Annotated in this window: 53 protein-coding genes and 1 pseudogene; 24 read left to right on the plus strand and 30 right to left on the minus strand. The window is 64.2% G+C overall.

The features are described 5' to 3' along the window. Positions 1–184 precede the first annotated feature (184 nt). Entirely contained in the window at positions 185–1,213 is a 1,029-nt protein-coding gene (locus ACAG21_RS16755) for a GTP-binding protein (RefSeq protein ID WP_370497371.1), read from the minus strand. A gap of 986 nt (positions 1,214–2,199) precedes the next feature. On the opposite strand from ACAG21_RS16755, the gene ACAG21_RS16760 reads away from it, so the two are divergent. Further along, the gene (locus tag ACAG21_RS16760; protein ID WP_370497372.1) at positions 2,200–2,568 is read left to right on the plus strand and encodes a nuclear transport factor 2 family protein; all 369 of its coding nucleotides are present in this window, start codon (positions 2,200–2,202) and stop codon (positions 2,566–2,568) included. Between the two features lie 171 nt (positions 2,569–2,739). Here the strand turns inward: ACAG21_RS16760 and ACAG21_RS16765 are convergent, their stop codons facing one another. Together ACAG21_RS16765 and ACAG21_RS16770 are read right to left on the minus strand one after the other, a co-directional pair. After that, a complete protein-coding gene (locus tag ACAG21_RS16765) occupies positions 2,740–3,396 on the minus strand; it encodes an NADPH-dependent F420 reductase (protein WP_370497374.1) in 657 nt (218 codons plus the stop codon). A gap of 57 nt (positions 3,397–3,453) precedes the next feature. Continuing rightward, on the minus strand, positions 3,454–4,101 hold the full coding sequence (locus tag ACAG21_RS16770; protein ID WP_370497376.1) for an FMN-dependent NADH-azoreductase: 648 nt from the start codon (positions 4,099–4,101) through the stop codon (positions 3,454–3,456). A 325-nt stretch (positions 4,102–4,426) separates the two neighbouring features. Between ACAG21_RS16770 and ACAG21_RS16775 the strand changes: the two genes are divergently transcribed. After that, a complete protein-coding gene (locus ACAG21_RS16775; protein WP_370497377.1) occupies positions 4,427–4,945 on the plus strand; it encodes a MarR family winged helix-turn-helix transcriptional regulator in 519 nt (172 codons plus the stop codon). A 142-nt stretch (positions 4,946–5,087) separates the two neighbouring features. Here the strand turns inward: ACAG21_RS16775 and ACAG21_RS16780 are convergent, their stop codons facing one another. Then, positions 5,088–5,654 (minus strand): TetR/AcrR family transcriptional regulator, encoded by a 567-nt coding sequence (locus ACAG21_RS16780; protein WP_370497379.1) that lies wholly within the window; start codon positions 5,652–5,654, stop codon positions 5,088–5,090. 104 nt (positions 5,655–5,758) lie between these two features. Here ACAG21_RS16780 and ACAG21_RS16785 point away from each other — a divergent pair. Together ACAG21_RS16785 and ACAG21_RS16790 are read left to right on the plus strand one after the other, a co-directional pair. Beyond that, a pseudogene (locus ACAG21_RS16785) lies at positions 5,759–6,678 on the plus strand (alpha/beta hydrolase). A gap of 279 nt (positions 6,679–6,957) precedes the next feature. Beyond that, positions 6,958–7,194, plus strand: a complete 237-nt coding sequence (locus ACAG21_RS16790; protein WP_370497380.1) for a hypothetical protein — start codon at positions 6,958–6,960, stop codon at positions 7,192–7,194. Positions 7,195–7,973: 779 nt separating this feature from the next. On the opposite strand, the gene ACAG21_RS16795 is transcribed toward ACAG21_RS16790, so the two are convergent. The 6 genes from ACAG21_RS16795 to ACAG21_RS16820 all read right to left on the minus strand — a co-directional run bounded on the left by ACAG21_RS16795 (position 7,974) and on the right by ACAG21_RS16820 (position 13,956). Further along, entirely contained in the window at positions 7,974–8,936 is a 963-nt protein-coding gene (locus ACAG21_RS16795; RefSeq protein WP_370497382.1) for a DUF4436 domain-containing protein, read from the minus strand. Positions 8,937–9,396: 460 nt separating this feature from the next. Continuing rightward, positions 9,397–10,290: a helix-turn-helix transcriptional regulator gene (locus ACAG21_RS16800; RefSeq protein WP_370497384.1), complete on the minus strand. Its 894-nt coding sequence runs from the start codon at positions 10,288–10,290 to the stop codon at positions 9,397–9,399. A 127-nt stretch (positions 10,291–10,417) separates the two neighbouring features. After that, positions 10,418–11,224, minus strand: coding sequence for an SDR family oxidoreductase (locus ACAG21_RS16805; protein ID WP_370497385.1), 807 nt, complete (start codon positions 11,222–11,224; stop codon positions 10,418–10,420). 202 nt (positions 11,225–11,426) lie between these two features. After that, positions 11,427–12,620 carry an SGNH/GDSL hydrolase family protein gene (locus ACAG21_RS16810; RefSeq protein WP_370497613.1) on the minus strand — a complete coding sequence of 398 codons (1,194 nt, stop codon included), beginning with the start codon at positions 12,618–12,620 and terminating at the stop codon, positions 11,427–11,429. A 288-nt stretch (positions 12,621–12,908) separates the two neighbouring features. Beyond that, positions 12,909–13,154, minus strand: coding sequence for a hypothetical protein (locus tag ACAG21_RS16815; protein WP_370497387.1), 246 nt, complete (start codon positions 13,152–13,154; stop codon positions 12,909–12,911). A gap of 235 nt (positions 13,155–13,389) precedes the next feature. Beyond that, entirely contained in the window at positions 13,390–13,956 is a 567-nt protein-coding gene (locus tag ACAG21_RS16820; protein ID WP_370497389.1) for a dihydrofolate reductase family protein, read from the minus strand. Positions 13,957–14,145: 189 nt separating this feature from the next. On the opposite strand from ACAG21_RS16820, the gene ACAG21_RS16825 reads away from it, so the two are divergent. After that, a complete protein-coding gene (locus ACAG21_RS16825) occupies positions 14,146–15,840 on the plus strand; it encodes a GMC family oxidoreductase (RefSeq protein WP_370497390.1) in 1,695 nt (564 codons plus the stop codon). 175 nt (positions 15,841–16,015) lie between these two features. Further along, on the plus strand, positions 16,016–16,825 hold the full coding sequence (locus tag ACAG21_RS16830) for a DUF1906 domain-containing protein (protein WP_370497614.1): 810 nt from the start codon (positions 16,016–16,018) through the stop codon (positions 16,823–16,825). Between the two features lie 16 nt (positions 16,826–16,841). Here the strand turns inward: ACAG21_RS16830 and ACAG21_RS16835 are convergent, their stop codons facing one another. The 3 genes from ACAG21_RS16835 to ACAG21_RS16845 all read right to left on the minus strand — a co-directional run bounded on the left by ACAG21_RS16835 (position 16,842) and on the right by ACAG21_RS16845 (position 19,154). Then, positions 16,842–17,447 carry an LGFP repeat-containing protein gene (locus ACAG21_RS16835; RefSeq protein WP_370497392.1) on the minus strand — a complete coding sequence of 202 codons (606 nt, stop codon included), beginning with the start codon at positions 17,445–17,447 and terminating at the stop codon, positions 16,842–16,844. A 295-nt stretch (positions 17,448–17,742) separates the two neighbouring features. Further along, positions 17,743–18,054: a lipoprotein LpqH gene (locus tag ACAG21_RS16840; RefSeq protein ID WP_370497394.1), complete on the minus strand. Its 312-nt coding sequence runs from the start codon at positions 18,052–18,054 to the stop codon at positions 17,743–17,745. A 437-nt stretch (positions 18,055–18,491) separates the two neighbouring features. After that, the gene (locus tag ACAG21_RS16845; protein WP_370497396.1) at positions 18,492–19,154 is read right to left on the minus strand and encodes a TetR/AcrR family transcriptional regulator C-terminal domain-containing protein; all 663 of its coding nucleotides are present in this window, start codon (positions 19,152–19,154) and stop codon (positions 18,492–18,494) included. Positions 19,155–19,175: 21 nt separating this feature from the next. Between ACAG21_RS16845 and ACAG21_RS16850 the strand changes: the two genes are divergently transcribed. From ACAG21_RS16850 to ACAG21_RS16860, 3 genes are all read left to right on the plus strand, one after another. Further along, positions 19,176–20,288 (plus strand): zinc-binding alcohol dehydrogenase family protein, encoded by a 1,113-nt coding sequence (locus ACAG21_RS16850; RefSeq protein ID WP_370497398.1) that lies wholly within the window; start codon positions 19,176–19,178, stop codon positions 20,286–20,288. Between the two features lie 174 nt (positions 20,289–20,462). Continuing rightward, positions 20,463–20,894: a nuclear transport factor 2 family protein gene (locus ACAG21_RS16855; protein ID WP_370497400.1), complete on the plus strand. Its 432-nt coding sequence runs from the start codon at positions 20,463–20,465 to the stop codon at positions 20,892–20,894. Further along, positions 20,891–21,469, plus strand: coding sequence for a TetR/AcrR family transcriptional regulator (locus tag ACAG21_RS16860; protein WP_370497401.1), 579 nt, complete (start codon positions 20,891–20,893; stop codon positions 21,467–21,469). The genes ACAG21_RS16855 and ACAG21_RS16860 overlap by 4 nt, the downstream gene beginning before the upstream one ends. 56 nt (positions 21,470–21,525) lie before the next feature. Here the strand turns inward: ACAG21_RS16860 and ACAG21_RS16865 are convergent, their stop codons facing one another. The 4 genes from ACAG21_RS16865 to ACAG21_RS16880 all read right to left on the minus strand — a co-directional run bounded on the left by ACAG21_RS16865 (position 21,526) and on the right by ACAG21_RS16880 (position 28,941). Further along, complete coding sequence (locus ACAG21_RS16865) at positions 21,526–23,487, minus strand: protein kinase (RefSeq protein WP_370497402.1); 1,962 nt, start codon at positions 23,485–23,487, stop codon at positions 21,526–21,528. 287 nt (positions 23,488–23,774) lie between these two features. Beyond that, the gene (locus tag ACAG21_RS16870; protein WP_370497403.1) at positions 23,775–25,919 is read right to left on the minus strand and encodes an EAL domain-containing protein; all 2,145 of its coding nucleotides are present in this window, start codon (positions 25,917–25,919) and stop codon (positions 23,775–23,777) included. 247 nt (positions 25,920–26,166) lie between these two features. Then, positions 26,167–28,440 (minus strand): putative bifunctional diguanylate cyclase/phosphodiesterase, encoded by a 2,274-nt coding sequence (locus tag ACAG21_RS16875; protein WP_370497404.1) that lies wholly within the window; start codon positions 28,438–28,440, stop codon positions 26,167–26,169. Between the two features lie 180 nt (positions 28,441–28,620). After that, positions 28,621–28,941, minus strand: a complete 321-nt coding sequence (locus tag ACAG21_RS16880; RefSeq protein WP_370497405.1) for a hypothetical protein — start codon at positions 28,939–28,941, stop codon at positions 28,621–28,623. 155 nt (positions 28,942–29,096) lie between these two features. Here ACAG21_RS16880 and ACAG21_RS16885 point away from each other — a divergent pair, with 155 nt between their 5' ends. Further along, positions 29,097–29,921, plus strand: coding sequence for an NlpC/P60 family protein (locus ACAG21_RS16885; RefSeq protein ID WP_370497406.1), 825 nt, complete (start codon positions 29,097–29,099; stop codon positions 29,919–29,921). A gap of 34 nt (positions 29,922–29,955) precedes the next feature. On the opposite strand, the gene ACAG21_RS16890 is transcribed toward ACAG21_RS16885, so the two are convergent. After that, on the minus strand, positions 29,956–30,270 hold the full coding sequence (locus ACAG21_RS16890; RefSeq protein WP_370497407.1) for a DUF732 domain-containing protein: 315 nt from the start codon (positions 30,268–30,270) through the stop codon (positions 29,956–29,958). Positions 30,271–30,503: 233 nt separating this feature from the next. Between ACAG21_RS16890 and ACAG21_RS16895 the strand changes: the two genes are divergently transcribed. The 3 genes from ACAG21_RS16895 (at position 30,504) to ACAG21_RS16905 (ending at position 33,089) form a co-directional block, all read left to right on the plus strand. Beyond that, the gene (locus tag ACAG21_RS16895) at positions 30,504–31,067 is read left to right on the plus strand and encodes an FKBP-type peptidyl-prolyl cis-trans isomerase (protein ID WP_370497408.1); all 564 of its coding nucleotides are present in this window, start codon (positions 30,504–30,506) and stop codon (positions 31,065–31,067) included. 342 nt (positions 31,068–31,409) lie between these two features. After that, complete coding sequence (locus ACAG21_RS16900; protein ID WP_370497409.1) at positions 31,410–31,877, plus strand: carboxymuconolactone decarboxylase family protein; 468 nt, start codon at positions 31,410–31,412, stop codon at positions 31,875–31,877. A gap of 261 nt (positions 31,878–32,138) precedes the next feature. Beyond that, a complete protein-coding gene (locus tag ACAG21_RS16905) occupies positions 32,139–33,089 on the plus strand; it encodes a GGDEF domain-containing protein (protein ID WP_370497410.1) in 951 nt (316 codons plus the stop codon). Here the strand turns inward: ACAG21_RS16905 and ACAG21_RS16910 are convergent. Beyond that, on the minus strand, positions 33,086–33,529 hold the full coding sequence (locus ACAG21_RS16910) for a limonene-1,2-epoxide hydrolase family protein (RefSeq protein ID WP_370497411.1): 444 nt from the start codon (positions 33,527–33,529) through the stop codon (positions 33,086–33,088). The genes ACAG21_RS16905 and ACAG21_RS16910 overlap by 4 nt on opposite strands. A gap of 188 nt (positions 33,530–33,717) precedes the next feature. On the opposite strand from ACAG21_RS16910, the gene ACAG21_RS16915 reads away from it, so the two are divergent. Next, the gene (locus tag ACAG21_RS16915; protein ID WP_370497412.1) at positions 33,718–35,352 is read left to right on the plus strand and encodes an L-lactate permease; all 1,635 of its coding nucleotides are present in this window, start codon (positions 33,718–33,720) and stop codon (positions 35,350–35,352) included. An 11-nt stretch (positions 35,353–35,363) separates the two neighbouring features. On the opposite strand, the gene zwf is transcribed toward ACAG21_RS16915, so the two are convergent. Together zwf and ACAG21_RS16925 are read right to left on the minus strand one after the other, a co-directional pair. Beyond that, complete coding sequence (zwf, locus tag ACAG21_RS16920) at positions 35,364–36,863, minus strand: glucose-6-phosphate dehydrogenase (RefSeq protein ID WP_370497413.1); 1,500 nt, start codon at positions 36,861–36,863, stop codon at positions 35,364–35,366. Between the two features lie 54 nt (positions 36,864–36,917). After that, the gene (locus ACAG21_RS16925; RefSeq protein WP_370497414.1) at positions 36,918–37,766 is read right to left on the minus strand and encodes an LLM class F420-dependent oxidoreductase; all 849 of its coding nucleotides are present in this window, start codon (positions 37,764–37,766) and stop codon (positions 36,918–36,920) included. A 191-nt stretch (positions 37,767–37,957) separates the two neighbouring features. On the opposite strand from ACAG21_RS16925, the gene ACAG21_RS16930 reads away from it, so the two are divergent. Both ACAG21_RS16930 and ACAG21_RS16935 read left to right on the plus strand, forming a co-directional pair. Continuing rightward, positions 37,958–38,599 carry a cutinase family protein gene (locus ACAG21_RS16930; protein WP_370497415.1) on the plus strand — a complete coding sequence of 214 codons (642 nt, stop codon included), beginning with the start codon at positions 37,958–37,960 and terminating at the stop codon, positions 38,597–38,599. 53 nt (positions 38,600–38,652) lie between these two features. After that, positions 38,653–39,825, plus strand: a complete 1,173-nt coding sequence (locus ACAG21_RS16935) for a nucleotide disphospho-sugar-binding domain-containing protein (protein WP_370497416.1) — start codon at positions 38,653–38,655, stop codon at positions 39,823–39,825. Here the strand turns inward: ACAG21_RS16935 and ACAG21_RS16940 are convergent. Further along, positions 39,818–40,747 (minus strand): DMT family transporter, encoded by a 930-nt coding sequence (locus ACAG21_RS16940; RefSeq protein ID WP_370497417.1) that lies wholly within the window; start codon positions 40,745–40,747, stop codon positions 39,818–39,820. The two genes, ACAG21_RS16935 and ACAG21_RS16940, sit on opposite strands and share 8 nt — an antisense overlap. A gap of 115 nt (positions 40,748–40,862) precedes the next feature. Between ACAG21_RS16940 and ACAG21_RS16945 the strand changes: the two genes are divergently transcribed. Both ACAG21_RS16945 and ACAG21_RS16950 read left to right on the plus strand, forming a co-directional pair. Continuing rightward, positions 40,863–41,411 (plus strand): thioredoxin family protein, encoded by a 549-nt coding sequence (locus ACAG21_RS16945; RefSeq protein WP_370497418.1) that lies wholly within the window; start codon positions 40,863–40,865, stop codon positions 41,409–41,411. A 188-nt stretch (positions 41,412–41,599) separates the two neighbouring features. After that, complete coding sequence (locus ACAG21_RS16950) at positions 41,600–42,358, plus strand: cutinase family protein (RefSeq protein ID WP_370497419.1); 759 nt, start codon at positions 41,600–41,602, stop codon at positions 42,356–42,358. Positions 42,359–42,362: 4 nt separating this feature from the next. Here the strand turns inward: ACAG21_RS16950 and ACAG21_RS16955 are convergent, their stop codons facing one another. Beyond that, positions 42,363–43,175 (minus strand): MOSC domain-containing protein, encoded by an 813-nt coding sequence (locus ACAG21_RS16955; RefSeq protein ID WP_370497420.1) that lies wholly within the window; start codon positions 43,173–43,175, stop codon positions 42,363–42,365. A gap of 47 nt (positions 43,176–43,222) precedes the next feature. Further along, a complete protein-coding gene (locus ACAG21_RS16960) occupies positions 43,223–43,627 on the minus strand; it encodes a PPOX class F420-dependent oxidoreductase (protein ID WP_370497421.1) in 405 nt (134 codons plus the stop codon). A gap of 87 nt (positions 43,628–43,714) precedes the next feature. Here ACAG21_RS16960 and ACAG21_RS16965 point away from each other — a divergent pair, with 87 nt between their 5' ends. Further along, a complete protein-coding gene (locus ACAG21_RS16965) occupies positions 43,715–44,758 on the plus strand; it encodes a class I SAM-dependent methyltransferase (RefSeq protein ID WP_370497422.1) in 1,044 nt (347 codons plus the stop codon). Between the two features lie 16 nt (positions 44,759–44,774). Here ACAG21_RS16965 and ACAG21_RS16970 read toward each other — a convergent pair whose 3' ends face one another. Further along, the gene (locus ACAG21_RS16970) at positions 44,775–46,286 is read right to left on the minus strand and encodes an FAD-dependent oxidoreductase (protein ID WP_370497423.1); all 1,512 of its coding nucleotides are present in this window, start codon (positions 46,284–46,286) and stop codon (positions 44,775–44,777) included. A gap of 59 nt (positions 46,287–46,345) precedes the next feature. After that, a complete protein-coding gene (locus ACAG21_RS16975; protein ID WP_370497424.1) occupies positions 46,346–47,104 on the minus strand; it encodes a hypothetical protein in 759 nt (252 codons plus the stop codon). Between the two features lie 124 nt (positions 47,105–47,228). Here ACAG21_RS16975 and ACAG21_RS16980 point away from each other — a divergent pair, with 124 nt between their 5' ends. The 3 genes from ACAG21_RS16980 to katG all read left to right on the plus strand — a co-directional run bounded on the left by ACAG21_RS16980 (position 47,229) and on the right by katG (position 51,222). Beyond that, on the plus strand, positions 47,229–48,488 hold the full coding sequence (locus tag ACAG21_RS16980; RefSeq protein ID WP_370497425.1) for an Ig-like domain-containing protein: 1,260 nt from the start codon (positions 47,229–47,231) through the stop codon (positions 48,486–48,488). A 72-nt stretch (positions 48,489–48,560) separates the two neighbouring features. Beyond that, positions 48,561–49,001, plus strand: a complete 441-nt coding sequence (locus ACAG21_RS16985) for a Fur family transcriptional regulator (RefSeq protein WP_370497426.1) — start codon at positions 48,561–48,563, stop codon at positions 48,999–49,001. A 94-nt stretch (positions 49,002–49,095) separates the two neighbouring features. After that, a complete protein-coding gene (gene katG, locus ACAG21_RS16990) occupies positions 49,096–51,222 on the plus strand; it encodes a catalase/peroxidase HPI (protein ID WP_370497615.1) in 2,127 nt (708 codons plus the stop codon). Between the two features lie 79 nt (positions 51,223–51,301). On the opposite strand, the gene ACAG21_RS16995 is transcribed toward katG, so the two are convergent. Further along, positions 51,302–51,862: a carboxymuconolactone decarboxylase family protein gene (locus ACAG21_RS16995; RefSeq protein WP_370497427.1), complete on the minus strand. Its 561-nt coding sequence runs from the start codon at positions 51,860–51,862 to the stop codon at positions 51,302–51,304. A 95-nt stretch (positions 51,863–51,957) separates the two neighbouring features. Between ACAG21_RS16995 and ACAG21_RS17000 the strand changes: the two genes are divergently transcribed. Next, complete coding sequence (locus ACAG21_RS17000) at positions 51,958–52,236, plus strand: winged helix-turn-helix transcriptional regulator (RefSeq protein ID WP_370497428.1); 279 nt, start codon at positions 51,958–51,960, stop codon at positions 52,234–52,236. 110 nt (positions 52,237–52,346) lie between these two features. Continuing rightward, on the plus strand, positions 52,347–53,222 hold the full coding sequence (locus ACAG21_RS17005) for an alpha/beta fold hydrolase (protein WP_370497429.1): 876 nt from the start codon (positions 52,347–52,349) through the stop codon (positions 53,220–53,222). A gap of 7 nt (positions 53,223–53,229) precedes the next feature. Here ACAG21_RS17005 and ACAG21_RS17010 read toward each other — a convergent pair whose 3' ends face one another. From ACAG21_RS17010 to ACAG21_RS17020, 3 genes are all read right to left on the minus strand, one after another. Next, positions 53,230–54,021, minus strand: a complete 792-nt coding sequence (locus ACAG21_RS17010; RefSeq protein WP_370497430.1) for a DUF1906 domain-containing protein — start codon at positions 54,019–54,021, stop codon at positions 53,230–53,232. A gap of 22 nt (positions 54,022–54,043) precedes the next feature. Further along, on the minus strand, positions 54,044–54,835 hold the full coding sequence (locus ACAG21_RS17015) for an alpha/beta hydrolase (RefSeq protein ID WP_370497431.1): 792 nt from the start codon (positions 54,833–54,835) through the stop codon (positions 54,044–54,046). Positions 54,836–54,930: 95 nt separating this feature from the next. After that, on the minus strand, positions 54,931–56,484 hold the full coding sequence (locus tag ACAG21_RS17020) for a GMC family oxidoreductase (RefSeq protein ID WP_370497432.1): 1,554 nt from the start codon (positions 56,482–56,484) through the stop codon (positions 54,931–54,933). Positions 56,485–56,536 lie beyond the last annotated feature (52 nt).

Here is a 56,536-nt window from a genome sequence, read left to right on the forward strand (position 1 = left end):
CGTGCCCCAGATTCAATGAGAAAGACACGCACTTACCCCAGATTCAATGAGAATGCCCCAGAATCAATGAGAACGGACAGTTGCGACCGGCTAGCCGGCCGCGACGCCGTCCACCTACCATCCCGTTTATGTGGCGAATTATGTCACAGTGACGAAACATGTTGGGGTGGAAGCCTTTTGGTTGTCAGAGGCTGCGACGGCGATACAGCCTGAGGCGGTGAATATTGGCCAGAGTGGCGGGACCCTCGAACGGCCGCAGGGTCGCATCAAGTCGAGCGCGCACGGCATCGGTATCGAGACCGATCCCGATCGCAACGAGACAGTTGGCTGACAACCCTGGTGGCGCGATCGCAAGGTGAATTGCCGTGCCGACCAGATTGACCGCATACGTCTGCGCGGTCGCGCCGTAACGCATCGCGACGGCGCCCTTGATCCGATACGCCCCGGCCGGCGGATCCTCGAGTAGGTCGATCAGCGCGCCCGGGTCGATTTCGCCCTGGCTCGTCGCGGTGACCGAATCGGCGTGCGAGCTGTCGTGGTCGTGGCTGACCGGGTCGGTCGTGGCATCGACGAGCAGGTCGCGCAACGAGAGCTGGCCCGTCTCCTCGGGCATTTCCGCTACGTCGTACAGCAGTGCGGGGTCGACTTGGCCACCGATTGATCCGACCACGATCGCGCGTGGATTACGTTCTCGCACTCGGCGTTCCACCCGCTCGACGGTCGCGGTGCGATCTTCGCGGGGTAGCCGGTCGAGTTTGTTGACGACGACGAGCGAGGCTACGCCGTAGCGGGCGGGCGAGGTATGGCCGACGTCGACGGTTTCGAAGTGGGTCGCGGCGTCGATGACATCGACAAGTCCGCCATAACGCACGCCAGGGACTTCGCTGAACCCGATGATTCGCGCTACCGCAACGGGCTCGGCCAGGCCACTGGCCTCGACGATGACCGCGTCCAGATTCAGTCGAGGGTCGGCGAGCTTGGTCAATGCCTCGTCGATCCCGCCGTCATCAGGCAGGCAGCAGATGCACCCGCCGACGATGGAGGCGGGCTCGTCGACTTGCCCCGTCACCAGCATGGCATCCACGTTGAGCTCGCCGAAGTCGTTGATAATGACGCCGATCCGGGCTCCGGGAGAACGAAGCACATGGTTGAGCAGACTCGTCTTGCCCGCACCGAGATGGCCCGTCAAGCAGATGACGGGTATCGCTCGCACATTGTCCTTCCGGTCGGATCGCAGCGGTAACCGTAATGCTAATGATTTTCAATAAGTCGCATCGAGCCGGGCCCGGGATTTGACTCGGAATGGTCAACAAATCCGACATGCCGCAGGCGCGAACGCACCGAATTACTCTGTCGCCCAGAAGAATTCGTCACAGTGACGTATTGCCAGCGCCTGGTGGGAAGGGGTAGCGCCGCCGGTGGGGGCTTGCTACTCGGCTGAGACGTCGGTGCCGGCTGTCGTTGGCTGTAGCAACGGGCCGAGGAAGCGAGGAATCTCGCCCGGATCGGCGTCATCCAATATTCGATGGGTTACGCATCGTGTTGCTCAGCAGTGATGCCGGACAGAGCAATTCGTCACAGTGACGTTTCAGGAGTGATCTTGCGAGAACGGGGTGATCGGCAATCGCTGACCGTCATGGAGCATGGCGTTGATAGCACGCGCGAGTCATCTCAATCCGCCGTGCCGCTGCCCGCCGTCATCGATACGTGGCGGCTGTGGGCGAGTGACCGCCGACCTTCGAGGATTCCTTCATGTGGACCGCGCGAGCCGGCACCTTGGCGACGATCATGGTCGAACTCGGTATATGGTTTATGCCGATAAGCGACATTATGTCAAGTTGAGTACGCCGTGTTCATCGGATGAATCACGCGCGGCACCCGGAGTGCCCTCGCCTGCTGCTACGGATAGATGTGGCCAAAGCGCCTCGTCGCCAACGGTTTACGGCAGGTGCGCAAAAATGCAGCACCCCGCGACGACTATCGTTCGTCCATGGACGGTGTCTCGACGTTCGGCGGGAATCTCAACGAACTTCCCGCCAGATACGCCAACGACTTGGTAGCGGCACCGCGGTCGCTGGGGTTGGCGCTAGCGACCGAAGCTGCGCCGTAGATCGGGCGACCTGGCGAATTCCTAAACAACAGCCGTTGTCAGCAGGGCCGACAATGCTACCGGTGTCTGGCCGATGCTAGCGTTGTTTCATGGCTGCGCCGAATTCTCCGCTGCCACAGCATGTTTTCGACGTGGTCGACAGCATGGACCTCGACAAACTCGCGTCACTTTTCACCGACGATGCGCGGTTGAGGTTCGGCAACCAGCCACCGTTCGAAGGCCTGGGCGCGATCAGGGATGGCGTCAAAGGTTTCTTCGACACCATCGCCGGAATCCGGCACACCCTGGTCCGCGTCTGGCAAATCGGCGATGACACGGTCGCCCATGCCGATGCGACATACCAACGAAAAGACGGCACCGATGTCACACTGCCGGCCGCGACCATCTATCACTCCGACCGCGACGGAAAAATCGACGACTATCGCGTATTCGTGGACGTCACACCGATTTACTTGTGACGTTCAGCCTCCGTTGATGCAGTCGCAGCGTGACGAGCAGCTCCTGCCGAGCAGGACACGAGCGACTTCCTAAGCCTGCTCTTGCTCCAACCGACTATTAGTGCGCCCATGCCAGTCAGCCACCACCGGCTCAAGGCCCGTGGTGGCTGACTAACGAACTGTGATCGGGTGCTACTTCGCTGCTGCGGGTTCGACGAAGACGCGCCCGGCCAGCTCGCCGGGAGATTCGTGCAGGACGCCGCCGGTGACGAGGGCGCCGAGGTTGATCGGGACGTAGCCGAGGTCTTCGATGAGCTGGGCGGCGACGGCGTGGGCGTCGTCGTGGTCGCTGGAGTGGAACAACACCTTGGGTGCACCGTCGACGGTGGGACCTTCGTCGTAACTGGTGGACAGCATGTGGTTGAACGCTTTGACCACCTTCGCGCCGGGCGCGAGTTCTTCGAGGACCTCGCTGGAGGTTTTGCCGCCGGTATCGGCTCGGGTGAAGCCGGGCATGATGATCGGGTTGTTGGTGTCGACGAGGACCTTGCCCGACAGATCCACGCCGGCCAGTGCGGCGGGGATGTCGCGCCATGCCACTGCGACGAATACGACGTCGCGGGCCGCGGCCTCGGCCGCGGTGCCGACGCTGATGCCCAGCGGATCGAATGTCTCAATGAGGGTTTCGGGGCCGCGGCTGTTGCTGACCAGGACGTCGTGGCCGACCTTGGCCAACTGGGTGCTGACGGCTTTGCCGATCATGCCGGCGCCGATGAAGCCGATCTTCATGGTGGTCTCCTTCTGTGTGTTCTGCCCGATCCACCCGGCGCCGATGAGACCGATCTTCATGGCGGCCTCCTCTGTGCGGTGCCGGCGTTGCGGACGCGGAATTGGTGGTGGTGGTGGTTAAGCGGTGGCTTCGGATGCCGCCCAGAGGGTGTCGATCTGGGCCAGGGCGTCGGCGTAGCTCCTCTCGTGCAGCGGGATGAGGTCGGCCATGGCGGGGTTGACCGGGGCCATGGTCAGTTCGGCCGTGATGACGCGCGGCGCCAGGCCGGTGGGTGATACGCCGTGCACGATCCACTTGCCGGCATGGTCCCAGCCCGCGCGCGGAGTGCCTTCGCCGTAGCCGCCACCCTGGCTTTCCAGCACGATGAACTCGGTGTCGCCGAGCAAGCCGGCGCCGGTGGCCGGATCGAAGGACAGCCCAGCGGCCACGATGTGGTCCACCCAGGACTTCACGATGCTGGGGGCGCCGTAGTTGTAGAGGGGCAAGCCCAGCAACACGGTGTCGGCGGCCTTGATCTCGTCGATCAGACGCTTCGACAGGGCGAAGGATTCGGCCTGCGCGGGCGTGTGCTGATCGGCGGGGATGTTGCGGGCCAGACCACCCACGGCGTCGAAATGCGGAATCGGCTCCGCAGCCAGGTCGCGGTAGGCCACCGTGCCTCCGGGATGGGCCTGCGCCCAGCGCTGAGCGGCGTGCGCGGTGAGCCGTCGGCTGATGGACGCATCACCCTGGATGGAGGAGTCAATGTGCAAGAGGTGGCTCATGGTTATGCCTTCCGGTCGGTGAATCCAACACTTTCGTTTGCATGATACAAACTATCGCAACTGCACATATCGTCAGGAAATTCCCGTAGTCGTATTTCCGTGAGTGAAACAGCTGAGAGCACCCGCAACCCGCGTCGGTCCGCCGACTTACCGCGTGTTCAGCAGCCACGAGATGCCCCGCGAATTGGGGCCGCAGAAGTGGCGCGACGTCGAGGCGCTCTGCTACGGATCGCCACCGAGCGTCAGACTCGCAGGGCAACGATTTGCACAACGCAAATCGAAGGAGGGACTGGAATTATCAACTCTTGCCGGTAACCTCGCTCTCATGAGCAGTTCGGGTGACGGCAACGACTTGAAATCACCGGAAAACATGGTGGGCGTCATGATGAACTACATCCTTCGACGCATGCAGGCCGAAGCAGACAGGGACCTGCTTCCCCACGGAATGAAGACACGTCACGCCGTCGTGCTCACCCTGCTGCGTGACCTCGGAGAACAACCCCAGTCCGAGCTACCTCAAGCGCTGGGCATCGACGCCACCGGGGTCGTGGCCCTGCTCAACAGCCTCGAACACGACGGGCTCATCGAACGCCGCCGATCCCCCGAAGACCGACGCAAACACAACGTACTGATCACCAAAGCCGGTCGCCGCCGCCTCGCCGACATCGAACACGTCGCCGCCGACCTCGAACAACGACTCCTCGGCCTGGAACCCCCAGAACTCTGCACCCTGCACACCCTCCTCACCAAAGCAATGACCAACCTCGCCCACAGCCCCCAAACCCCACATGCTCAGCCAGCCGCAGCCCACTCAACCTCTCGCCAAGAAGTCCAAATCACCTAGATCCGCCCGAGATCGCTATTGAGGCCCGCCAGCGCCGTCACGATGCAGCGTTACCAGTAGAGAACGCCGTGTTCATCGGATGAATCACGGCGGCAATGGCATACAGGAGGCGCGCAAGGTGCGTGTCCCGCGCGCCGCATCGTTAGCTTCCCGGCTGCGACGTCCCCGGCAGATTCGTCCAACGCGAAGCCAAGGCGTCGATGATGGCTCGTTGCTGACTTGCGTCCTGTTCGTGCATCAGGAGTCCTTCGACCGTGAAGATGCCGATCATGACTTCCGCGTCCACAGTTGGCGCGGGGATTCCAGCGTTCTGAAGTTCGAACTGAAACAGAGCGCCGGTGATTGCATGAAAGTTCTGATGCCATTCGGCGATGGCCGCGGAGTGTTCGAGCCGAGCGTGCACCGTTGTCACGAGGCGGCTCATTTGGGTGAGTTGGTCGACAACCCATAGCATCCGTGCGGCAATCGGTTGGCCCGCGATCTCTTGGAACTGCGTCCAAACGTCCGCCATGACCGAGGTGAGGACGGCGATCAACACTTCGTCCTTGTCTCGGAAGTACCAGTAGATGGTATTGGGCGCGACTCCCGCTTCTTTGGCTAATCGACTCATCGGAGTGGCGTCGTAGCCAGCATCCACGAATAGGCGCCGTGCTGCTGCAACGATCTCCGCACGCTTCTCGTCGGCGGCCTGCGGGCGCTTCTGCGCCATCCCGTCCTCCTGCTTGCCGTCTGGGTCACATTTTGTTGAATGCCGTTCAAGACATTGCTAGTTTTGTTGAACGCCATTCAAGATACTCGACGGAGGGCAGGGCCATGACTCCACGACTCAGATTCGATCGACACGACGTCACCTTCACGTCCGAGGGCACAATTTGCGCAGCCTGGCTCTACCGGCCCGAAGGCGTGGAGAGAGCGCCCATCGTCGTTCTGGCCCACGGGTTCGCCGCCTTCCGCGAGCTACGACTGGACGCCTACGCCGCACGGTTCGCGCAGGCGGGCTACGCAGCCCTGGTGTTCGACTACCGGCACTGGGGTGCCAGCGGAGGGCAGCCCCGCCGCATCCTCGACATCGCAAAGCAACAGGCCGACTGGCGGGCAGCCATCGCCTACGCCCGCAGCCTCGATAACGTCGACACCACCCAAGTGGTGGGATGGGGATCCTCTTTCGGCGGCGGCCACGTTCTCGAGTTGGCGGCCCAAGACCACGACCTCGCTGCAGCCATCGTCCAGGTCCCTCACGTCAGCGGTCCGGCGTCCACATTCTCCCTACCTCCGCGATTGTTAGCGCGGTTGTTCCTAGCCGGCCTGCGCGACCAAATCGGGTCATGGCTCGGGCGCCCCCCTATCGAACAGCAGCCCTTGGCTACCCAGGTGACATCGCGATGATGACCTCTCCGGGGGCTTTCGAACTCGTCGAGCTGATGGCCGGAGACAAACATGAGGAACTGCTCGCCGAAAATGACGTCGCCGCCCGCATCGGGTTGCGAATACCGTTCTACTCACCAGGACGAAAAGCCGGGAACATCACCGCGCCGACCCTGGTGCAGCTAGCAGAACGCGACGACGTCACGCCGTACGCGACGGCACGCGAGCTCGTGGCCCGCATACCGAAGGGCGAGGTGAAATCCTATGGCTGCTCACACTTTGAGCCCTATCTAGACCCGTACTTCGAGCAGATCGTCAACGATCAGGTGGACTTCCTGGACCGGCACGTCGGCGGTGGCACCCGATGAGCACACCGAAACCGACGGCTTGTCCTCTAATATTCTGTGCTGCAACTATTTTGGTATTGGTAGCGAGCAGGACGTGCACACCGTTCGTGATCATAGGAAAGCGCACTGCAGGTCATACAGATTGGCGTCGGCGGATGATGTGATATCGACCGCATTCATCAACCTAGGCTACGAGTTTCGGTCGGCACTGAACTAGCCTTCGGAGCGGCAAATGGGTGGGCACAACGTCACGACGCTGAGCTCCGAGGAGGGTTTTAGACATGGCAGGACCTTTCTGACGTGTACGAGCTCGAATTCCGAAACAACCTGAGCGGACGCCGTTTTGGTGAATGCCTGCAGAAATCACGCGAGGCGGCGGAGAAGTTCGCCATTGAGTTGCTGACCGAATTGGGCGAGGACGAAACAAGCGCCCGTTGGGCTGTCGAGACGGCGTCGTCGAATTGGGCCAATGCGTCAAGTCCTGGTTACGCCGTTCGGATCGTTGCTGAGCATGCCGGCACCGACGTAGACGATTGACCTCGATCCCGGATCACCATTGACTGCCCAATGCCCGCGCTTCACCGCTGCGCGTTCCGTCGCGGCAGTCCGGGCCTCATGTTCGTATCAGCGGTGCTGCACCAACTCTCGGGTTGAGGCGTCACCAGCAGCTCCCTCTTTCCGAGCGTCGGAGCGGGCAGCCCTGCCCTGATAGCCGAAGAAGTCAGATCCTCGCCCAGCCCGACAAGATGGGTGACGGTCGGTGGGCTGCCAATCCTGCCTCAGTTACCTCAGGACCTGCCGCCCTAGCGTGCTTTGACGAGCGGCCCGCGCTGACCATATGCGCCGATCCTATTGGGCCCCAATCGAATCGGCTCATCGCAGTAAAGGGTGTAGTCCGATTTGATGTAGGCAACTCTGGCAGGAATGTGCCGCCGCTCCCCTGCCCGAGGACTCGCTCATCCGGCAAATCAGCACGCCGCCGAACGAAGCCCTAAAGATAATCGGTCCGGATGATGTCGGATTTGGGAGGCGGTTGACCGCGAATCTCGGGGTGGCGGGGTGCGCGTGGACGGCACTGTCGGGTGGGGTGACACGATCGGGGCATGACGTCGATGGAGCGGCCTATGCCGCCGTTGAATGCTGATGAGCGCACCACGTTGGAGTACGGATTAGGGCGCCGTACAGGTCCTCGTTTGCGATGTGTTCCCGGCTAAGACCGACGGTAATTACCTCAAGCATCGCCGCCGGCGATCTCATGAATCGCCATGCAGCTACACGGTCCAGATGCCTCTCCCCCGCCGGCATCTCGCCGATACCTATTGTCTACGGGAGTTCGATGACGGTCGCTGCGTTCTGATCGAACTCTTCGACGAAGACCGACCGGCCACCGTGAAAGCCGTCGTGCGCGCGGCGGCCTGCCCAGCCGATCGGCGAGAACGTGGCCCTGCTGGGCGCGATGCCGAAACCTTAGTGTTGAGATCCAACGGCGCGGCGTGCGTTCGGCGATTGTTCTGGTTCGGGTCCTTGGCGGCGGGTCTGGCGTGTCGCCACCAGCAGTACACATAGAGCACCATCGAGACCGCCAACACCACGATCACCCAGAGCACCACAGCGACGTCTACCCACCATCCGATTGGCGGTGCGTCGGGAAGCGTGCTTCGCAGCATTACCACCGAAAACAGCATGGCGCCGTACCAGGTTGTCATCCCCGGCTGGACTGGCAGTCGATCACGCGCGGTTTGAACCACAACAAATACTCCGGTGCTCGCGAGCAGGACATCGATGCCGAGGATCGCGGCGGCAAACGCGGCAGTGGTCGGTGACCGCTGCACTGCCACTCGATACAGTGCGAGATCGCCGGCTTTGCTAGCGCCACCAACGTCCACGTGCCACCCGCGAAGGCGGTCAACAAATGTCACCGATGCCCGCTGTGGTACCGGCGCGTTACCGCGGAAGAGCTCGACGGTGATTGTCCCAGAGTGGTAATCGTCGAAGGGCCAGGACGTGACGTCGCCGGTAAGGGTCAACGGAACCGGAAAAACGCCGGGCAGCATTCCCTTTGACCACGTGCGTTTCGTCGGCGTTGTGGCGGAGGTGACCACCACGGTGAGGTCTTGGCTCAGATCGTGGCTCATCGGGTCAAGCAACCCAGATCCAGGTGAGACGGTAAGGTTGGCAATCAACTCACCGTCAATCGCGTGCACTTCTTTGAGATCCATCACCACCGTTGTGCCGTCCGCGGCTGGCTCACCTTCGGTGAGCGGACGGGGCTGACCCATGCCGGAGCTGGCATACAGACCAATTGTTGCGACATATGCCGCAATGAGGAACGCGGCACCCCCGAAGCCGATCGCTCGTAGGGATAGCCTCGGATGACGAAACCAACCCGCCGACAATACGACCTCCCTTACCCGCTTGGGTTCCGCGAGATTCTATGTCCCCGAGATCAGCTGGGCTGCGGTCACTATCCTGTCGATCTTAATGTTTACCTGGCTGCCGCGCGCCGTTTCACGTTAAAGAAGACGCGATCAACCGTAATCCCGACGTAGTTCGCGCACAGGAGTCTCGGGCGTCATCCGTGCCCTGCTGGGCCTTATTGACCCCGGAGTTCGGAAACCCTTCCTCCAGATGAAGGGCGCATCCCGGTCGAGGACGGAGGGCCGAACGCGGCCCCGTCGTTGTCCTCGGGCGGGGAATGAATCAAAACGCCTGGACAGCAGTGCGTTCCGACGGGGTTGACTATCTGCTCGGTGCTTCGCGCTCGGTTGCCAGGGTGTCTTGGCTGGCCGCCCACGACGCCAGGAGCGCTAGACCGTCAGCGGTCGGCGTGCCCGCGGGCGCGGTGTAGACGTTGAGGTACAGGCCGGGTTCGGCGGTCAGTTCCAGGGACTCGACGTCCAAGTCGAGCTGACCCACGATCGGATGGTGCAACCGCTTGCGGCCGGACCGGTGCAACCGCACGTCCTGAGATGCCCATCGCTGCCGAAATAGCTCACTGCACGTGGACATTTCGCCGACTAGCGCGATCAGCTCCTCGTCGTGCGGATCGCGGCCGGCCTCCATGCGCAGCTTTGCGGCGACGTCACCGGCAATTTGGTCGTAATCGACGAAGAAGTTTCTGGCCGCATCGGGAGATAGATAAATGAACCGTGCCGTGTTTGCGGGTCTTCGCGGATCGGCCAGCACCGGCGAAAACAGCGCGCGGGCAAGTTGATTCATGGCGAGCACGTCATAACGTCCGTTACAGATCCAGGCCGGCGCATCCGAGGTGGCGTCGAGCACCTGATGCAGCGTGGAGCGCACCGTCACGGCAGGCCTGTGTCGGCGTGGGCCGTGGGGTGCCCGGGATTGGCGCGCAAGGTGGAACAGGTGGTCGCGCTCGGCCTCGTCGAGTTGCAAGGCAGAGGCCAAGGCGTCGAGCACGCCATCGGAGGCACCGGCGAGGCTGCCGCGCTCCATGCGCACGTAGTAGTCGACCGACACCCCCGCCAGTAGCGCTACCTCTTCGCGGCGTAGACCTTTGACGCGACGATTGCCGCCGTAAGCGCGCAGTCCCGTCTGCTCGGGTGTGATGCGGGCACGACGGGAGCTGAGGAACTCCCTGATATCGGTGCGTAGGTCCGTCGTGGCCATTCCCTCACCGTACGCCCGTCCTGAAAGCCTCAGGGAGGCACTGCGGGTACCCCTTAGGCCGCGTTGAGACCCGATTGAAGTCTTCATGAGCGGGCGTTGGCCGCTCCCGAAGCCGCGTGCCGACGACCTAGGGCGTACCCGTTGCGGTCGTCGCGATGCCGCCGTCGACCGGGATGATGGCGCCCGTGAGGTAGGACCCAGCCCGGCTCGCGAGAAACACTGCGGTACCGGCCATGTCGTCGTCGCGGCCGAGCCGGCGTAGCGGCGCCGCCGCCGCGATCGTGTCGCCGATGGCGTCGAGCGTGGCCGCCATCATCTGCGATGGGAACACTCCTGGAGCGATTGCATTCACTGTAACGTGCTGCGGGCCCAGCTCTCTGGCAAGCACTCTGGTGAGCTGATGCAGTGCCGCTTTGCTGCCGGCGTACGAGTAGTTGGGCGACTGGGCAACGTGGATGGCGGCGATACTGCCGATGTTGATGATCCGCGCGGGATTATCGGCGGTGCCCGCCCTGCACAGTGCGGGGAGCAGCGCCTGAACCAGCCAGAACGGTGACTTGAGGTTGAGGTCGATCACCGAGTCCCAGGCCTCGTCCGGGAAAGTCGCTAGCGGCTCGCGCCACATCGCACCCGCGTTGTTGACGAGGATGTCCAGGCGGTCCGAGTTGGTAGTGATGAGATCAGCGACGCGCTGACACTCGTCGTGCCGGGACAGGTCGGCGGGGATTGCTTGCACGTCACCGAATTTGGACAGTCGATGCTGTGTCCGGACGCACGCGTCAGCGTTGCGTGAGCTGATGAGGACCCGCGCGCCCGCCTGGAGGAGGCCGCGCGCGATCATCATCCCGATGCCTCTGGTGCCGCCAGTGACAAGGGCGTACTTTCCGCTGAGATCGAAAAGTTCTGTGTGAGTGGCAAATTGGTCATCCGCCATTTGGTCGTGGTCCCTTCTGCCGCGGCAGAACGTGCTGACCCCGCGGCTTCTCGTGCGTTCATTCGGAACGGATTACACGTTAAGCAGGCGTCGTGGTCGGCAGGGAGCCCCTCGTGATACAGGTACTGCGACAGCCACCCTAGCCAAATGGTGGCATCGCTTAGCGATTCCCGATGACGGCGATAAGCGATGCGGATGGTGCCTACTTCGTCCGATCAGTCATCATGTCGGTCAGGGCCGGCCGCAGCACCGGGATGAGAGTCGACGCGGCGAATCGCTCCCCGATCAGCCGATGTGTGGTCGCATCCGGATGGAGCTGATCAGGTAGCGGATGAATTGCTTCGTCAGCCGGTCCGTAGAGCGTCAAACCGTTGACATAGTAGATGAACGAGTCATCGTCACGCCTTCGCGCGACGATCGCGCCAAGTTGGTCACGGACATAGCGCAGGGTCAGTCGGCCCAAACCGTCCAATCGCGATGCCTCGGCCGGATCGCCCGTCGCGATGAACCGAACCCTGCCGTGCGCCAGCGCTTCGACATCGAACGCGCCCGGGCCCGGGGTGATTTCATGGATCGGGCAGTACAGTGGACCGACGACGACGAGCGGCGTCCGAGGATGCCCGTCGCGAATGGTGTCCAGGAATCCGTGCACCGCCGGTGCGAAGGCCCGCTGCCGCATCAAGTCGGCATTGACAAGATTGATGCCCAGTTTCACGGATATGACGTCCGCGGATTGGTCGCGAATGGCCCTGGCGACAAACGGATCGAGCAGCGCACTACCGGAGAGTCCGAGGTTCATCAATTCCGCACCGGCCAGCGCCGCGGCGATCGCCGGCCAGGTAGTACTCGGGCTCGCGGCATTCGAGCCTTGACTGATCGAACTGCCGTAGTGCACCCAGCGTTTCCGTGGGCTGGACAAAGGTTCGACCGCTGCGTCGCTGCGCAGCGCGACCAGCTCGATCCTCTCGTAGTGCGGTAGCCAGATCTCGACGTCTTTCGCGTGAGGAGCCAGGCCGTCGAAACGGATGGTCGCTGTCGGTCCCGCTTCCCGTCTGCTCGCGCCGGTCGCCGGGTCGACACGCACCGTGTCGCCTTCGTACGTCGGCGCCTGTGCCATCAGTCGATGGTCGATGACGAGATCAACGGTGCCGTCGGGCCGCTCCGGGACGCCGGTCAAAACGACCCGAGTGCGGTGGAATTCGAGCTCGATCGCGGATGCAGCCGTCCGGAATGCCACCCGCACACCGGACGGCTGCGATTCGGCCCCGAGTAGCTGTGGGTCGTCACACTGCGCACGTGCACGAGCCGGGAGTCTGTGCGGTAGCCAGCCCCGCTCGGTGCGCTCTATCTCAGCGAGCCCGAGCAGTATTTCAGCGTTAATCTCATGGTGAATCAGTTGAGCGCCTCGACCATCCTGTTGGGTTGCATTTCTTCCGTGCGCCAACCGCTTTCATGTGTGCTCGACGCGCCGCAGGACTTCTGACCGATGGTTTCGCAGATCGGCAGCGTCAGCTGTCCATAGTGCCAAGGTATTACCGGACGCCGCGAGCGGACACCGGGACGATTCGCTGATCGAGATGGTCGGCTGGCGCGGATCACCATATGACTCAACCCTTTTAACCATCTTTGGGTCGTCAGGGTCTCCGCCGCACCGCACCAACGACACGCGTCGCGGTATTCGCGGCTAGCGCATTGTCAAGATCGCGACCGCGGCGACGCTGATCACCGCCATCAGGGCCACCAGGATCACCGTGATCGACGCGCGCACGATCTCTTCTTCGGTGAGCCGCCAGCGCGGCTTTGATTCGACGGCAACGGTGTCCCCTACACGGGCCTTCGCATTCACTTTTGCGACTGCCAAAAGGACGTCGTCATGCGCTTCGGCCGCGTCTATCTCGACTGGGTCATGCGTGGCGAGTGCGGTCGTCATATCAGTCCCCCGGGGCATGCGGACGCCATAGGCGTTATTGCGAAGCCGAAAACTTCGGCCTTCTCGTATATTTAAAGATACGAGCGCGAGATCACGATTGTGGTAACGATCCTTAACGGTCACAGCACACGGTCCTGCTCCCGCATTGCGCGGCAAACCGTCTGAGCCGCGTCAAGTACGGATGGCCACCGAATAGAACCTCTCCGCTTTTGCTTGCGCGCCACAGTATTTGAGCTCAGTCGTGGATGGCCTCGTATCTCAGCAAAACCGTACCGCCCGGAAAGGTGCGGTTCTCCAACAGTCGCAGCGAAGTCCAAGACGGCAGTGTTGGGAAGAACGGGATGCCGCCGCCCACGGCCGTGGGCGCCACCACGATCCGGTACTCGTCCACCAGGCCGGCCTGCACGATCGGTGCGGCGAGTGTCGCGCCGCCCACCTCCAGCGTGCCGGGGGTTTCGGCTTTCAGCTTTGTTACCACCTCGACCGGGTCGCCCCTTTCCAAGCGGGAGTTCCAGCCGACCGATTCCAGGGTGCGCGAAAACACGACCTTGGGCATTTCACGCCAGATGTTGGCGAAGTCGACAATCAGAGGGGTGGCGTCCGGGGCGGTGTCGGCGGTCGGCCAGTACGCGGACATCAATTCGTAGAGCCGGCGACCGTAGAACGCGCACGCGGTCTCCCGCTCGAAGTCGTTCCAATACTGGTGCAATTCTTCGCTCGGATCGGTCCAACCGATATTGCCCTGCGCATCGGCGATGTAGCCGTCCACCGACACGTTGAAGCCATAGATGAGTTTGCCCATGGGGATAAGACTGCACCGGCGGACGAAACTCATCGCGACACCAACAGTTTTCAGATGTTGCGGCTACCGCGTCGTGCGTGGTCAATGGTCGACTCTGGTCATGGGCACTCGTACTTTGATGAGATGAGATGAGCTGGTCTTCGCCCATATTGAGGACACGCCCCCGACGTCTGGAGGACCGATACCGGAATGAGCCCGGTCGCCGAATTTGACTACATCATCGTGGGGGCAGGCAGCGCCGGCTGCCTGCTCGCCAATCGGCTCAGCGCCAACCCCGATCGCCGTGTGCTCCTCATTGAGGCCGGCGGCAGAGATGACTGGTTCTGGATCAAGGTGCCGGTGGGCTACCTGTACACAATGGCCAACCCTCGCACCGATTGGTGTTTGACGACCGAGCCCGAGCCAGGTCTGGCCGGCCGCAGCATCCTGTACGCGCGGGGCCGGGTGATCGGCGGCTGCTCGTCGATCAACGCAATGATCCACATGCGCGGACAGGCCAGCGACTACGACCTGTGGGCGCAGGCCACCGGTGACCAGAGATGGCTGTGGGGCGGCGTGGACCGTCCGGGCGAGACGCTGGCGATCTACAAAGAGTTGGAAAACTACTTCGGCGGGGCCGACGAGTGGCACGGTGCAAGTGGTGAGATCCGCGTCGAGCGGCCGCGGGTGAGCTGGAAGATCTTGAACGCCTGGCAGGCTGCCGCCGCCCAGGTGGGCATCGCCCCGATCGAGGAGTTCAACCGGGGTGACAACGCCGGTAGCGCGTACTTTCACGTCAACCAACGGCGCGGGCGTCGCTGGTCGATGGCTGATGCTTTCCTGCATCCCATCGCCCACCGGCCGAATCTCACCGTCTACACACAGACGCAGGCTTTGCGGCTTTTGATGGACGATCAGGTCCACCCCGCTCAGCGTCGCGGTGCCTGGACCACTGCGCAGCGTCGGGTCACCGGTGTGCAGCTGCTTCGGGGTGGCCGAGTCGTCGACGCCGGAGCGCGCCGGGAGGTGATCCTGAGCGCCGGAGCGATTGGCTCGCCGCACCTGATGCAAGTCTCGGGTCTCGGCCCGGCCGACCTGCTCACCCAGCATCAAGTGCCGGTGGCCGTCGACCTGCCAGGCGTGGGCGAAAACCTCCAGGACCACCTACAGCTTCGATCGGTTTACCGCATCCGGGGTGCCCCGACCGTCAACACGCTGTACCGCAATTGGATCACCCGGGCGGGCATGGGAATTCAGTACCTGCTGCTGAGATCGGGGCCCATGACCATGCCGCCTTCTACTTTGGGGGCTTTCACCAAGAGCGACCCGACGCTGGCCAGTCCCGATTTGGAGTGGCATGTGCAGCCCTTGTCGTTGGCGAAGTTCGGCGAACCCCTGCACCCCTTCGGAGCGATCACTCCCTCGGTCTGCAATTTGCGACCCAGCTCGCGTGGCCATGTCCGCATGGCCAATCCAGATCCACTGATCAGCCCGAAGATTCTTTGCAACTACCTGTCGACCGACGCCGACCGCGAAACCGCCGTGATTGGTCTGCGGATGACCCGGCAGATCATGGCGGCGCCGGCTCTGTCCCGCTACGGCCCGCAGGAGTTGCTTCCCGGCCCGCAACTGGTGAGCGACGAAGAGCTGCAGCAAGCGGCCGGTGAACTCGGCACGACGATTTTCCACCCGGTGGGCACCTGCGCGATGGGAGCCTTTGACGCACAAGGTCGCCCGCGGTCGGCAGCCACAGTGCTCGACACCGACTGCCGGGCGTATCGCGTCGCCGGCCTTCGAGTAGTCGATGCGTCGGCTATGCCCACCATCACTTCCGGAAACACCAACGCGCCGGTCATGCTCATCGCCGAGCGTGCGGCTCGGGCGATCGTGGCACAAGTCGATTAACGCCGATACATCAATCTGCTTGCGCGCCGGGTTGTTTCGCGTGGGCTGGCCAGGCCATTGCCGAACGGTCACCACTTGGTATCAATTTAGGAATGCAACCGCGTTTCGGCTGGCGCAGGTCTATCCGTAACAACAATCACGTCGCTAACATCGCGCAGTGCACAAATTGCCCCCGATGGCCAGTACCGCGCGACCGCGTGTCGTTTCCCGGCGCGACGCGCTGCGCTATGCCGCCGCGGTGGCCGGCCTGGGTGCCGCATCCCTCGCCTGCGGCCTGCCCACGGCGGCGGCCGCCGCTCCCCCGCAGCTGATTGACTTTGCCGCGCACCAGATCCCGGCGCAGCAAATCCGCGCGGCCGGCTATAGCGGGGTGGTCAACTACGTTTCGATGTCACGTCCTGGCTCGTCGTTTGGCGCCAAACCGATCACTCGGTCCTACGCCGACTCATTGAAATCCGCGGGTCTGGTGATCGTCAGCAACTACCAATACGGCAAGCCGGGTAGCTCGGCACCTTCCGACTTCACGCGGGGCTACGCGGGCGGCGTCGCAGACGCGCGCACCGCCTGGCAGCTGCATACCACGGCAGGCGGCGGCGAGAGTGCGCCGATTTTCTTCACCATCGACGAGGACATCAATCGCGATACCTGGAATCACACCGCGCTGCCGTGGTTTCGCGGAATCAACTCGGTTCTCGGCGTTCAACGCACCGGCGTCTACGGAGGCGTCAGGGTGTGTCAGTGGGCCGCGGACGATGGCGTTGTCGGGTCTTCGAGCACACCCGGCCGCCGGTGGCTCTGGCAAACTCGCGCCTGGTCCGGCAATCAAGTACACCCCGCCGCTGTCCTTTACCAGCGCGTCGTGAGCACCGCGTCCAATCCCGGGCCGAAGGTCGGCGGACTTGAAGTCGACGTCAACGACGTCCTGGCTCCCGATTGCGGCCAGTGGAACGTCCACGGGGGTCGTCCGAGCGGCGATGTGCGGTAGGGGCGAGATCGCTGAGTTAGAGCCCGGACGGTACGACCTTGCCGTTCACCGTCACCTCGACCTGGCCGGTCGTCGGGTTGTACTCGATCTTGCCGTGCTCGAAAGTCGACACGAGCAGATCGCCGACGGTGTTCACGTCGCTGATGGGTAGACCCAGCGGTCCCACCGAACCGTTAGTGCCGGTGGTCGCCGGTGCGCCGTCCGGGTCGCGCGGGATATTCCAGGCATCCCGGATCTTGCCCGTGGTGATGTACGCGGGCGCGTCGGCCTGGTCATTCTTGGCGGTGATCACGCCGCCCTGGAATTGCTGGAATACCAGGCCATTCGGCCGGGTCCCGGCGTTGCGGTCACCCGTCAGTGGCTTGCCGAGAGCCTGCTTCTGACTCTCGGTTGCCGACGCGTACTTGGCGGCGATCGGGCCGGTCAGAGTCACCTCGACGCCACCATCCCCGGGGAGCTTGACCTCGGTGGGCTGCGTTGCGGCCTTCGACGTGGAGGTGGCGTTCACACTGGTCTGCGGCGGTGCCGACGCGTCGACGCTTTTGCCATTGCTGCAGCCGGCAGTGATCAACGTGGCGGTCAGGCCGACGACTGCCGCTTGGCGGTATGTGATCGTCCCCATCGGCTTCCTCACGCCCCTTCCGGTGGTGTGGGTCAAGGTGCGGCTGACCTCCTTGCGGCGATCGAGGTCCTGCTAGCTCCGAACGAACTTACAACGCGGTCCTGGGCGGCCAGCCACAGAGGGCAGCGTCGGGGTGTTTGTGCGGCGTACTGCGCAGTTTTCCACCTGCCGACGTGGGGGGACATGTTGCGGTGCAACGACTTCTGCTGCTCGGTCTCAGCGCAGTTGGCGACAATCGCCGTCGGCCTGGCGGCCGATTCTGAACTGGTGGTCGCAATGCGCATGGCAGGGATGCTCAATGCGGGCAGGTCGCTCGGAACGTGAAATCACTGAGTTTGGTGTAGTCATGAAGCTGTTTGATCTTGCCGGCCACCGTGTACTTGTCCCCGTCTCGCGTCAGCATTGGGGCCGGCGCTCCTCCGGTCGATGTCGGTTCCCAGAAGTAGGCGACACCATCGGCGGTGAAGTCCAGAGTTTCGATTTTGCCGTCCGCGGCGTCGATGATGACACTCTCACCGGACTGCGTTTTAGCGGTAACGAGCACCGCGCCGCCCATGCCGCGACATTGAACGTCGTGCAGCGGGAAAGCCTTGCCGGCCAACGTCAATGAGTCCCCTTGCGCTGCCACGTCATTGGTGGGGCTGGTGGCTGAGTCGACGGAGGTCGCCGTATTGGATCGCAGCCGATGCCCGCATGCCGGGGTGCTAGTAACGAGGAGCAAGATCGCAGCCGTCGCTGCACCGGCGGATCCTAACCTCGGCAACACTGAGAGCTGTCCTCTGCAAAAGTAATTCGAAAGCGACTGCGCACCCGACAGTCCGGAATTATCGGCAGCATAACGGATGCGCAGGTCGTCACGGTGACGGACGCGACTCCGGCGCGGGCGCGTCGCTCTCGCAGGTCTCGAAGATCACCAAAACCCTGATGCAGGACATGTAGTCAGACGCACCAAAATCGTTGCTAATTACGGTGATTCGTCGCAGATCACTTGGCGAGCCAGTGGCGTACGCAATCGAACCGCCAGTGGGTGCCGCGGCGACACGATCAATTCGTGGAATCGTGTGGTGCGAAACCGCGCAGGAGTGCGCGTAGGCCGGCCTCGAATTGGTTCTCGCTGGCGGCGTCAGGGAGTTCGTCGGCCAGTTCGTGAAGGGCGGGGTACTCGGCGGCCGGGAGGCCGGTGAGGGCAGTCTGCCACTGTTCGCGATATGTGGCCTCGGGTTGGCGGTGCACCCGCGGGATCTCCCAGGTGAGGAAGCCCAATGTGTATGTCAGCAATGCGTAATAGATGTGCACCGCAGTCCGTGGGTTGAAGCCTGCCGATCGCAGCAGTCCGAGACCGGCTTCCAGGTCGCGCAAGACCGAGGGCGTCGCGAGGCCGCGGGCGGCGAGCACCGCCCCCAGGGACGGGTGGCGAAGCACCACCTGGCGGAGGCGGCGCATGTGCTCGGCCAGGGCACGATCCCACTCGTCAGGCCGGCCTTCGACGGTGTTCAAATCGGCCAGGACCCGCTCAGCCATCGCATCGATAAGGTCGGCTTTGTTGGTGACGTGGCCGTAGAGCGTCATCACGCCAGTCCCCAGATGTCGGGCTAGCCGGGGCATGCTGAGTGCCTCGAGGCCCTCGGTGTCGACGATTTGCAGTGCGCCGTCGACGACCGCCTCCCTGCTGAGGCTGCCCCAGCGGCGACGCGCTTGTTTCTTCATCGTCTTGACCCCAACTCCCGTATGGCTTACGGTTTCGTAAGGCTTACGGGAGACGATAGCAGGCGCAATGACAGACATGAACGGTCGAATCGCGGTATCCCCCGCTTCCGTGGGGATGCCAGAGTGACTGAGCCGCATGCGGTCCGCGCACGGGTCGGCCAATTCGGCGGGCCTGAGGTGCTTGGCTTCGAAACATTCACACCCGGGAGGCCCCGACGCACAAAGGTGCGGGTGCGGGTGACGCATGCGTCGGTCGGGTCGACCGACGCGATGGCGCGTTCGGGGAATTACCTCTTGCAGCCCCGATCGGGCTTCGTCCCGGGCTACGACTTCGTTGGCGTGCTCGAACACGTCAACGCCGCCGCGGCTCGTCGTAAACTCGACGTGGGTATGCGGGTGGCCGGATGTCTGGCGCGCATGGGGAGCTATGCGACGCAGCTGGATATCCCAGCTGACCGCGTGATACCACTACCCGATGCGCTCGACTCGACGAGCGCTGCCGCGCTGCCGCTCGATCTCGTCACCGCCGCACTGGCACTCGAACTGGCCGCTCCCCCTTCGGGCGGAACTCTTTTCGTACAAGGAGTTTCCGGGTCGGTCGGCAGTATTGTCACCCAGCGCGCGATCGCGAACGGGTTGCGAGTTGTCGGTACCGCGTCGGAACGCACCCGCGCTACTGCCGAGTCGCTCGGCGCTACAGTCGCGGACTACCGCGACCCGAATTGGCCGGCGCTGGTGCGCAATCTCGCGGCCGGTGGCATCGACGCCAGTATCGACCACACCGGCAGCCCACTAGTGCGGTCTGTGACCGTGCCGCAGGGCACGGTGGTGCGCACCGCATGGAGCGGACGGCCCGGACATGGCCGGATGGATGCGGCGCTCGGAGGCGCTGCGGTGCTGGCACGGACATTTGCATCTCCGCGTGAGCGCCTGTGTTCGGTGCCGTCGCTGGTCGCGCTGCGGCCGGCCAAGTACCGACGGATCCTGCAGAACGAACTGGACCGGGTCATCGACGGCAGTCTGCGCGCTCCGATCGTTACTACGGTGCCCTTCTCAGACGTAGTCGACGCTCACCGAAGACTGGACAGCCTCGCGCCCGGACACAAGCTGGTCTTAAGGATCGCGAGCGATTAGGCATGACGTGTTGCCGCGGCTCCTGTTAGGACGGCGTGGTGCCCATCTGGAACAGCGGTGTTCTGCCTCCAGAACGTAAGTCCCAGTTTAGAACTCATGAACGGACGAGTCTTGAGACTCGGTCCCACCGGAACACCGCTTGAATAGTTATTTACTAACTTGTAAGTTAGCAGCATGTCGAAGATCAGTGATGCCGCTGTCTTGAACCTGCCCGCCGTCGAAGAGTTCTGTCGGCAGTGGGAACGCGCCTGGAACAGCCACGACGGCGATGCCGTTGCCGCGCTGTGCTCGCAGGACCTCGTCTATGACGAACCGGCGCTCGGCAAGACCGTCTACGGCCGCGATTCGATACGCAACTTTGTGACCGCGATGGATCACACGGTCCCCGACCATCAGTTCTCGCTGCAGGGCCTGTTCGCCGATCTGCACCGCCGCGCCGTGCTGGTGGCCTGGCGGTTCACCGGCACTCATGCCCAGAGTGGAAACAGCGTCGACTTCCACGGTGATGATCGCCTGGAGTTCGGCGACGACGGACTGATCACCGCCTATCGGTGCTTGTACGATCACGCCCTGGTACAGCGTCAATTCGGAAACGTCCCGCGGTGACGCATTCCGCCGCCAGCCCCGTCGTGCGCAAATCCGCGGCAGTGCGGCGGGCGGAGATTCTCGAGGCGGCCGCCGTCGAATTCGCCGAGACTGGCTTCGCCGGCACCCGCTTTGAGGTGATTGCCGCCCGCGCCGCAGTATCGCACCCCCGCATCGTGCAGATGTTCGGTTCCAAGCGGGCGCTGTTCCTCGAGGTCATCGATGGGGCGTTCGACCGGGTGATCACCGAGTTCGCCAGCGCCGCGGGCACAGCCGGGACCGCGCGACTCACCGTGCTAGGTGACGCCTACCGCCGCCTGCTGCAGCGCGACCGAACCGTCGCGCTGCTGATGCTGCAAGGGTTCGCGGCCAGCGGCGAGGCGACCGTACGCGACGCGGTCGCGTCCCGTTATCTGGCGTTGCAGGACACCGTCGCCGCATTGACGGGCGCCGATGCCCTGCAGGTGCGCAGCTTCATCGCCACCGGGCTGGTGGTCACGGTGTCAAGCGCGCTCGCTCTGCCCGGCAAGCGAACCGACGCCCGCTGGGGCGCTTGGCTTCTCGAACTTGCACAAGGAGACGCGCACCAGCCGTAGCAGTCGACACCTCGACACCTCCGACGCCGACGTCCACTTACGCGTGGGCCCCCACGTCAGCGTTCGATGACCGTCAGCGAGCCGTGGTTGAGGTCACTGGTGACGTAGGCGAAATGTGTCGTGGGGTCGACGGCGATGGCGAGCGGATTGTTACCTATGGCGAGGATTCCGGTGACGACGCGCCGAGTGGTGTCCACCACGGACACGGACCCGCCGCTGTAGTTGGCCACGTACGCGGTGTTGGTCGGCGAATCCACCGCCACACCCGCGGGGCGTTGCCCGACGGGCACACTAGCGGTGACGCCAAGGCTGATGGTGTCGACGAACGACACCGATGCATCATCGCCGCTGGCGATATAAGCGGTGTGCGATGCGGAGTCGACCGCGATTCCGGCTGGGTGGACGCGAAGTGCGACCGATCCGATCACAGTTCGGTTCGTGGTATCGATAACCGTCACCGTTGGATCGGTCGTGGTGACGAACAACCGGTGAGCGGTGCGATCGATGGCTACCCGGCTCGGGCCTTTTCCGGTGGGCACCGTCGCCGTCACCGTATGCGTCGTTGCGTCGATGACCGACACCGATGCGCTATCACCGTTGGTGACATAGGCAATCCGTGCGTCCGAGTCGACCACTACTCCGCCCGGGTGGCTACCGACGCCGATCCTGGCGATGACCGAACCGTTGGCAGCGTCGATGACCGACACCGAAGAGTCATCGAAGTTTGTGACGTAGACGGTTCGTGTCGACGGATCCAGGGCAACACCCACGGGGTGGCGTCGCACAGCGATGGTGGCCGTGACCGTGCGGCTGGTGGTATCGACCACCGAAACGGAGTTGGCGCCGGTGTTCGCGACATAGACGCTGTGGCCGGCGGAGTCGACCGCGACGCCGAAGGCGCCATTGCCTACCCGCACCGAGGCGGCGACGGTGGGCGGACCACTCGGCACTGCCGTCACTCCCGCGCTGGACGTGCTTGCCCCGCTAGGGGCCGGTGACGGAGAGGCGGTCGCTGTCGCCGGCGGGGATCCGGTCCTGGATGGGTGTGTGCGCAGCAGATATACGCTCGCACCCCCCGACGCCACCAGCACCACAATCACCGCGGCGACGACCCATGGCCGTTTGGCGCGATTGCGGTTCTCCACCCTGGGATCGCGATGCACGGGTCTGTGCACGGGCTGCGTTGGCTCGCTCGGCAAGGAGGCCGCTTGTGTGCGCACGGGAGCAGTGACGTTGTGCGACTTGGCATTCGGGTCCCGCACACCTAATGGAACCGTGACCGCATCGCGTGCGGCGCGTGCCATATCCATCGGGGTGGCGTAGCGCTGCTCGGGATCCTTGGCCATGCCAGTGGCGATCACGGCATCGAACGCCGGCGGCGCGCCGGAGTCGGACGGTCGCGGCGGCGGGGTCGTCAGGTGCCCGGCGACCTGTTGCTCGATGCTGTCACCCGGAAATGGCGCACCTCCCGTCAAGCACTCATAGAGCACGCAGGCAAGCGCGTAGATGTCCGAGCGTGCGTCGGCCTGACCGACTCTGAAGCGCTCCGGCGCCATGTAGCGCAGCGTGCCGACCACCGCGTCCGTCCCGGTCAGACCGGTCTCGCCGACAACGCGCGCGATCCCGAAATCGATCAGATACGCAAAGTCGTGTTCGTCGAGCAAAATGTTGGAGGGCTTGATATCTCGATGAACCAGTCCGATCTTGTGCGCGGCGTACACGGCCTGGGCCACCTGTTCGACGATGTGCACCGCGCGTGCGGGCGACATCGCAGCGGAGGCCAGCACGGTTGCCAGGTCGCGCCCCTCGATCAGCCGCATGTCAACGAATAGCCGCCCGTCGATCTCCCCGTAGGTGTGAATCGGCACCACGTGAGGGTTGTTCAATCGTGCCGCCGCGTGGGCTTCGCGACGGAATCGCTGTTGAAACGTCCGGTCGGCCGCAAAATGCGCTGGGAGTACTTTCAGCGCGACTATCCGATCGGTGACGGTGTCGTAAGCTCGCCAGACCTCCCCCATGCCGCCTCTGCCGAGCAAAGTGATTAGGCGGTACCGGCCGAACGGGGTCCCCTCCACCGAAACCTCCCGACAGCTGCAGTTCAGCAACACAATAGTCCACCGCCGGTACGACAGGCCAGCAACGGTTTGCGCCGTCGGCCGCGTGCGCACAATGAAGATCGCCGGTTGCCGCCGTTGCCGTCCGAATTGCATGAATAATGTTGAATCGCAACATAATACATTGCTATGACCGACTCGGCTTCAGGTTATCGCCGCTAAAGATGCTGTCCCACAGCTGGATTACATGGCTAAGAGCGCGGGCCGGGGCCGGAGAGGCGAGCGCCACCCGTTTGGCTGCGCCGCTGCTCGTACATGGCCTGATCGGCGCGCTCCAAGACGGCATCTATGGATCGGCCATCTCCCGGTCGGTGTGCTGCCGAGCCGATCGTCAGAACGATGGAAATCGCGGTGCCGTCGGCGAGCGTAATCGGTGTCCTTTGCACCTGGTCTGTTATTCGGTTGGTGAGGCGCGTGAGCGCGCCATCGTCAATGGCGTTGGTGATGACCAGGAATTCGTCGCCACCCCAGCGGGCGACGAGATCCTCATCCGCGGTGGCCGACAGAAGGCGGTCGGCGACCTTGATCAGCAGTTCGTCGCCGGCTCGGTGGCCGCACCGGTCGTTGATGGACTTGAATTGCTCGATGTCGCAGAACAGGATGCCGTAGCCCGCATCCGCCGCGTCGAGCTGCTCGAGCTGACTCCAAGCAGCCGAGCGGTTGGCAATCTTGGTGAGGGTGTCGGTGGTGGCTTGGCGGGCCAACTCGGCCTCTCGCATGCGATCCGCGGTGACGTCAAGGATCTGTGAGACGAAGCAGCGAGGCTGGTTCCGATGGCCTTGCACGAGCACGGCGGTCAGGTCGCACCACACGATGCGTCCGTCGGCGGCGATGAACCGCTTGTCCATGCGGTAACTACGGCGGCGCCCCGCGAGGCACTCGCCGAGCAGCGCCAGGTCGGCATCCAGGTCCTCGGGATGCGTGATCTCCTGGAATGTCAGGCCCGCCAGGGCCTTTCTGCCGTATCCGAGTATTGTCCGCAGCGCCCGATTGGTGCGCTGGAACGACCCGTCGAGGCCGACGATGGCCATGCCGATCGGTGAATGTGTCAGCGCCAGTTCGAACCGTCGCTCGCCGAGCAGGTCGAAAGTGGCGAAAGACTGGTCGACCGGTTCGGCGACGGCATCGCAGCGCGGAAAACCGTGGGCGTGGGAGTGAGGCCGACTGAGGTGGTAGCCCTGGGCCCACGGAATGCCGGCCGCGCTCAAGGCGTCAAGTTCGCCTCGCGTTTCCACCCCTTCGGCGATAACCATCGCGCCAATCTGCGCCGCGAACTCCGCGATGGATTGGGCCAGGCGTCGCCGGGCGTCGTCGGCGTCGATGTTGCGCGTGATGGACTGATCGATCTTGATGAATTCTGGGGCCAACTCCAATACGTGAGAAAACGAGGAGAACCCGGCGCCCACGTCGTCGACCGCCACGCGCATACCGCGTGCCCGGCATTCTTCAAGCACGTCGTCGAGAGCGTCGTAATTCTCGACGGCATCATGCTCGGTGATTTCCAGGACAAGACGTGACGGGTCGACCTCGGCGAGCAGCTCGGCCCAGGGAGTCAGCGGGACCGCCGATGGAGAGATGTTCACCGCGACGAACACGTCTTTGGGAAGTTGCGGCAGCAGCGACAAGATACGCGCGATGACCGCGGTCTCCAACTCGATGTCCAAGCCCAACAGTGCTGCCTGGCCGAAGACGAGGTCGGGGCGAAAGGGCTCGCACGGGAAGCGGGCGAGCGCTTCGACGCCGACCACTTCGCCGGTCGACACATCGTGCACCGCCTGGAAGATGACCTCGAAATCACCCTCGGCGACCACGCGGCGGATCCCTTCGCGCTGTTCGGCAAGGGCATTCGTCGAATCCGCCGGCAATTCCATCAAGGCGCCGATCAGATCGGCCATCTTGTTGACGATTCGTATGTCAACGTGGGCCAGGTGCGGTTTCGGGTGCTGGCTCACCGCACACACCATCCCGACGGTGGAGCCGTTCGGTCCGTGTAAGGGGACGCCCACATAAGCGCCCAGACCCATTTCGTGCGTTCTGGGCAGGACGGAGGCGGTTCTATCGGCCGAGGTGTCCGGGATGACGGCGGGCAGCCGCCCATCGATGACCCGCACGCCGTACGACCCCGACAACGACGATCGGTCTCCCGGCATGAGACTCAAGGCGTGGGTGTCGCCGTCGACCACCTCGACTACTTGCATGCCCTGGTTGAACGACGCTATCCACGCGGTGTCGAGACCGAGCCGACGCCGCAGCAGGCCCAGCAGGGTTTGAACCAACGCCTCGGAATTTGCTGGTTCGACGCTTGTTGGGTGCGCACCCTGGCCGTCGGCCCCCATAGCGACATGGTAATCCGGCATACGGTGGCAACGGATGGATTTGCGTGTCTGATTGCAGCCTGAGTTCTATTGGCGCAGAGCGATTAATCGGCGGTGGAGCTGAGAATGCTTCGTTGGGTTCCACTACTCATGCCCGACTCCGGTTCTGCCCTTATTCCGTTGTGAAGCAATGGGTTTAGCGGTCCATTCTGCGGTCGCAGGATTTTCGCCCAGGCGTTCGGTAGCGACTGTTGTGCGGCAACGGTATTCAGTGTCTCGTGGAAGATATAGCGAGATCGGTTAGCTCGGATGCGGCCCCGAACAAATAGCCTTGTGCCAATCCGCATCCAGCCATGAATACCGTGTCCGCCTGCTCGGCGGTTTCGATCCCTTCGGCGATTACCTTGAGCCCCAGCGCTTCGCACAAGCCGATGACCGACCGGTAGAGCGTGAGGTTTCGTTCCGGCCCGACGCCCGCCGCGAGTCCTCGGTCGAGTTTGACGATTTGCACGGGCAGTTCATGAAGGTAGGTCAGCGAGTTGTAACCGGTGCCGAAATCGTCCAGCGCCACGCCGATGCCCAGTTCGTTCAAACGTCTGATAGCGGCGGCCCCGGCGGCGAGATCAACGATGGGGACCGTCTCGGTGATCTCCAGGACGAGTCGATGCGGCGGTAGCCCGTGCCGGGCGAGGATGCGGCTGATGGCACGTTCGAAGTCAACGCTGCCGAGTCGCGCGGCACCAATGTTGACGTGAACGTCCAAATCGAGGCCTGCCGCCTGGATCTGCGCGCAAGCCTGATCGAGCACCAGCGCATCGAGTTGTGCTCCCATGCCGTTGGCTTCAGCCAGCGAGACGAAGGTTTGCGGAGGAATCTGTATTCCGCTGGGTGCCGTCCACCGGGCAAGTGCCTCCACGGCGACCGGCGTGCCGTCCGGGAGGGTCACCACGGGCTGATACTTGAGCTGAAAGCCTTGCGGGACAGCGCCATTCGCTTGTCGCAGCGCTGTCGTAAAATCCTCTGAAACGGTGAATGCCGGGCGGTACACCACGGCGGTGTCTTTGCCCAGCCGTTTTCCGGTGTACATCGAGATGTCGGCTTGCCTGAGCAGATCGTCGGAGGTCGGCGCACCTTCGTCGTAACCGGGGCGGACCAGGCCCATGCTTGCTCGCACCCGCACCGAGGTCCCATGCACCGAGAACGGACTTCGAAGAGCGACCCGGAGCTGGTCGGCGATCATCTCCGGGGCGTCGACAGCACTGGCGGTGAGGATGACGAACTCGTCTCCCCCGATGCGGGCCAGCGTGTCGGGGGGACCGAGGCAACTCTGCAGGCGCGCGCTGATCGCGCACAGCAACTCGTCGCCGGCCGCGTGCCCGAAACGGTCATTGACTTCTTTGAAGTCATCGATATCGACGAAGATCAAGACGAACGGGCCATCGCGGATCGCCTCGTCTAGCCGCTCGGCCAACAGCAATCGATTCGGTAGCCCGGTCAGCGCGTCGTGGTGAGCCTGATAGGCCAGGCGGCGTTTGGCGTCGACAAGCTGTGCGGTCAGCATTCGCTGCACCTGCATCGCCACCACGTAACGGGTCGCGACGAGCAACGCCATCGCCAAGTAGGTGCTGGCGAAAAGTGCGTCGATTCCACGTCCGACCAGCACTTGAAAGGTGAGCAGGGCGGTGCTGCCCATGAAGCCCACATAGGGCAGGGTGAGTCGCGCCCAGTTCGTGGCCTGTTCGTCGTCGTGCGGGCGGGGCCTCGGAGGCAAGACGAGCAAGCTCCACACGATCAACAGCGGGGCCAGGACGAATCCGATGCCGACCCACAGATTCAGCGTGCTGACACCGACGCTTTGAAGGTAGGCAAGCAGCCTGTCCGAGGAAGCGAGGGTAATCACCGCGGCCGCAAGCAGCATGTAGTTCGCCCGGCCCGGCCGGTACGGCGGATACCACATCGCAAGGAGAACCGCGCCCACCACCGTGATCAGCTCGACACCGGCGATCCCCCAAACGACCTCGGTGTTCGTTGACCGCGGCAGCGCGGCGCCGCCCATCGCACCCAAGCGGGCGACGTACACCAGGTGGCAAAACGCCAGCGTGCTCACCAGTCCGTCGAGGATGGTCGTGATGACCGCCGGCCAGCCGCGCGCTCGGGCGGGCACGTCGCAATTGCGGCCGGCCCGCACCAGGAGCAGCATCGCCACGCAGAACAAGAGGCCGGCCACAAAGTACCCGACGACGGCAGGCGCTGGGGCGGCTCCGCCGCGGTGGGTGCCGCCGGCCAGGTGCGCGAGCGACTCGGCAGCCAGAAAGGTGGCGATCGCCGACAGCAGCGATACTCGCCACCATCGCGACAGGCCGGAGGCCCGCGCCACAACGACGAGCCCGACGAGCAAAGCGCCAACACACAGCGCTGCTTCGAGGACAAACTGCACCCGTTGGGCCGTCGCCGGTCCCCACCAGGCGAGCGCGTTGAACACCGCCGCAACGACCACGGCGGCAGATAGCCCCAACTGCAGGCGACGACCCTGAAACGACAACGCGCCCCCTCCGCACCGCGGCGTTGAAGCTCAATATCCTCGCAGATTATTTTGGCGGCTGGACCGTTATCGCCTGATCAGGTATTTCCGGTGCGTTCGTTTCGCGAATTGGCTATTCGGAATTGAATACTGCCTGAGCTCGAGATTGTCCCCGTTGCATTAGTCGCCCTCGGCGCGGCATCAGCCCGGCGGTGGTACCACCGGCGGACGGCACACGTTGGCGCCGGGATCCCACCACCAGCCGTTGTCGCACGCCAGCGGTTGTGGGCCCACACCGAGTGGCCGGCAGATATTGGCCGTCGGGTCCCACCACTGGCCCGCGTCACATGCCAACGGTTGCGGCCCGACACCGAGCGGCCGGCAGACCTTGCCCGTCGGGTCCCACCACTGTCCGTCGGCGCAGTCGGCCGAACTCACCGCCGGCGCCACGATCGTAGTGGTTGCGATTGTGGCCAACGTCAGCATGACGACGGCAGCAAGATGGCGAACGCACGTCCTCACTTCGGGTCTCCCCTCGTGGTGTAGTGATCATCGAACCGCGCGCCGGTATCGAGGTCAACCCGTCGTCCTGAGTCGGCCAGAAGCGGTTGCTCATCCGCTGTGCCCTCCTACTATTGCTTCGTCAGCGCCGACCATCCGAATGAGCAGGGAGTCCGTTGACCCGTCGAATAAAGCTTTCTATCCCGATGCTGTTCGCCGCCTGCGTGGCCGGTTCGGTGCTATCGGGCGCCTCGGGCGGAATCTCGCGGGGCGACACCGGCGAGGTCTACCCCTTCTCGTGCACCCGAGACTCGTTGACGGCGGATTTCGCTAGCCGCGACGCGCTGCCGCAAAGCCCGGTTCCGACTTCGGACTGGTACCGCACCAGTGCCGAGGGCCACTACTTGAACCAGGGCTGGGGACCGGCAGCGGCAGCGTTGCCGCCGCCGTCGATCCCGTCGGGCGCGGGTTGCGACGCCAGCACGTGGAAGCGGGAACGGATCCTGGCGACGGCCATGCGCTACATCTACGCCCCCGATAATGCGCTGGGGCTGCAATACCGCCACCATCACATTCCCGGCTGGGACCCGCCGGCATCGACCCACGCCGGTGCTGTCGAAGAGAATCCGGACACCGACAGCCCGAATGAGCCCATTGCCTGGAGCGCCGGGCGCGGCTTGGACTGTTCCAATTTCACGGCGTGGGTCTACAACTTCGGGTTGGGCATCAAGTTTAACGGCGATGTCCACCAGCAATACGACGGCAAGGCGGGCCCGATGGGCACTCGTATCCCCAAAGATGGGAGCTTTGCGCCGGGCGACCTAATTTATTTGCATCCCAATGGAACTGAGAGCCAAGCCTCGCATGTGGTCATTTACATCGACGACCAACACATCATCGACAGCCGCGTGAGTTCCCAGAACGTGATCGGAGTCCAGATTCGAAATCGGCAGGGCTGGTACCGGTCCGCTGTCCTCGGTGCGTGGCGGCCGATCGTCTGAGCGACCCTGGGCGATCGTGGCTCAGTGCAGCTGGTCAGGTGCAAAGCGACGGGGCGTCGCACACATTCCCGGGGCAGTACACCGAGTGTGCGGCGTTGACCATGGTTCCGACGTCCGGCAACGTCACGCTCCTCTTGTCCAGGTGGGCGTGGACTTCATCGGCAATCTCTTGTGGCGTCCAACCCCAGGTGAGGTCATAGCAGATCAGGTGTGCTTCCCCGATGAGTGCCTCTTCCGTCTGCGGCGGCCACGTCAGGCCCACGGCACGCAATTGGTTGAGGTACGCCTCGTCTTGGGGAGTAGTGGCTTTGGCAGTCGCCGCGCTGCTCGCCAGTGCGGCGCCAGCCATCATGGGAATCGCGATTCCAGCGAGCCAGCGAGGTGAGGGCATTTGATTCCCTTCCGTTCTTCTCCCGTTAGCAAGAGCGCCAGAGCGTGCAAAGCAGCGCAGATATGGAGAATAGCGAATTGCCCGCGCAGTGACTCGTCAAATGACACCCTCCCGGCGAATGGGGCACCACTCGCGTCGGGCAACGCAGCGCACCGCGGGTCGGCGAAGTCGGAAAGGCACGTAGCTGTAGCGTGACGCCGGTGAAGTCTCTCCGGGTGTACTCCTCGATCGTGTTGGCGGCCTGCGCGGCAATCGTTGCGATGTTCGCTGGACCGGCTACGGCAATCGCGGCCGGCTCGTGCCCAACCGCGGCACCGCCGGCAGGTGGCACACCCGATTGGACGCTGTCAGGAACTACCGGCAGCATCGCCGTCATCGGGCCCACGGATACGACCGCTCCCCGGGTAACCGTCACGGCGCCGTTCAGCGTGAACCAGACCCAGGTACATACGCTGCACGCCGCAGACGGGGCCGTGGTCTCACCGACTGCCAAGGTTTCCGTCTGCTACATGGGAGTCAACGGACGTGACGGGTCCGTGTTCGACAGCAGCTTCGACCGGGGTGCCCCGGTTGACTTCCCGCTCACCGGGGTCGTGCCCGGCTTTCAGAAGGCCATCGCCGGCCAAAAGGTCGGTTCCACGGTCGCCGTAGCGATGGTCCCAGCGGATGGTTACCCGGAAGGTCAGCCCAGTGCGGGTATCCGGCCGGGCGATTCACTGATCTTCGCGATCAAGATTCTCACCGCCGCGGGCTGAGCCGAGTAGGCACTCCCGCTGAAAGAGCTGTGCCGTAACTTCCTGTCGCGCGAAATCTCCCGCGCGTGCTGTCGGCGTCTTGTAACGGACTTGCTGTCCAACAGCTTTCGTTGCCCTTGGCCCTTGTTGGCGACCGCGTGCGCGACGTTGGTCTCGGCGCTTGTAATTTCAGGGCTACCAACACAATCGAGGTTTGCGGTCTTGGCTTCGAGACCACCGTCAATGCGCTCGTCGAGTTTGCGCCCTGCTCGCCGCCGGATACGTCTGCTGCTGCGACGTTATCACTAAGTGCTGCAACCTCTTTCGGTTGCAGTCGCGATGGCGCGAGCGTAGCGTGCCCCCATGACGAATACATTCAAAGCGCGCGTTGCTGTCTTGGTCGCCGCGCTGATCATCAGTGGGAGCCTGTTGGGCGCGGCGCGCAGTGGCGCCGACGGGTGCGGCGACGTCGGCCCGGGCCGCGTCCCCCCGAGCGGCTGCGCCGACCCGGCGCCAACTGCGCAGGCGCCGTGGAACGATCCCCCGTGGCTCGCGGCGGTTCGACAGCGTGACCCCCAATTCGCGGGCTCGTATCAAGGAATGCGCGAGCGAGTCCTGAAGGACGGAGCCATTCCCGTCAAGTACAAGCTGCTGATGGGCATGATCACCGACGCGATCGCCGCGCATCCCGATGGAGTCAGGTCGCTCGCCGAGAACGCGCGCGCCGCGGGCGCCTCGGAAGCCGAAATCACCGAGGCCGTCGAGGTCGGCTACCTCTACGGCGGTACGGCCGCGCTCGTGATGGGCGTCAATGCCTTCCCGGGCAACTGACGCTTCCCGCAATGGTTTCGATGCGGTTCGCCCCGGGCCGCGCCACCACGACGGCAGTGGCCGGGATGCCAAAACCCCTCTAGGGGCATGATTTTCGGTCAATTCGGGATCGTCCTTGTGTCTGGCCGACCTTATTTGCCCACGCCCTGGGCATCGGCACGTCGAGCAGGTGTTGGTCGGGATTCGCGGGCGAGGCCCGCCGTTATACAGCCGTTCATTACCGGAAACGAACGGTGTCCTACGTGCGCTTATTGTGAGCAGGTGCCATGGCGTACCGAACCCCGACCGACCACGAGGGTTTGGCATGCGATCGGCCTGACCGCGTTTCTGGCGATGCTCTCCCTTTATGCCGCGGCGGGGTACGTCTACCGTGCTGGATTCAGCCCCGGGTTCTTGTGGGTTCTCGGCGGTTCCGCGGTCGCTGCGGTGGCCGTCGCGGTCCTCGGCCGCTGGCGTGGTTGGCAAGAGCGGCGCGCGCTGCTGGTCGGCTGGCCGGTGGCGTCGCTGCTCGGGACAGTTCTGGTCGGAGCCGTCGAGCCGGGGGCGACGCAGAACCTTCCCGGCATCGTCACCGTCACCTTCGGCTACATCGGTCTCACCTGCGCGCGCTGGCGCTCGCTCGCCTTCGTGCCCCTGGGCGTGGCGGCCTTCGTCGTCGGCGGCAGCAAGGCATTCCCCGGTTCGTTGGCCACCGTGGTGTTGGCCGCCGCGATGTGGGTGATCGTCGCGGAGGTTCCGGCCTGGTTGATCGCACAACTCGAGGAGCAAAGCGCGCTGCTCCGCAAGATCGCGCATACCGACGCACTGACCCAATTATTCGACCGGAGCACGCTGGCAACGCGGTTGTCGACGCATGCCGATAGTTCGGCCGTGGTGCTTATCGATCTCGACAACTTCAAGAGCTACAACGACGCTTACGGCCATGAGGCCGGCGACGACGTCTTGATCGCCTTCGCCGACGCGATCCGGTCATCGGTCCGCAGGGAAGACATCGCTTTCCGCATCGGTGGCGACGAGTTCCTCCTGCTGCTCGTCGGCGACGACCGTGCCGGGGCCGAGCAGGTCCTCGATCGGCTCCGCCATCGCTGGGCCGAGATAGGCGAGCCGGTCAGCTTCAGCGCCGGGATCGCTTCCGGGGCACAGGATCTCATGCGCCTCGCCGACGAGCACATGTACGCCAACAAGCGCTCCCGGGATTTGCCCGCCGACTAAGCCAGGGCGTCGAACATGTGGGCTGCTTCGATGCCGATCTGCTTTGCGACATGGCTGGTGTCCCAGTACTCACGCCAGTGAGTGATCGCGCCGTCGCGGACTTCGAAGACCGCGACGACATAGAACGTGATCGGCTCGCCGCCGCCCAACGAATTCACGTCAATTCGTTCGACTACGACGGTGTCGCCCGTCGACACGATCGTGCGGATTTCGCTGCCCTCGATCATTCCCGTCGAAAGGCTGTTGTGCTTTTCCATCTCCGCGCGTGCCGCGTCGCGTCCGGCGATCACGGGCGAGAGCGGGACATGCAGTTGCCACACGAAGTCCTCCGCCACCAGATCGATCGCCGCGTCGATGTCGATGGTCTGCCCGTAGAAGGCGTGGATGAAGTCGAGCACCAGCTGCTCGGAGTCGTTCTTGGCGACAACACCTTGTGACATGTCTTCTTCCTTTGCTGTTCGCCGACTCGTCGATTGCGCCGGCGGGCTGCCGGCGTGGAAGCTGGAGGAGACTCTACGCCTAAATAAACTGATTGATTTAACCGACCTCTAAATCTTTTTCGGACATTAGTGGTTGTCACCGCATTTATCCGCGACAAAGCTTGGTTGGTGATTCATAAGGTGCGAATATGTATCGTCAGATCCTCGATCCTCTTGCTCACTCTCTGGGTTTGAGTTCACTCGTGGCGGCCTTGCCGCTGGCGATGCTCTTTGTGATGCTCGGCGTTTTGCGTCTGCGGGCCTGGATGGCATCACTGATCTCGCTGGCCGTCGCGATTGCGATCGCAGTGGCCTTGTACCGCATGCCAATTGGCCAGGTGCTGCTCGCCAGCGGCGAGGGCGCCGTCTTCGGGTTCTTCCCGATCCTGTGGATCGTGATCAACGCGATCTGGGTGTATCAGATGACAGTGCAGACAGGACATTTCGATGTGCTGCGGCGCAGTTTCGCCAGCATCAGCGACGACCATCGCATCCAGGCGATCATCATCGCGTTTTCCTTCGGCGCGCTGCTCGAAGCCCTGGCCGGATTCGGCGCGCCGGTGGCGGTCACCTCGGTCATGCTGCTGGCGCTGGGCTTCAAGCCGCTCAAGGCCGCCGTGCTGGCGCTGGTCGCCAACACCGCACCGGTCGCCTACGGGGCGATGGCCACGCCCATCATCGTTCTGGGCAAGGTATCCGGGTTGTCGAGTGACACGCTGGGCGCGATGGTCGGGCGTCAAACGCCCATACTTGCCGTCTTCGTCCCGTTGGCCCTGGTCGCAATCGTCGACGGCCGGCGCGGAATTCGGGACACCTGGCCCGTGGCGCTGACCGCGGGCGTCGTTTTCGGCATCGGCCAATTCGCCACCTCGAACTACGTGTCGGTGCCGCTGGCCGACGTGGTGGCCTCGCTGCTGTCCGCCGGTGCCGTGGTGCTACTGCTGCGCGTCATGCGGGTGCAAACGGCACCGCGTACCCCGGTGATGGCCGGGGGTGCCGGGGACTCGATGACCCCGGAGTTCGGCGCGAGCCTCGGGCGGCCCGAGTCGCGCGCCGAGGTGGTCCGGGCCTACGCGCCGTACGGGATCATCATTGCCATCTTCGTGCTCTGCCAGATACCAATCGTGAAGCAGTATCTCGACTACGCGACCTACACCGTGCATTGGCCGGGGCTGCACTTGCTCACCGCCAAGGGCAGCCCATCGGCGCTGCCGAACTTCACCTTCAACCTGCTGACCACGCCCGGCACCCAGATGCTCGTCGCGGGCATCATCGCAATGGTGGTGCTGCGTCTGTCGGCGGCCGGTGCGATCAAGGCTTACGGGGCGACGCTGTATCAACTCCGCTGGGCGATCCTGACTGTAATGGCCGTGTTGGCACTGGCTTTCGTGATGAATGCCTCCGGACAGACCATCACGTTGGGAACATGGATGGCCGGGGCGGGTGGCGCTTTCGCACTACTCTCCCCCATTCTGGGCTGGCTCGGCGTGGCGGTCACCGGGTCGGATACCTCGTCGAACTCCCTATTCGGCGCCCTCCAAGTGACCGCGGCGGCCAAGGCGGGGCTCTCGCCGTTGCTGATGGCCGCGGGTAACAGTTCCGGCGGGGTGCTGGGCAAGATGATCTCGCCGCAGAACCTCGCCATTGCCGCCGCTGCGGTGGAAATGCATGGAAAAGAAGGCGATATCTTCCGCCGCGTGATCCTGTGGAGCGCGGTGTTCCTGATTTTCATCTGCGTGCTGTCAGGACTGCAAACGTCGGTCCTGTCATGGATGGTGCTCTGACGTGCGACCCGCTAGGTCCTGGCTTCGCGCCAGCCACGCTCGAACGGCAACCGCCACGCATTAGGGGCGATCAACTGGTGAATCGCGTTGGGTCCCCAGGTTCCGGGCGGATACACCTTGGCCGGCGGCGGGTCGGTGAGCAGTTCTTTCGAACGCTCCCATAATGATTCGATGCCCTCGGCGGTGGTGAACAGCGTGTGGTCACCGCGCATCGCGTCGAGAATGAGCCGCTCGTAGGCCTCCAGTGTCTGGTCGGCCGTGTCGATCTCCCTCGACGAGAACTGCATCGACAACTTGTCCAACTTCATCCCGGGACCGGGCCGCTTGCCGTAGAAGGACAGCGAAACCTTGGAGTTGTCAGCCAGATCGAACGTGAGGTGATCGGGACCCTGGGTCCCCACTCCCGATCCCGGCGGAAACATACTGCGCGGCGCCTCTTTGAACGCGATGGAGATGATGCGGATGCCCTCGGCCATCTTCTTGCCGGTGCGTAGGTAGATCGGCACGCCGGCCCATCGCCAATTGTCGATGCCGACCTTGAGCGCGATGAACGTCTCGGTGTCGGAATCGTTTGCCACTGCGGGCTCGTCGCGGTAGCCGTTGTATTGGCCGCGCACCACGTCGGAGGTCTTCACCGGCAGCATCGAGCGGAACACTTTGTTCTTCTCTTCGCTGATGGCATACGGCTCGAGGGCGGTCGGTGGCTCCATCACCACGAATGCCATCACCTGGAACAAGTGCGTGACGACCATGTCCTTATATGCGCCGGTGCTTTCGTAGAAATTCGCTCGCTGATCAAGACCCAGGGTTTCGGGAATGTCGATCTGGATGTGGTCGATGAAATTGCGGTTCCAGATCGGCTCGAAAAGTCCGTTGGCGAAGCGGAAAGCCAGGATGTTCTGCGCCGCCTCCTTGCCCAGGAAGTGGTCGATGCGAAAGATCTGTGATTCGTCGAACGTCTCGTGCAGGAAGTCGTTGAGCGCCACCGCGCTTTCCAGGTTGGTGCCGAACGGCTTTTCCATCACCACCCGGGAGCGCTCGACGAGGTTGGCGTCGCGCAGCATCGTGATGACGTCGCGCGCCGCCTTCGGCGGGACGGACAGGTAATGCAGTCGCCGTACCTTCGGGCCCAGGTTTGCCTCGGCCTCGGCGACCGCGGCGGCCAGTGCCTCGGGTCCGGCACCCTGCGGGACGTAGCGCACGATCTTGGAGAAGTCGGCCCACTGCTCGGGTTTGAGCTTGTGGGTCCCGTAGGAGTCGATCGCGTTCTTGGCGAGATCCCGGAACTCGTCGTCGGACATCTCTTCGAGCGACGTCGCGACGATCTGTATATCGGGTGCCAGCTCGGACTGATCCAAGTAGGCCAGGCCCGAGATCAGCTTGCGCTTGGCCAAGTCCCCGGTCGCACCGAACAGCACGATGACGTGGGGGTCCAGCGGGTCGTAGTCGTGGCGGCGCGGACGCGAGTCCGGCGCCGGGTAAGAGATCGTTTGCGGTTTCTTATCGGCCACGCCCGTGATACTTCCACTGATGCGCCCGGTCCGCAGCCCTCGGGCCGCCATCGATTATCGATCGCGCCAGGCCAGCATCGTCTCCAGCTCCGAGAAGTCGTACCCGTTGTCGTCGGGATGGATTTCGGTGGTGAACAGCGTGACGCCCTCGTCGAGGAAGGCGTCGGCGGTCTTGGCGTCGGTCCATGCCATCGCCCGTTCGATGCCGGCCTCGTCGCGGCCCGCCTGGGTGGCGAGTCGCTTAAGGAGATCGTTCTTGCGGCGGAATTCGTCGATGGGCTCGAAGCTGTGCCAGATGTGGGCGTGCCGGGCGGCCGCGGGAATGGTGCGCCGCTCACCGCCTCCGCCGATCAGGATGGGTATCTGGCGCAACGGGCTGGGAGTCAAATGGTTGAGCCGGTATTCGATGCGCTGCAAGCCTTCGTCGAACTGATCCATCCTCGATCGCACAGTGCCGTATTCGTATCCGTACGCGATGAAATCCTGCGGGTACCAGCCCGCCCCGAGCCCCAGAATCAAGCGCCCGCCGCTGATGTGATCGACGGTGCGTGCCATATCCGCAACCAGGTCGGGGTTGCGATACGGCATCCCGCTGACCAGCAGGCCGATTTCGGCGCGGCTGGTGATCTCGCCCCAGGACGCCAGGGCTGTCCACGCTTCGAAGTTGTTGACCTCCGGCTGTTCGTCCTGGAGTTGCGGGGCACCATCAACGATGTCGATGAAGGGCTTGTGAAAGTGGTCGTAGCCGAAGATGGCGTCGGCGCCGAGCTCTTCGGCGTGCAACACCGCCTGGCGCCACGTCGGGTAGTCCGGTGTTCCGCCCGCCCACAACTGGACACCTATCCGTACCGGATGCTTGGCGGACGCTGTGCCGTCCTTGGCACCGCTCGTCGGGTCGGTCACGCTTCCTAGCCTTTCAGCACCCAGGATGGATCGTCACGGCGTCGCCGGGCTACCTACGCTCAACTGAGCGAACATGCAGTTCCTTCCCACCGGCGACTACTCATTGTGATAGGCGCCGTCGCGGCCCGTCCGCAACCGGTCTAGGCGAGGCGCCGGCACGACCGTTTCGGTCGGTATGTCAGCATTTGAGAATGAGTGCACTGAGGCTTGTTCGTATTGTTGGCGTCGCGGCGGCGACGATGGGGGCGCTGGTTAGCGCACCGATCTCGCCCACCGCGGCCGCCGATCCCTGCTCCGACGTAGAGGTGGTGTTCGCTCGCGGGACCCATCAGGAGCCCGGCCTCGGCAACATCGGTCAGGCGTTCGTCGACTCGCTCACCTCGCAGGTTGCCGGCAAGTCCGTCGGGGTCTACGCGGTCAACTACCCGGCCAACGACGACTACCACGCGAGCGCACCGGCCGGCGCGGATGACGCCAGCGGTCACATCCAGGGCACGGTCGCCAACTGCCCCAAGACAAAACTCGTGCTGGGGGGGTACTCCCAGGGTTCGACGGTGATCGACCTTGCCACTGAGGCGATGCCGCCCACGGTCGCGGACCATGTCGCCGCGGTCGCCTTGTTCGGAGAGCCGACGAGCCAATTCTCCAGCGCGTTGTGGGGCGGCCAGCCGCTGCCGACGATCAATCCGATCTACAGCGGCAAGACCATCAGCCTGTGCGCGCAAGACGATCCGATCTGCTCGGCGGGCGGCAACATCATGGCGCATGTTTCGTATATCCAATTGGGGATGACCAATCAGGCCGCCACCTTCGCAGCCAGCAAGCTTCGCTGACCGCCGCCGCGCGGTGATCCGCAACCACCGGCACTGCGAGTGAGGTTCCGCCGATGAAATGCGTGCTGGCCGGCTATGGAAGCCGTGGCGATGTCGAACCGCTGGCCGCTGTCGGGCGGGAGCTGCTGCGACGCGGCCACGACGTGCAGATGGCCGTCGCGCCCAACATGGTGCCGTTCGTCGAATCCGCCGGGCTGCCCGCGGTCGCCTACGGCCGGGACTCCCGCGAGCAGATGGACTTCGCCGCGGCGTTCTTCGAGAAGGTCTCCAATCCGGTCACCATGTGGGCCGACGTCGTCCAACACGTCACCGAGGTCAAGGCCGAAAAGAGTACGGCGCTGACCTCGTTGGCCGAAGGGGCAGACTTTCTGGTGGCGGCGTTCAACGAGCAGGGCCTGGCCGCCAATATCGCTGAGTACTACCGCATTCCGCTCGGCGTGCTGCACTACTTCCCGGCGCGAATTCTGGCCGGCGGCACCTTCGGTCCGCAGATCACCAAGGACACCGACGACGCCCAGCGTGCCGCGCTCGGACTGTCGGATGTCGCCGGGGAATTGGCCCGGCCGACGGTAGAACTCCAGGCATATGACGAGATCTGCCTGCCGGGAACGGCAACCGAATGGCTGGACTCGGAGGTGTCGGCGCGGTTCGTCGGCGCGCTGACGCTGGGACTGCCCGCCGATTCCGACGACGAGGTGCTCTCCTGGATCGCTGACGGCACGCCGCCGGTCTACTTCGGCTTCGGCAGTACGCCGCTTGCCTCGCCCGCTGAGACCGTCGCTGTGATCAGCGAGGCCTGCGCACGGGTCGGCGAGCGGGCGCTGGTTTGCACGGGCCCCAACGACGTCGCCGGCCTCCCGGACGTCGAGCATGTGAAGGTCGTGGCCGCGGTGAACCATGCCGCCGTCTTTCCACGGTGCCGCGCCGTCGTCCACCATGGCGGCGCCGGCGCGACAGCAGCGGGGCTTCGGGCCGGAGTTCCCACCCTGATCCTGTGGTTCTGGCTCGATCAGCCAGTCTGGGCGCAAGGAGTCACGGAGTTGAAAGTTGGCTCCGGACGGGCGTTTATGGAAAGCACCCTGGACTCAGTGGTGGCCGATCTGCGGGGCATCCTCACGCCGGAACGCGCGGCACGGGCCCGCGAAGTCGCCGCGCTGATGAGCAGGGCTGATGAAAGCCTTGCGCGCGCAGTCGATCTCCTGGAGGCAGCCGCACGGCCTACGTGATGATCACATCATCTTCGTTCGCACGCGGTGTATCGACATCTTTGGCGGCCGGATGGCCCACACCGGGTACCTGGTCGCGTGCCAGCGCGACGGTAGATGCCACCATCGCGACGACGGCGACGAGCAGGCCAATGGCCGCAGAGCCGCGCACCGCAAGGTGTTCGCCGAGCACGATGACTCCGAGCATCACTGCGACGACAGGCTCCCCCACTAGCATCAGCGGCACCGAGGCCTGCAACGCGCCGGCGTGAAAGGCCGAGCTTTGCACCATGGTGACCGCTACCGCCAGCACGACCAGCAGGTACGGGGCCGGCACGGTCAGAAGTCCGTGCCATCCGCCGATGGCGTAGCGGTGCGTGCAGATCTTCGTCAACACGGCCACCATGCCCAGCAGAACCGCCACCGTGACCGCCAGCAGCATGGCGCGGGTCCGGCCGTGGGTCCGCCGGGCCGCGACGAGACACACGATGACCAGCGGCGCGGTGAGCAGCACCGCCATCGTCCACGACGGGATAGGCGAACGGTGATGGCCCTCGCGGGGTTGACCGACCAGCACGAACGCCGCCAGCGCGGCGGTCAACACGATCGCCCAAGCCCATTCGGCTGCGGTGATGCGCTGATGGCACAGCCGCGCGCTGAGCGGCAGGGCAAACAGCAGCGACGACACCAGCAGCGGCTGCACCAGCAGCAGCGATCCGTTGGCCAGGGCCAGCGCCTGAAACACGTAGCCGGCGATGGCGGCGAGAATCCCGGCCCACCACAACGGCTGGCGAACCACGCTCGTCACCGTCGGTCGGGACTGGTCCCCAACGGTCGGCACGCTTTGGGCGACCCGTTGTCGAACGACGATGCCGACCGCTGCCCAAAACGCGGCGAGTAAACCCGAGAAGATCGCGACGGCGTGCGAAATCACCCACCCCATGTTTCGGACTGGTACCCCGGATTGCAACGCCGCTAACTCTGGCCACACGGGATGCAGCCTTCCGCACCGGCGATCGGTGGCGGTCGCCGGGTCGCCTCGGACTAGGCTGGCGGGCATGGCAATCGAGTCGACAATGCTCGCCCTCGGCACGCCCGCGCCGCCGTTCACGCTGCCCGACCCGGCAACAGGCGCCCTGGTCAGCCTCGATGACCTGACTGGTCCGGCGCTGGTCGTCACCTTTATCTGCAACCACTGCCCATACGTCCAGCATGTCGCGGCGGGGCTGGCCGCCCTGGGCAGAGACCTTGCCGATCAAGGCGTCGCCATGGTGGGAATTTCCAGCAACGACGTCCTGACCTACCCGCAGGACGGCCCCGACGAGATGGTGATCGAGGCCCGCCGCCACGGCTGGACGTTTCCGTACTTGTACGACGAGACGCAAGACGTTGCCCGCGCCTACTCCGCGGCGTGCACGCCGGACACGTTCGTGTTCGACGGCGAGCGTCGACTCGTCTACCGCGGCCAGCTCGACGACTCCCGCCCCAAAAACGACCAGCCGGTAACGGGCGCCGACGTTCGGGCAGCCGTCGACGCTGTGCTGGCCGGACGGCCGGTCAACGCGGATCAACGGCCGTCGATCGGCTGCGGCATCAAATGGCGCTGAGCCGCCTTCACGCCGACAGTGCGCGATAGCTTCGCCCTATTCTGGTCGGTACTAACTACTTCCGTCGTCCGGGTGTGAATTCGGCTGCGGCTGTGCGCTGTTCGCACGGTGGACACGCCTCCGCCGGTCCGCTCGGTGAGTTTGCTGCGAACGCGTGTGGAATATCACTCGTTTGGTGATCGGCTGAGATGGGCATTTATTTGGACATGATTGCCGGTTACGTCATTCGCTTGATGAGTGCTGCGGCCGCAGTGACTGCGAGTCTTGGTGCGTCTGTCCTCTTTTCGCCCGTCCCCTCGTCGGCCGAGCCATGTCCCGACGTTCAGGTGGTGTTCGCCCGCGGTACCGGCGAGCCGGAGGGGGTCGGCGCGACCGGGCAGGCGTTCATCGACAACCTGCGCGGACGCGAGGGTGGAAAGTCAGTCGACGTCTACGCGGTCAATTACCCCGCCAGCAATCAGTGGGACACCGGGCTCGACGGCATCCGGGACGCGGGCGCGCACGTCGTGTCGATGGCGACCAGCTGCCCCAAGACCAAGATGGTGCTCAGCGGATTCTCCCAGGGCGCGGCGGTCATGGGTTTCGTGACGTCGGACGCGGTGCCCGCCGGCGTTGACCCGGCAACCGTGCCCAAACCACTGGCGCCCGAAATCGCCGACCACGTCGCCGCGGTGGTGCTTTTCGGCATGCCCAACGTGCGGGCCATGAACTTCCTCGGTGAGCCGCCGGTCGTCATCGGACCGACCTACCAGGCCAAGACGATCAAGGTGTGCGCGAATGAAGACCCGGTCTGCTCGGACGGCATGAACTTCGCCGCCCACAACGCCTACGCCGACGATGGCACCATGATCGACAAGGGCGCGTCCTTTGCCGCCAGCCGGATCGACACCGGCCCTGCCGGGCCGGCCACGGTGCTCCGCACGCCCCCGAGTAGCTTCGGCAACTAGACGGCTACGGGTCGAGGATGACCTGCTCGCCTACCCGAAGGACGCCTGCAGTCGTGGCTTTGAAGTAGATCCCCGCGCATGCGGCCACGCCGCAACTGCCTGCTTGCAAACGATTTTCGACGGCGGGCGTCCGTAGTGCCTGTGGCGCTTTCGGCAGTGGCCCGTGTTCGAGTGTCGGCACCACACAACGTGGGGTGAGTTCCAGGCCGCGCAGCCGCACCGATCCGATGCCCAATTCCTTTTCGACCCAATCATTTTCAACATATGGCGGCCAGTCGGCTGGTGTCGCGATCACGAGATTCGGTCGGTAACGCAATGCCTCGACGCCGATGTGGTCCAAAGTGGCGGTGGTAATCGCGTGCAGTGGAGCATCGTCGGTGAACGAATCCCCGGGCGTGCCCAGCCCAATCTCCAAGATGCGGCCGGCGACTTCGGCGTCCAACCCGAGCTCGAGCAGCTTCTCCGGGTCCGGTCGTTCGACCGTCGCGCCGTCCGGACGCTTACCGACCAGTTGGACCGAGCGCCCCAACAACCGCGAGAGCACCTCGTCGACGTCCGGATCATCGGCGGCGACCGTTGTCCCGTCGGGCAGCGCGATGCTGACGCGGCCGGCATCTCCGGTGGCAGTGCATTTCAACAGGTCGCGCCATAGCCGCGCCTGCTTGGCGCTGGCCACGTGCCCCGTCGTGGTGTCCAGGAGTGCGAGCCGCCGGTCTCCCTCAGCGCCACGCTCGTCGACGAACAAGCTCTCGACGTCCTCCCCAAGCATTGATTTCACTGGATAGCGGTGCAGACTATCGACTTGCATAGCGACCATCTTCCATCAGCTCGCCCCGGCGTCCGCCGCCCCACCGAGCATCGATATCACCCGCCGGGTGTCAGCGCGATCTGCAGGACGAACCTCGGCTTTCGGCCGCGGGCGACGATGGCTTCGATGAAGGTCACCACGCGAAATTCCAAGCCGTACTTGCGTTTGACGAGCGATTCGACACGCGTGACCTCCGCCGGGTCGGTGATCACCTCGGCGGTCCCGGCGAACACCGGCTGACCGGGCGCGACCTTCCCGGTTCGACCGCACGCTGCAAGCGTGACCCGGGGATCGCGCCGCACCCGTTTGACCTTCCACGAGTCTGCCGGTGTCCACACCAGGAGTCGTGCGCCGTCGCCGACGATCCACATCGGTGACGCGACCGCATCGCCGTTGCGCTTGAACGTCGTCAAGGACACGAATTTCTCGGCCCCCAACCGGGCGGTCGCATCGTCGTTCATCGTCTCCCCTTCTCGGCGGCGATCGGCTCGCCGGCTATCCCCGCGCCCCATTGTGCAGCCAGCGACGCGGTCGTGTACAAGGGTCTGATGGAGGATCGCGACCGCAGATCTTTCGACCCGACGACCCTGCGCGAGGCGATGGCCCGTCGGTTGCACCGACGAACGATGTCGGAAGGGCGGCTCCATGTACCGGCCGTTCCCGGCATGCTCGAGGAGTACGTCAGAATGTGTACGACCGTCTTCGCCGGATTGGGCATACCGTACACAGACGAAGAAACCGTTCAGCTCAGAGCTGTGCTGGAAGGCGAGTTGGCCAAAGCCTTTAAGGCCTCGTCTCGTTCGAACATTGTCATAGAGTTCAATTCACCGTTCGGCACGACGCTGAATTACCGCGTCAAACCTCAGTGGGCCACGATCGGGGCCGATTACGACAACTGGGTCGACACTCGCGAGGGGTCGCTGTTCGGCACCGAGCCCGATGCTCGTGTCTGGTCGCTTGCTAATGAAGCCGACGATCCCAGCACCTATCGCATACTCGACGTGGGCGCCGGCACGGGGCGAAATGCCCTCGCCCTTGCCAAGCGCGGTCACCCGGTCGACGCAGTAGAGCTGGCCGGGAAGTTCGCCGACATCATCCGTGCGGAAGCCAAACGAATGTCGGTTGATATCAACGTCATCCAAAGCGATGTCTTCGTGGCGATGGAGGGCGTTAGCGGCGACTTCCAGCTGGTCGTGTTCTCCGAAGTGGTGCCGGACTTCCGGACCCCCCAGGAGTTGGGCGGCATGTTCGAACTGGCTGCGCAGTGTCTGGCCGCCGGCGGATATTTGGTATTCAACGCGTTCCTGCCGCGCGAGGGCTACACGCCCGACGACGCCGCCCGACAACTCGGGCAGCAATGCCACACCATGATCTTCACCCGCGAGGAGGTCAGCAAAGCCTCGGCCGGACTGTCACTTGAACTCGTTTCCGACGAGTCGGCGTACGAGTACGAGAAAGCCCATTTGCCCGAAGGCGCCTGGCCGCCTACGGCCTGGTTCGACGGATGGGCAAGTGGCCAAGACATTTTCGATGTCGAGCGGGAGAATTCCCCGATCGAGTTGCGCTGGCTCGTCTACCGGAAGGTGAGTTGAGTCAGTGACGAACGTGTCAATGCGATGCGGTCAAGTCCCTGGTGGCGGGCCCTTCCAGTAGCGTGCCGTCCGGTGCGAAGCGCGACCCGTGCAGTGGGCATTCCCAGGCCTTGTCGGCGTCGTTCCAATTCACTATCCCGCCAAGATGCGGGCAGACCGGTGAAACGCGGTGTTCGGTGCCGTTGACGCGACTCCTGGCTTCCAACTGCCATGGCAGTCCGCTTACGATGCCGCCCTCGTCGGGCCCGGGGCTGCGCCGGCCGATGCGAGTGGCCGGGGTGATCCAGCCTTTCGCCAGGTCGAATCCCACCTCGAGGTTGGCCTGTACGGCCGTCGGCAGTCCGGTCAGCTCGTGCGGGCTCCAGCTGGCGAACGCGCGCGACCAGTCCATCCGGCCACCCAAGATGCGGCTGGTCAGCGCCAGCGCCGCGGCGGCGCCGTTGGTCATGCCCCACTTGTTGAAACCCGTTGCGATATAGATGCTTTCGTTGTTCGGCAGGATCGGGCCTACGTATGGCAGCTGGTCGATCGGCGTGTAGTCCTGTGCCGACCAGAAATGAGTCTGCGTCGCGCCCGGAAAGTGTTCGCGTGTCCACGACGAGAGTTCGTCGAGGGCCTTGGTCGGACTCTTTTTACGCCCCACGGTGTGTCCGGCGCCGCCCACGATCAACAGCTCCCCGTCGGAAACCGGTGCGTACCGCACCGAACGCGTCGGTGAGTCGGTCGAAATCATCATCGGCCGGGTGATGTCGCCGGGCACCTTGAACGCCAGGCAATACGACCGGCTGGGTTTCACTCGCGCGAAATACCCACCGCGATCCAGGATCGGGATCCCGGTGGCAAGGATCAGTTTCCCGGCCTCGAGTTCGATGTCGCGCTGCGCGGCGTCATTCACCTGCACACGCACTTTGCCGCCGCGACTCGACACCCGCCGGACCCTGGTGCGTTCCAGCAGTCGTCCGCCGCGGTCCAGCAGCTCGGCGGCCAAGGCGTCCAGGAACTCCATCGGATCGAACTGCGCCTGGTTGGGCAGCCGCACCCCGCCGTGGTACGGAAACGGCACGTCGGCGTCGTCGGCCCATTCGACGGGCAGGCCAACCGCCTGGCACGCCTTGTGTTCCAAACGCGCGGACGGCACTCCCTTGGCGGACTGGGCGTAGGTGTAGGCGTCCTCGCGTTGCACGGCGATGCCGCGCGACCGGCAGTACTCGACTATCCAATCCTGGCCCTCCCGGTTGCCCTCCACATAGGCGCGGGCCAGCTCCTTCCCGTGTCGGGGCAATGCCTTCGACAGATGGGTGCCCTGCAGCAGGCTGATCTTGGCGGTGGTGTTTCCGGTGGCGCAGGCACCGACGCTGCGCGCCTCCAACACCATCACCTCCTTGCCGGCGCGGGCCAACAGGACAGCCGTCATCAGACCGGTGATGCCGGCGCCCACCACGATGATCTCGGCCGAGCGCGGCCCATCGTCGATTTGACTCGCAGTCCACGGTGGTTGGGTTCTTTCGGCAAGCCACAGAGAAGTCATGGCTGGCCTGATACCCGGCGTTGCCACCCGGAAACGAGGCCGCGGCTCGCAGTCCGTGGCTAGCGCCGCTGCAGGTGCGCTTTTGCTTCGCGGAGCAGTTCGGTCGCATCGTGGCTGGCTTGTTGGGCTTTGTCGTAGTTCTTTTCGGCGCGGTCGAGCGCGCGTTGCGCCTTGCGGAGGTCGACAAGCGCTTCGTCACGACGCTCGCGGACTGTCTGCCTTTCGGATTCCGACTGCGCCAGCTTGTCGTCGGCATCGGCCTTGGCGCGCTCGGCCGCGGCAACCGCCGCGGCGAGTTTCTCCCGCCGTCGGTCAACGTCCTTATCGCGTGGTCTGGCGGGCGGGGGTTCGGCGTCAGCGCCGTACGCACCGAATCCCGACCACTGTTCGGGGCGTTCCAGTCGCCCCAGTCGCGCCCTGACCTCGGGATCGGCGATCGCGGCCTGCAGCGTGGTCGTGACGTCCTCACGTACCGCTGCGGACGCGCTGATGCCGGCCTTGTCGAAGGCTGATCGAACCAGGTCCTGGATCAGTCGATGTTGCTCGCCGGACAGTTCGCGGATGCGGTGGCCATCCATCGCGGCGTGCGCCGAGCGCAGCTTGTCGCCCAGGTCGGCAATGCGCCGTGCGACGTTCTTGTCGCCGATCGCAAGCTGATTGACCACCCAGGCCGCGGTGGTCGGTTTGCGGCTGGCCGAGATCCGTTTGGCGGCGGACTTGTCGCCTCGGCGCCGAGCGGCCGCGGACAATTCGGTGCGCTGGGCGGTGAAGGCACTGGGCTGCACCGAATACAGCGTGTCGAGTTCGTCGTCGGCCATCACGCCATGATCTCTCGCAGACGTTTCAGGACGTGGCTGTGGGGCTACTTGTTACGCAACGTTGTCTCCGTGCGGGTTCAACCTCGAGCCGGCTGATGAGTAACCCCCAAGGATGCGCATCCAGATGAACCCCAGGAACGGTGCTGAAGTTTTGCGGCGGCTTCGACCGGCGCACCGGATTTTGCTGTGCGTATTCGTCGTCGTAGGACTTTGCGCCACGATCCAGATCGCCTCCTCGTCGCGCTGCGCGAACTGCGTTTCGAAAGCTGTTGAGACTCCGGTGATTTCGTTTACTCCCGGAGTCAACGCGCGAGATGTCGACCCTGTCGCGCCGGTGCAGGTGAAGGCGGAGAACGGGACGCTCACCGAGGTCCGCATGGTCAATGAGGCCGGCAAGTCCATCGAGGGCGTGATGACGCCCGACAACACTGTCTGGAAGCCCACCGCCCCGTTGGGCTACGGACGCACCTACACGCTCAACGTCAGCGGTCGCAGCTCGGGTGGCGTTGTGGCGAAACAGGTTTCGTCGTTCTCGACCCTGCGGCCGTCGAATCAGACGAAGGTGTCGTTCACCACCACCTCCGAGGCTGCGCTACGCGACGGCGGTACCTACGGCGTCGGGACGGTCGTGGTCGCCCACTTCGACGAGAAGATCACGGATCGCGCGGCGGCCGAGCGTCAGCTGAAAGTCACGACCGACCCGGCGGTTGCGGGCTCGTGGTACTGGGTCGACGGGCAGCACGCCCACTGGCGGCCCGAACACTACTACGCACCCGGGACCACTGTCACCGCCGAAGCCAAGATTTATGGAATCGCTTTGGGCGACGGCCTATTCGGACAGGAAGATACCCGGGTGTCGTTCCGGATCGGTGACGCGCATGTGTCGATCGCCGATGACGCCACCAAAATGGTGAGCGTCTACGACAACGGGGCGCTCGTCCGCACGATGCCCACCTCCATGGGAATGGGGGGCGAGGAGAAGGTCGGAGCGCAAACCATTTCGCTGTGGACTCCCCCAGGCACCTACACGGTGCTCGACAAGGGCAACCCCGTCGTGATGGACTCGTCAACCTTTGGGCTGCCGAAGAACTCGCGTCTCGGGTATCGGGAGACCATCAACTACGCAACCCGAATCAGCATCGACGGCATCTATTTGCACCAGCTCGACGCGACGGTCTGGGCCCAGGGGCACACCGATACCTCGCACGGATGCCTGAACCTCAACGGCGACAACGCCAAATGGTTCTACGACTTTTCCGTGCCCGGTGACGTGGTCGAGGTCCGCAACACCGGAGGACCGCCGTTGAAGCTGACTCAAAACGGCGATTGGACGCTTAGCTGGGACCAGTGGCGTGACGGCAGCGCCGTAAAGCCGGCTTCCTGACGTCAAATCTTTACGGGGTGTTGCCCCGAGAAACTCTTGACCGAATCCAGATAAGCGGGGCATATTGGCGTTGTGTCGTCAACGTCGGACTACGCGGAGCGGTTGCGTTTGGCCGATCTGCGTGTGACCCGGCCCAGGATCGCCGTCCTGGAAGCAGTGCACGCCCATCCTCATGCCGACACCGAGACGATTTTCTCCTCGGTGCGCATCGGTCTCCCCGATGTCTCGCGTCAAGCCGTGTACGACGTGCTCAATGCCCTCACGGCGGTGGGCCTGGTCCGGCGCATCCAGCCGTCGGGGCTGGTCGCACGATACGAGTCTCGGGTCGGCGACAACCACCATCACGTCGTGTGCCGATCCTGCGGGGTGATCGCCGACGTCGACTGCGCGGTCGGCGATGCGCCGTGCCTGACGCCATCAGACGATGACAACGCGCTGGACGGCTTCGTGCTCGATGAGGCCGAAGTCATCTACTGGGGCATGTGCCCCGATTGTTCGACCGCGGATTCCTGATCACAGCCCTGATTCACCTAACACCGAAAGGAATGTTGTGTCCGAAAGCGAAAATCCCACGATCGCTGCGCCAACCCCGAAAGATGGCGCTCCCCTGACGAATCAGGATTGGTGGCCCAACCAGGTCGACGTCTCGAAGCTGCACCCGCACTCGCCCCAGGCCAACCCGCTCGGCGAGGACTTCGACTACGCCGAGGAGTTCGCCAAGCTCGACGTCGACGCGCTCAAGGCCGACATGATTTCGCTGATGACCAGCTCGCAGGACTGGTGGCCCGCCGACTACGGCCACTACGGCGGCTTCTTCATCCGCATGAGTTGGCACGCCGCGGGCACCTACCGCATCTTCGACGGCCGCGGCGGCGGCGGGCAGGGCATGCAGCGTTTCGCCCCGCTCAACAGCTGGCCGGACAACGCGAGCCTGGACAAGGCCCGCCGGCTGCTGTGGCCGATCAAGAAGAAGTACGGCAACAAGCTTTCCTGGGCCGACCTGATTGTCTTCGCCGGCAATGTCGCTTTGGAGTCGATGGGATTCAAGACCTTCGGCTTCGCGTTCGGCCGCGAAGACGTGTGGGAGCCCGAAGAGATCCTCTTCGGTGAAGAGGACGAGTGGCTCGGCACCAACAAACGCTACTCTGGCACGCGCGACCTCGCGCAGCCCTACGGTGCGACCACGATGGGCCTGATCTACGTGAATCCGGAAGGCCCCGAAGGCAAGCCGGATCCCGTCGCCGCGGCGATCGACATCCGTGAGACCTTCGGCCGGATGGCGATGAACGACGAGGAGACTGCGGCGCTGATCGTCGGCGGCCACAGCTTCGGCAAGACCCACGGAGCCGCGAGCGGCGAGCTGGTCGGTCCCGAGCCGGAGGGCGCCCCGATCGAGCAGCAGGGGCTGGGCTGGAAGAGTCCCTACGGCAGCGGCAGCGGCAAGGACGCCATTACCAGCGGCCTGGAGGTGGTCTGGACGCCCACCCCGACCAAGTGGGACAACACCTTCCTGGAGACCCTGTACGGCTACGAGTGGGAGCTGACCAAGAGTCCCGGCGATGCGTGGCAGTTCACGGCCAAGGATGGCGCCGGCGCGGGCACCATTCCCGATCCGTTCGGCGGGCCGGGTCGCGCCCCGACGATGCTGGTCACCGACGTCTCACTGCGTGAGGATCCGATCTACCGCGAGATCACCCAGCGGTGGCTGAAGAACCCCGACGAATTGGCCGACGCCTTCGCCAAGGCCTGGTACAAGCTGCTGCACCGCGACATGGGACCGATCTCGCGTTACCTCGGACCCTGGATTCCCGAGCCGCAGCTGTGGCAGGACCCGGTTCCGGAGGTTGACCACAAGCTCGTCGACGACAAGGACGTGGCCGGCCTGAAGAGGAAGGTGCTCGAATCAGGCCTGTCGGTCCCTCAGCTGGTCAAGACCGCCTGGGCGGCTGCCGGCAGCTACCGCAACACCGACAAGCGCGGTGGTGCCAATGGCGCACGTATTCGCCTTGAGCCACAACGGAATTGGGAAGTCAACGAGCCTTCAGAGCTGGACAAGGTGTTGTCGGTGCTGGAAAAGATCCAGCAGGACTTCAACGCCTCAGCCGCGGGCGGCAAGAAGATCTCTCTGGCTGACCTCATCGTGCTGGCCGGCTCCGCTGCGGTCGAGAAGGCGGCCAAGGAGGCCGGGTACGACATCTCGGTGCACTTCGCACCGGGCCGCACCGACGCCACCCAGGAGAACACCGACGTGGAGTCGTTCGCGGTGCTCGAACCGCGTGCTGACGGGTTCCGCAACTACGCCCGGCCCGGCGAGAAGGCCCCACTGGAGCAGCTTTTGCTGGAGCGCGCCTACCTGCTCGGTGTGACCGGTCCGGAGTTGACGGTGCTCGTCGGCGGCTTGCGGGCGCTTGGTGCCAACCACGGCGGCAACAAGCACGGCGTGTTCACCGACAAGCCGGGTGCGTTGACCAACGACTTCTTCGTCAACCTGCTGGACATGGGTACGGAGTGGAAGCCGTCGGAAACACAGGAGAACGTCTACGAGGGCCGGGATCGGGCCTCGGGGGCGCTGAAGTGGACCGCAACCGCGAACGACCTGGTGTTCGGGTCGAACTCGGTGCTGCGCGCGCTTGTCGAGGTGTACGCGCAGGACGACAACGCGGGCAAGTTCGTCGAGGATTTCGTCGCCGCGTGGGTCAAGGTCATGAACAACGATCGGTACGACCTGAAGTGACCTGATCGTCAGTGCTGGACAACACCCCGCGGGCGGCCCAGCTCGCGGGGTGTTGTCCGTACGAACCCCGAAAGCGCGGCTACGTCGGAAAGGCGCGGGCACCGTCTTCGAGCGGCAGACGCAGGGCATTCACGAGATAGCTGACCGTCCGGTAGGCGCCGGCGAGCATCAGCAGCTCCAGGATGGCTTCGTCGCTGTGGTAGCTGCTCAACTCCGCCCACAGATCGTCGTCGACGGTGCAGTTGCGGTGCAGGCTGTCGCAGAGGCGGATCAAGACGCGATCGCCATCCTCCCAGCCCTCATCCTCGGGTGTCCCGGTTGTCAGCGATGCGATCTGGCCCTCGGTCAGGCCCGCCTTGGCCGCGAACGTGGTCACGTGCACTCCCCACTCGTATTCGGCGCCGCAGGCCGCGGTGACCCTGTCGATGACGATCTCGCGCTGCCGGATCGTCAGATGCCCGCGGTCAAGCAAGCCTGAGTTGAAGAATTTGACGAAGAGTCGGTGGTCGCGGGCCAACGTGGTGAAGAGCACCAGCGGAGGCCTGCCGTGCATGACGGCGTCGATGGCCTGCTGGATGTCGGCTGGGAATGGCGGCGAGGCGGGCGCAATGCGCGCGCTACTATTTTTATAGCGAGTCATGCTGGCACTCTACGCGGACATGCTTCAAAATATGAAGCATGTCCGCTCCGAGGTTCGGGTCGCCAGTGCGAGGGTCGTCCACCGGACGGCCAATCATGGTCGCCTTTGATGCCCTTGGCCGACGTGGCGCGCTGCGCATCTTGTGGGAATTGCGTTCCGGCCCGTTGACGTTTCGTGGCCTTCAGGCGGCATCCGAGATGAATCCCGGCTCCCTCAATTCCCGGCTCAAGGAACTGCGGGCGCTGGACATCCTGGATCACTCCGACGGCGGCTATCACCTCACCGATCACGGGCGGTCACTCATGGCGGCATTGAAACCGCTCCAAGCCTGGGCCGACGACTGGGCGCGGCGGACCGACATTCGCGCGAAGTGAGGCCTGCCACACTATTACCCGCCAGTAACCTACGAAGGCGTAAGTTGCGTATTCTTGGGTAATCGCCGGTGTATCCAACTACCACCAAGGCTGGAGCAAACGGTCTGATGATGAGCGAATTGAGCTACCTCGAACTGCACGGCGACCGGATCGCCTACCGGGAAGCCGGCCACGGCCACGCGCTGCTGTTGATCCACGGGATGGCAGGCAGCTCGGCCACCTGGCGGGAGATCATCCCCCAGCTCGCCAAAAAATACCGCGTGATCGCGCCTGACCTGCTCGGTCACGGCGAGTCGGCAAAGCCACGCGGTGACTACTCGCTGGGCGCATTCGCGGTCTCGCTACGTGATCTACTCGACGAGCTCGGCGTGTCTCGTGCCACCGTGGTCGGGCAGTCGCTCGGCGGCGGCATCGCGATGCAGTTCACCCATCAGCACCGCGACTACTGCGAGCGCCTGGCTTTGATCGGCAGCGGCGGCCTCGGCCCGGAACTCAGTCCGGTGTTGCGGATGCTGTCCGCGCCCGGCGCCGAGTTGCTGTTGCCCGTCGTGGCCCCGCGACCGGTGCTAAACCTCGGCAACAAGCTCGGATCGTGGCTGACCTCGGCCGGCATCCGCGCGCCGCGAGCCGGTGAGATGTGGCAGGCGTACTGCTCACTGTCCGATGCGCGGACCCGCCAGGCGTTCCTGCGCACCTTGCGCTCCGTCGTGGACTACCGCGGTCAGGCCGTCAGCGCGCTCAACAAGTTGCACGTCGCCGCCGGCCTACCCACGGTGCTGATCTGGGGCGACCAGGACCGGATCATTCCGGTCGCACACGCCTACGCCGCCCACGACGCGCTGGATGGCAGCCGACTCGAGGTACTCGAAGGCGTAGGGCACTTCCCGCACGTGGAGGCGCCGGCGGCCGTGGCGGACATCCTGGAGAACTTCATCGCGTCGACGACGCCGCAGGCGACCGCCAATTCGGTGACACTGGGCAGGTAGGCACGGCTCAGCGGCTGAGATCCCACTGTCCGTAGTCGGCCGCGAGGACGTCGTCCACATCGACATTGATCCCGCCCAGCAGCGGGCCGGGATTCGACGGGCTGTTGACGACCGCCTGGTACAGCACCGCCATCGGCTCGCGCTGGCCGTGCGACCATGACCGCGTTTGCCACGCCCAGCGATGCCCCGCGCTGGACGAGGTGCCGATCACCCCATCCCTGATCGCCCACCCACACGCGTTGTAGTGGCCGTAGATACCGGTGCGGCCCACGCCGAGGACCGAGTTGATTCCCCGAAACCATTCGACGGCAAGGGTATTCCAGGTGTTCTCGTCGATATCGTCGTCGACACTGAAGAAGATCGGCGCCGAGTTCGGTCCGCCTGCCGCGGCGTGCAGCTGCTGCGCCGTTTGAGCGTCCGCGACACCGCCGTCGTGGCCGCGGGTCAGATCCGACGGGGTGGCCGGCCATCCGGGCTTGCCGTACTGGAAGTTGCTGACGATGTGCAGGCCGGCGGCGCGCAACGAGTCCGCGTACTCGCGGGTGAGGGGCTTGGCCTCGAAATGGGCTCCCGGCCGCTCCGCGGAGACGTAGTTGATCACACCGGCGTACCCCGCCGCCCTGATCTCGTCCGGTGCGATCCTTTTCTCCGCAAAGTCAATCAGCTGGATGTCCGCGGCGGACGCGTGCCGCATGCCGAACGGCGTTGCCAGCGGCACCAGACTCAGCAGTGCCGGAGACAACGCGTACTTGAGGGCATCGCGTCGTGAAACAGATCGTGGCGCAGCCGAATCGGGCACGGCGAGATCGTAGCAAAGCCCGCTACAGTCCCTGTTCTTTCAGCCAGGACACGATGTGACCGGCAAGGGTCGGCCACTCGGGTTCCAGCGTCACGCTGTGCCCCATGTCGGGGATGATCGTCGCTTGGGTGCCATAGGCCTTTGCCGTTTTGTGCACGACGGAGGGAGGATAAATCTCGTCGTACTCTCCCCCGGCCACCAGCAACGGCGTGGTCACTCGTGCGGTCTTGACGAGGTTGAGCGCGACCATGTCGCCGATGATTGCCCGCGTACTGTCCGGCTGCAGACGCGCTATGCCTTCGGCTACCACGGATTCCGGCGTCGACGGCGCAAAGAGCAGCCCGCGCGCACCGGCCAGCGTTCCACCGTACATGTCGGCGGGCCGGCCGGTGACGGCGAATCTCTGGCAGCCCCAAGGGTGTTTGCGCATGGCCCGCAACAGGGTGCGCAGGTGTCCGCGTGGCGGTGCGGCTGCCAGCAGGACACCGGCGGGGGCGTCGTTGCTTTCCAAGTACTTCTGCACGATAAATCCGCCCATCGAGTGCCCGATCAAGACAGGATGTGGCGCAAGCGATTTGGCAATCGAGGTGACGTCTTCGACGTAGTCCGAGATCGAGCACAGGCGAAGGGGTTTGTCCGCCGGGCTCGAGCCATGGCCGCGAAGGCTGGGTGCCAAGACGCGAAACCCGTGTTCGGCGAAGTAGTCCAGAAAGTGCACATCCCAGCTCCATCCACCCTGGAATGCGCCGTGCACGAAGAGCAACGGGTGTGGGTGCTCTTTGCTGGGCTGACCCTTGTCGATGATTTCCAACATGATTTCGAATCCCTATCGAGGCGTTGATGATTGGTTGTTGTGGATTCGTTGCAGTATGGGCGGCGGACTGATTTGCGGACCGACATCTTTTGATGTCAGAGCCGATGGTCGGCCTTGATGAACTGCGCGGCGCGCTCGCCGATCACGACGCAGGGTGCCATCGTGTTGCCGGTGGTTATGCGCGGCATGATCGATGCGTCGGCGACGCGCAGATTCTCGAAGCCGTACACGCTGAGCCGTCCGTCGACCACCGACATCGAGTCGCGGCCCATCTTCGCCGTTCCCGACTCGTGCCAATAAGTGGTCACCGCGTTGCGCAAGTACGTTTCCAGCTCGTCGCCGGTCAGGTTGCCCGGCATGACTTCCCTGGTTACCAACGGCCGCAGCTCACTGGAATTGCCGATTTCGCGCAGGGTTTCGATGCAGGCGATCGCCGTCTTGACATCGTGCGGATCCGACAACGCGCTCGCTTCGATCCGAATCGGATCGTGCGGATCGGGCCCGGTGAGTCGCACCCGGCCGCGGCTTTTCGGATGCGTGAGTGAGCCGAATAGGGTCCAGGCGTTCTGTGGCACGACGTATTTCGCGTTGTTCTCCGGCGTGGCCATCGGCAATGCACCCAGGCAAGCGAAGAGATCCGGTCCATCAACGTCGCCGAGTCCGGAGTCCCAGAACAAAGCCGCCCCTGCCTGGGTGCTGGCTTGGACGTTATCGGGAAACTCCCATACGCAGCCGAACCCGTAGTGGTCTTGAAAGTTGTGTCCTACCCCGGGCAGGTGCTGACGCACCCGGACTCCGACGCGGCGCAGTTCGTCGGTGTCGCCTACACCGGACCGCATCAGCACCTTGGGGGTGTGAATCGCCCCGAGGGACAACACCACCTCGGTGTCCGCGGTGATGTGGTGGACGGCGCCGTCGTGGATCACCTCGACGCCGGTGGCCCGATCGCCCTGGAATGTCACCCGCGTCACCAGGGCATGCGGCACCACGGTCAGGTTCGGCTTGTCCAGATGAGGCGCCGTGTAAGTGCGGAAAACGGAGAGGCGCTTTCCGTCGCGGTATCGCACGTCGGTGATCGCGGCACCGCGCATCTCCTCCATCAGCCGGCCGTTGGGGCTCTGATAGGTCGGAATCCCCAGTGTCCTAGCGGCTTTCAAAGCCGTCGCGGCGACCGGATGCACGTCGGGCGTCGGCTGCACGAAGACCGGCCCGCCGGTGCCGCGATGATTCGGCTCACCCGTGCCGTGCCAGTCCTCCAGTTGCCGATACAAATCCAGGACCGGCTCGTAACCCCAGGCCGGTTCGCCGGATTCGGACGCGAAGAGGTCCCAGTCGCTGCGGTGTCCGCGCGCCCAGATCATCACGTTGATGCTGGAACCGCCGCCGAGCACCTTGCCCATCGAAAACGGGATCGAGCGGCCGTTCAGCCCCGGATCGGGCTCCGAGGCAAATCCCCAGTCCCGGTCGGTGCCCAGGTTCAGCGGCCACTGGTCGGCCTCGGTGACGCTGGACACTTCATCGCTGCCGCCGGCCTCCAGGAGCAAGACCGTCACATCGGGGTTTTCCGCCAACCGTCCGGCGATGACCGAACCCGACGATCCCGCCCCGCACACGATGAAGTGATAGCGCGGTCCTAATACAGCATTCACGATGGCTCCTACCGACTCGCTAGGTATAGTTTCCAATATCTAGCCACGCGCT

Source organism: Mycobacterium sp. pR1184, assembly GCF_041287235.1.
GTDB lineage: Bacteria > Actinomycetota > Actinomycetes > Mycobacteriales > Mycobacteriaceae > Mycobacterium.

What these genes read in the sequence shown, in the direction of transcription:
- ACAG21_RS16760 (WP_370497372.1), top strand. Translation starts at nt 2,200, where the DNA reads ATGGCTGCGCCGAATTCTCCGCTGCCACAGCATGTTTTCGACGTGGTC.
- ACAG21_RS16765 (WP_370497374.1), bottom strand. Translation starts at nt 3,396, where the DNA reads ATGAAGATCGGTCTCATCGGCGCCGGGTGGATCGGGCAGAACACACAG.
- ACAG21_RS16770 (WP_370497376.1), bottom strand. Translation starts at nt 4,101, where the DNA reads ATGAGCCACCTCTTGCACATTGACTCCTCCATCCAGGGTGATGCGTCC.
- ACAG21_RS16775 (WP_370497377.1), top strand. Translation starts at nt 4,427, where the DNA reads ATGAGCAGTTCGGGTGACGGCAACGACTTGAAATCACCGGAAAACATG.
- ACAG21_RS16780 (WP_370497379.1), bottom strand. Translation starts at nt 5,654, where the DNA reads ATGGCGCAGAAGCGCCCGCAGGCCGCCGACGAGAAGCGTGCGGAGATC.
- ACAG21_RS16795 (WP_370497382.1), bottom strand. Translation starts at nt 8,936, where the DNA reads ATGGGTCAGCCCCGTCCGCTCACCGAAGGTGAGCCAGCCGCGGACGGC.
- ACAG21_RS16800 (WP_370497384.1), bottom strand. Translation starts at nt 10,290, where the DNA reads ATGGCCACGACGGACCTACGCACCGATATCAGGGAGTTCCTCAGCTCC.
- ACAG21_RS16805 (WP_370497385.1), bottom strand. Translation starts at nt 11,224, where the DNA reads ATGGCGGATGACCAATTTGCCACTCACACAGAACTTTTCGATCTCAGC.
- ACAG21_RS16815 (WP_370497387.1), bottom strand. Translation starts at nt 13,154, where the DNA reads ATGACGACCGCACTCGCCACGCATGACCCAGTCGAGATAGACGCGGCC.
- ACAG21_RS16820 (WP_370497389.1), bottom strand. Translation starts at nt 13,956, where the DNA reads ATGGGCAAACTCATCTATGGCTTCAACGTGTCGGTGGACGGCTACATC.
- ACAG21_RS16825 (WP_370497390.1), top strand. Translation starts at nt 14,146, where the DNA reads ATGAGCCCGGTCGCCGAATTTGACTACATCATCGTGGGGGCAGGCAGC.
- ACAG21_RS16830 (WP_370497614.1), top strand. Translation starts at nt 16,016, where the DNA reads ATGGCCAGTACCGCGCGACCGCGTGTCGTTTCCCGGCGCGACGCGCTG.
- ACAG21_RS16835 (WP_370497392.1), bottom strand. Translation starts at nt 17,447, where the DNA reads ATGGGGACGATCACATACCGCCAAGCGGCAGTCGTCGGCCTGACCGCC.
- ACAG21_RS16845 (WP_370497396.1), bottom strand. Translation starts at nt 19,154, where the DNA reads ATGAAGAAACAAGCGCGTCGCCGCTGGGGCAGCCTCAGCAGGGAGGCG.
- ACAG21_RS16850 (WP_370497398.1), top strand. Translation starts at nt 19,176, where the DNA reads ATGGCTTACGGTTTCGTAAGGCTTACGGGAGACGATAGCAGGCGCAAT.
- ACAG21_RS16855 (WP_370497400.1), top strand. Translation starts at nt 20,463, where the DNA reads ATGTCGAAGATCAGTGATGCCGCTGTCTTGAACCTGCCCGCCGTCGAA.
- ACAG21_RS16865 (WP_370497402.1), bottom strand. Translation starts at nt 23,487, where the DNA reads ATGGGGGAGGTCTGGCGAGCTTACGACACCGTCACCGATCGGATAGTC.
- ACAG21_RS16870 (WP_370497403.1), bottom strand. Translation starts at nt 25,919, where the DNA reads ATGGGGGCCGACGGCCAGGGTGCGCACCCAACAAGCGTCGAACCAGCA.
- ACAG21_RS16890 (WP_370497407.1), bottom strand. Translation starts at nt 30,270, where the DNA reads ATGGCTGGCGCCGCACTGGCGAGCAGCGCGGCGACTGCCAAAGCCACT.
- ACAG21_RS16900 (WP_370497409.1), top strand. Translation starts at nt 31,410, where the DNA reads ATGACGAATACATTCAAAGCGCGCGTTGCTGTCTTGGTCGCCGCGCTG.
- ACAG21_RS16910 (WP_370497411.1), bottom strand. Translation starts at nt 33,529, where the DNA reads ATGTCACAAGGTGTTGTCGCCAAGAACGACTCCGAGCAGCTGGTGCTC.
- ACAG21_RS16915 (WP_370497412.1), top strand. Translation starts at nt 33,718, where the DNA reads ATGTATCGTCAGATCCTCGATCCTCTTGCTCACTCTCTGGGTTTGAGT.
- ACAG21_RS16930 (WP_370497415.1), top strand. Translation starts at nt 37,958, where the DNA reads ATGAGTGCACTGAGGCTTGTTCGTATTGTTGGCGTCGCGGCGGCGACG.
- ACAG21_RS16935 (WP_370497416.1), top strand. Translation starts at nt 38,653, where the DNA reads ATGAAATGCGTGCTGGCCGGCTATGGAAGCCGTGGCGATGTCGAACCG.
- ACAG21_RS16940 (WP_370497417.1), bottom strand. Translation starts at nt 40,747, where the DNA reads ATGGGGTGGGTGATTTCGCACGCCGTCGCGATCTTCTCGGGTTTACTC.
- ACAG21_RS16945 (WP_370497418.1), top strand. Translation starts at nt 40,863, where the DNA reads ATGGCAATCGAGTCGACAATGCTCGCCCTCGGCACGCCCGCGCCGCCG.
- ACAG21_RS16950 (WP_370497419.1), top strand. Translation starts at nt 41,600, where the DNA reads ATGGGCATTTATTTGGACATGATTGCCGGTTACGTCATTCGCTTGATG.
- ACAG21_RS16955 (WP_370497420.1), bottom strand. Translation starts at nt 43,175, where the DNA reads ATGGTCGCTATGCAAGTCGATAGTCTGCACCGCTATCCAGTGAAATCA.
- ACAG21_RS16960 (WP_370497421.1), bottom strand. Translation starts at nt 43,627, where the DNA reads ATGAACGACGATGCGACCGCCCGGTTGGGGGCCGAGAAATTCGTGTCC.
- ACAG21_RS16965 (WP_370497422.1), top strand. Translation starts at nt 43,715, where the DNA reads ATGGAGGATCGCGACCGCAGATCTTTCGACCCGACGACCCTGCGCGAG.
- ACAG21_RS16970 (WP_370497423.1), bottom strand. Translation starts at nt 46,286, where the DNA reads ATGACTTCTCTGTGGCTTGCCGAAAGAACCCAACCACCGTGGACTGCG.
- ACAG21_RS16975 (WP_370497424.1), bottom strand. Translation starts at nt 47,104, where the DNA reads ATGGCCGACGACGAACTCGACACGCTGTATTCGGTGCAGCCCAGTGCC.
- ACAG21_RS16980 (WP_370497425.1), top strand. Translation starts at nt 47,229, where the DNA reads ATGAACCCCAGGAACGGTGCTGAAGTTTTGCGGCGGCTTCGACCGGCG.
- ACAG21_RS16995 (WP_370497427.1), bottom strand. Translation starts at nt 51,862, where the DNA reads ATGACTCGCTATAAAAATAGTAGCGCGCGCATTGCGCCCGCCTCGCCG.
- ACAG21_RS17000 (WP_370497428.1), top strand. Translation starts at nt 51,958, where the DNA reads ATGGTCGCCTTTGATGCCCTTGGCCGACGTGGCGCGCTGCGCATCTTG.
- ACAG21_RS17005 (WP_370497429.1), top strand. Translation starts at nt 52,347, where the DNA reads ATGAGCGAATTGAGCTACCTCGAACTGCACGGCGACCGGATCGCCTAC.
- ACAG21_RS17015 (WP_370497431.1), bottom strand. Translation starts at nt 54,835, where the DNA reads ATGTTGGAAATCATCGACAAGGGTCAGCCCAGCAAAGAGCACCCACAC.